Raw genomic sequence first — 57,671 nt, 5'->3', positions numbered from 1 at the left:
CAAAACGTCCTGTAACCGGTCTTGTGGAACCGCGTTCGCCATTGACGAAGACCAGCTCAGAACTGAATTACCTGCCGCATCGAACAGCTCGATCCGCTCGACGTCCAATTCGTACCGTACGCTGGAAAAAAATCCCTGCAAACGGGCAGCGGTTTGATTCTCGCGCGGCGCCGTGATGAACCGATCCAACCTACCGAGCGAAGCAAGCACCACGCCCAGGCGTTGCAAGCGGTCGGCCGAACGCTCTATAAGCTCTTTGAATTCAGTCCTAAGAGCCGCGTTGCGAACGGCTTGCTGGTTTTTGAATTGAGTCCTTAAATTCCAATGGTTCAGTGCGCCGAAAGCGACACCGAGCGTCAACAAGAGCAGACTCAACAGTACAAACCCTTTTCGGCGCAATGTCCAAAAACGGTTTGTGTCATTCCTCATTTATCCTTTCCAGCAACGGCTTCAGAAACGAAACGATACCATTACAGAAAAGAGATCCCAGTGAGGATCTCCCCCGCCTCTCAGCAAGTCGGAATTGTCGTGAGGAGAGAGCCAGGCGGTACCTTCCACGTTGTGGTATTCCGCCGCAATCAGCCAATTCCGCACAAATTCCCAGCGGACACCGACGGCAAGATCATAAGCGTAAAAGCGGTGGCGTGCTTGGCCGGTTTGCTCGGCCAAGGAACGACCGCTTCGGTCGTCACGGTCCGCATGAAAAACGTCATAGCGAAGTACGGCCGACCAGTCATCGCTCAATCGGTACTCTCCCTGTACATAAAACCCCTCCGAGGTATTCTCTATGGGAACCGGTGTAAAACCACTGCGACGGGCATCGACCCAACCGTATTCCGCAGTCAACGACCAGCGCTCTGCATTATATTGCAGAGAGAACAAAGGATATAAAGCCTGGATGTTGCCGGATGGAACTCCGCTTGCACGCGACCTGAAGTCACGGTCCAGGTCGACCACGCTGAACATGGCACGCGCCCGCCCGCCCATCCACTCATAGACGGCTCGCCCGAGAAACAAGGGACGCCCATCCATTCTACCGGGCGAGTTGAGCATGCCGGTGAGGAAATCGGTGGCATCCCCGGTATCATCCTGCGGTTCCGCGACCATGAATTCCAAATTGAAGCGATGATCGCCCCAGTTATAGCGGCTATACAGCAGTCCTCCGTCGGCCGAGATCATCGCCTGCCTGAGCCCGAGCGTGTCGAAATAAACCGACTGGGGCAGAATCACCGAAGGCCGGGTCCAGACCACATCCCGAGTGTCGTTGTATAGTCCGAACGGTATTTTGACTCGCCCCGCCCGCACCCCAAGCGTTAAAGCCGAGTCGAGAAACGTGCCGTTGTAATCCACTTGGGCAAAATCGAGCCGAAAATCCTCCCGATCGGAACCTCCGGCGTTGCGATAGAGCCCTTGAGCGGAAAACAACAGGTTTGGCAGCAATCGCACGGATCCGTTGACGCCAATTTCGGTGAAATCCAGACTGCCGCCACGGCTCGCGCCGAACACTTGATTGCTCGTGGTATAGGTAAATCCTTGACTCGCAAAACCATGCAACTGCCAGTCAATAGTGCTGAAATCCAGCGCCGCTGCCACGCCGGATACGAAAAAGCAGGCGACCGTTGCAGCCATACGCGCGATCGTTCGAGGACCGACGATCCGCATGGCCAGCGCCTTCCCTAGAAAACCCCTATTTGTCAACATATCCAATACCTCCAGGAGTCGCCCGAACCATCTCGCGCATTTCTCCGACCGTCTCGACCATATGCGGGATTAAACCTGTCCCCGAAAAAACCAGCCGGTCCCATGCCGCGCGTAGCTGGAAGGGATAGACACCCAACACTTCCTTGGAAAAACGGACATGCAGAGGATGTTTATCCGGCAGTACGAAAACACGAATTGGCGTGCCATCAGGCCAACTCGTCAATCGCATGAAGAAGATTTCGCGCAGGGTGTCAGCGGAGAGTGAATCAGCTCGCCCTTCCGCTGCATAAATTTTGGGGCTGGGCTCGCCTGCCATGACGGGCTTGCCGGCACAGCCAAGGGCAACGATTACCGCAAGTGCAAGTGATAGGAGAAAGCTAACCCACCCGCACCCGATCAGTCGGTGCAAATTTCCGGTGGATTTAGACATCATCCTCAAGCAACACCTTTTCTTGTTCTTATTCTGAAGAGAGGACCGACAATGAATTGTCGGCTTAACTTTAGCAGAGGACTGTCATCCTGGTTTTCCGACATCCTCCTGCCGAAAATGCGATAAACCGAAAAACGGCGGTTTTTCGGCTTATTTTTTCGCTATGGGAATCGAGACACGCCGATACTGCAAAAAACCAACCCTGTTAGCCGGGCTAGGCTTTCCGTTTCGCTTTAAGGAAGCTCTGAACAAGTGGATTCCGTTCATGCCCTTCGACAGGCTCAGGAGAGCGTTCGACAAGCTCACCACGAACGGAATCAATACCTTACCGTTCGTCCTGAGCCCTTCGACTCGGCTCAGGACAGGCCTGTCGAAGGACTTAATCAGAGCTTCCTTAAGGAAACTCCCGCGCATTTTTTCCGGCGGTTCCGGGCGAACTCGGTTATTCGGTCAACGAATAGTGACACCACATCCCCCCACGCCAAGCCGATACTACGACCAAAGACAGCGTTTTTACAACAAACGGACGACTTGATCCGCGACTACTACGAACTTTTCGATCTTTATCGAAGGCGCGGCGTTACGATTCGCTCTGCCGACCTTCGGATACGTGTTCCTTCCAATCCGGCCCCATAAGCTTCCCGGATCAACCTGCTCACCATTTGCAAACAAGTAACATCGCGGTCCACGCACGAACGTTCGAAAGTAGCTTTTTTATCGGGATAGATGAGCAGTGTCAAACACGCAATATGGGGTCCGATAACTTCTTATGCACATAAGATGTTAATTGTTTTAAGATTTACCACTCGGACGGGACTCGACATCGTCGCAACATGCAATGTAGAGCGCCATTTCGATGGTGCTATTGAACATGTATCACCGCTTATAGCGGGTGTTTTCAACCTAATGCGGCCGCGGGATAGGTGTAGGTGCTTGAAATGATGGATGACGTTTTGTTGGCAACGGAATTGCATGCGGCTTTTCCCATGCGGTTTACAAATCCCCGTCCCCGATGTCCCTATTTTTAGCCGGCATTTCGGTCCTGGCTGCGCTGCTGTCCGCCCTTGCAGCACTGGTCTCGGGGCCGAACGGCTTGTTATGGCACGGAATGCTGCGATGGGTCGGGCAAGCGACTTTCCGTCCGGCGCGGACTAACGAACGACTTACCCCGGGTCGCTTTTCCCGTCTGGCGCGGACAATGCCCTTCGTTCTGTTGGGAGCATCGGGCGGGTTCGCCGTAACAGCCGGCCTCATCGCGCTCCTCGGCGGCGCCACCCGCACCGTGACGCTGCCCTTCGGTCTGCCCTGGCTGAACTGGCACTTGGCGCTGGACCCGCTAGCCGGTTTCTTCTTTTGCGTGCTCGGCATTCCTCTGATCGCCGCCAGCTTGTTCGGTCCCGGTTACGTTCGGGAATTCGAGCACGGCAAACACAAGCTTTCGGTCCTCGGTCTTTTCACCGGGCTGTTCGTTGCCGGCATGGAACTGGTACTGCTCGCCAACGACGCCTTCCTATTCATGATTGCCTGGGAATTGATGTCGGTCGCCAGTTATTTTCTGGTCGCCTACCAGCACGAGCACGCGACCCATCGCCGCGCAGCCTTTCTCTACTTGCTGATGGCGGAAATCGGGGCGATCGCGATCATTCTGGCTTTCGGCGTCCTCGCGGGATTTTCCGGTGGATTGACGTTCGAGGCTTTGCGCAGTGCGGCGCTGAACCCATTGTGGGCGAGCATCGCCTTCGCACTGGCGCTCGCAGGCTTCGGCATGAAGGCGGGGCTCGTCCCCCTGCATACGTGGCTGCCGGAAGCCCACCCGGCCGCGCCGTCTCACGTTTCCGCTTTGATGAGCGGGGTGATGCTGAAAATCGCGATCTACGGCTTCATCCGCTTCACCTTCGATTTACTGCCGTCTCTTTTGTGGCAATGGGGCGTGCTGGTCCTCCTGATCGGATCGGCGTCAGCCGTGCTCGGGATTCTTTATGCGCTGCAGCAGCAAAACCTGAAGCGGCTTCTCGCCTACTCGTCGGTGGAAAACGTCGGGATCATTTTCACCGCTTTGGGTCTTGCGCTGATTTTCCAAAGCAGCGGACAATCCCTATTGGGAACGCTGGGGCTGGTGGCGGCGTTACTGCATTCGCTCAACCACGCCTTGTTCAAGAGCCTTCTGTTTCTCGGCGCAGGCGCCATCCTGCATCAAACCCATGAACAGAGCCTTGAGAACATGGGCGGTCTCATCCACCGCATGCCGAAACTGGCGGCCTTGTTTTTGATCGGCACGCTGAGCATCTCCGCCCTGCCGCCTTTCAACGGCTTCGTTTCCGAATGGCTGATATTCCAAACGGCCTTGCAGGCCGGCAGCATCCAAAGCGGCATACTCCGCAGCCTGATTCCGACTGCCAGCGCGGTGTTGGCACTGACCTCCGCATTGGCGGCCACTTGTTTCGTCAAGGTGTACGGCGTGGCTTTCCTGGGGCTTCCCCGCTCCCGCCACATCGCTCGCGCCCGTGAGATCCGCCACCCCGGCATGCTGGCGGGGCCGGCTTTACTCGCCGCCTGCTGTGTGCTGTTCGGCGTTTTGCCGATGCCCCTCATCAACGCGCTAGGCGCTTTGACGCAATCCTTGACCGGATTTGTGCTGCCGAACATCTCGGCCCTCGGCTGGCTATGGCTGACGCCAGTGTCGCCGGAGGTGGCGGCGTATTCGCCGGCGCTAGTCCTCCTGGGCACCGTGGCGGTGGGCTGGCTATGCTATTACCTCCTTTACCGCCGCACCGGTCTTGAGCCGCGCCGGGCCGAACCCTGGGACTGCGGTTTCGGTGGATTGACTCCTCGTACCCAATACACCTCAGGCTCATTCAGCATGCCGATACGCCGCATTTTCGAGCCGGTGTTCGATACCCGCGAGACGGTCGAAGAACAAACCGAAGGACCTGCGAGCACACGCGTGACGGGGCTTCGATATCAATTCCAGGTGTTGGATCGCGCCTGGGCGGTTCTGTACGAGCCGTCGGGACGGGCCGTCACCCGATTGGCCCGCTGGGTCGGGCGCGTGCAGACCGGCAATATCCGCACTTATCTCGGGTACGCTTTTTTTACCCTGATCATTCTGCTGTGGGTGGTGAGCTGATGGCCTGGTTGATGGCAATACTTCAGACTCTGCTTTTCATCGCCTTGGCGCCCTTGCTTTCCGGCTGGATCAAGCGGGTCAAGTGCCGGCTGCAAAACCGGAAGGCCCCTTCTCTGTTCCAGCCTTACCGGGATCTGCGGAAGCTCTACCGGAAGCAGCCCATCGTGCCGCATCCAGCCTCGTGGATCTTCCGTGCCGCCCCCTACATCGTCTTCGCATCCACCGTGCTGGCGGCGGCCACTGTCCCCCTGGCGGCGATTCATTTGCCCACGGCGCGCATCGCCGATGTCATCGTGTTGGTGGGGTTTTTCGCCCTCGGCCGGATGTTCCTGGTGCTGGCCGGCATGGACGTCGGCACCGCCTTCGGCGGCATGGGTTCGTCGCGCGAGATGACGATTTCCTCTCTGGCCGAGCCCGCCATGCTCATGGCGGTGTTCACCCTGGCCATGAGCGCGCATACCACCAATCTGTCCCAAGCCGTGAACTTCGTGCTCGACACCGGACTGGTGCTGCGCCCGTCCTTCGTGTTCGCCCTCGGGGGGTTGATGCTGGTGGCGATCGCCGAGACCGGACGCATTCCCGTGGACAACCCTGCCACCCACCTGGAGCTGACCATGATCCACGAGGCCATGATCCTGGAATACAGCGGTCGCTGGCTAGCTCTGATCGAGTGGGCATCCCAGATCAAACTCATGCTCTATGGCGTTCTCATCGCCAACATCTTCTTTCCGTGGGGGATCGCCCAAACCTTCACTGTGAATGCGCTGGCATTAGGTCTCGGAGTGATTACCCTAAAGCTCGCCGTACTGGCGGTCATGCTGGCCGTTTCCGAGGTGCTGTTCGCCAAGATGCGTATTTTTCGGGTGCAGGAGTATTTGAGCTTCGCCTACCTTCTCAGCGTTCTCGGCATGCTCAGCCACATCATTCTGGAGGCCGCGCGCTAATGGATTTCGCCGAACTCAGCCTGTACAGCCAAGCTGTCCTGCTGCTGGCGGGACTCATCGCGCTGACCTCGTTCCTGATGCTCGGCCAGTCCCGATTGGTCAGACTGGTCCTGGTATTCGCCATCCAGGGCATCCTGCTCGCCGCGACCACGGCCATGGTCGCCGGCGTCCTGGATTTTCCCCATCTTTACATTTCGGCGGGTTTGAGCTTTCTGCTCAAAGGCATACTCATCCCTGTCATGCTGCACCGGATGATCTATCGCTTGGGACTGCACCGTGAACTCGACACGATCGAGCATCCGGCGAGGGTAATGATGGGCGGGGCGTTCCTGGTGGTCTTCAGTTATTACGTGAGTCTTCCCGTCGTCGCCCATTCGCCCCTGGTGACGCTCAACGCCATTGCTGTGAGCCTGGCCGTCGTCCTCCTGGGCATGCTGCTGATGATCACCCGGCGGCAGGCGGTGGCTCATGTGGTCGGCTTCATGTCCATCGAGAACGGATTGTTCTTCGCGGCCGTGGTGTCCACCTACGGCATGCCGATGGTGGTGGAATTGGGGGTCGCGGCCGATGTCCTGGTCGCCGCGGTCGTTTTCGGCGTGTTCTTCTTCCAGATCCGCGAGAGTATCGACTCTCTCGACGTGGACCGGCTCAGCAAGCTAACCGAGGTAGATAAGCCATGATCGCGGCCTATCTCGTTCTGGTGATTCCTCTGGCTGGCATGGCGATTCTCGGACTTCTGGCAGACAGCCGGCGGGCGGGACGCATCAATGTGCACTGCAACGCCTGGGCCTTGGCGGCTTCGATCTGGCTCGCCATCGACGTGCTGGTTCACGGCCCCCGACTGTCTTCGGGTCAGCTTCTCTACATCGACTCCTTCAACGTCTATCTGATCGTGCTTACCGCTTTCGTGGGGCTGACCACGTCCATCTTCTCCGGCCCCTACATGGCGCACGAACTGGAAACCGGGCGCGTCAACGTCAAGCGCCTGCGGCTGTACTATGCGATGTATCAGGGCTTCATGTTGGCCATGTACCTGGTGTTGACGACCAACAACATGGGCGTCCTCTGGGTGGCGATGGAAGGCGCGACCCTGGCCACGGTGCTGCTGGTCAGCCTGTACCGCACGCCCGAGTCGGTGGAAGCGGCCTGGAAGTATTTCATCCTGTGCGGCGTGGGGATTGCCCTCGCCCTGTTCGGCACGGTGCTGCTTTATTTCGCCGCCGAACAAAAACTGGGCATAGGCGGCAACGCGCTGCTATGGACGGTACTGCACGTGAACGCCGGCGCGCTCGAACCCAATATCATGAGACTGGCCTTCGTGTTCCTGCTGGTGGGTTACGGCACCAAAATCGGCCTCGTGCCCCTGCACAACTGGCTGCCGGATGCCCATTCCGAAGGCCCGACCCCGATGTCGGCCATCCTCTCGGGGCTATTGCTCAACGACGCCTTGTACGCGGTGGTGCGTTGCAAGATGCTGGTGGACGGCTCCCTCGGCACCCAGGTCGCCGGTTATCTGATGATGGGCTTCGGCCTCCTGTCCTTTCTGGTGGCGGCCCTGTTTCTGCACCGGCAGACCGACATCAAGCGCCTGTTCAGCTATTCCTCCATCGAGCACATGGGACTCATGACCTTCGCCTTCGGCATCGGCAGCCCTTGGGCCACCTTCGCCGCCCTGTTCCACATGACCACCCATTCGCTGACCAAATCGGCGATCTTCGTCACCGTGGGACATGCCGCCCAGCTCGCCGGCACCCAGCGCATGGACCGGATTCGCGGACTGATCCTGACCCAGCCCGCCATCGGCTGGGGGCTTCTTATCGGCACCGTGGCCATCGCCGGGTTTCCGCCCTTCGGCGTGTTCGCCAGCGAATTCCTGGTGCTCATCGCCACCATGCGCGATTACCCCTGGCTGACGCCTTTGCTTCTGATCGGCATCGGCGTCGCCTTTGCCGGCCTGTTCCGGCATTTGCAACTCATGGTCTACGGGGACGTCCCGGAGGGCCAAAAGCCCATCCCGGCCAATTTGTTGCCGGTAATGATCCACCTGGCTCTGGTGCTCTGGCTCGGACTATCCATTCCGGGCTTCTTGGGCGATTGGTTCAGCCAGGCCACTCAACTCATTTCAGGAGCATCACCCCTTTGAAACGGATTCCTCAGTCAATTCGAAGCAGTGTGACCGATCTCGCCGAGAACTGGCGAACCGATGTGGTCTCCGGCTTTCTGGTCTTCCTAATCGCCCTGCCTTTGTGCTTCGGCATCGCCATGGCTTCCGGATTTCCCCCGATGGCGGGTATCCTCAGCGCCGTTATCGGAGGCTTTGTCGTCTCCCGGATCGGCGGCGCCCGCCTGACGATCACGGGCCCTGCCGCCGGGCTGATCACCGTCTTGTTCACCGCGGTTCATACCCTGGGCGAAGGCGATCTCTTCGCCGGCTACCGCTACACCTTGGCGGCGATCGTCGTGGCGGGCATTCTGCAATTCCTGCTGGGCGTTTTCAGGGCGGGACGGCTGGCGACTTTCTTTCCGGCCGCCATTGCCCACGGTACGCTGGCCGCCATCGGCATCATGATTATCGCGAGGCAAATCCATATCCTGGTCGGCGCCGGACCCGCCGTCGAAACGCCCGTGCAGAGTCTGGCGCATATTCCCCAAAGCCTTCTTCATTACAATCCGGAAATCTTCCTGATCGGCGGCATCGGCCTTCTGATCATGTTTGCCTGGCCGCTGCTGGGAAACAAAGGTTTCGGCAGGGTTCCCGCGCCCATTCTGGTCGTTCTGAGCGGGTTCATACTGGGGCGGGCGTTCGATTTGAACCAGGCTGAGCTTTATCTCCTTTCCGAGGGTCCCGAAAATGAAGCCTGGCACCGGCATGTCTTTGTGAATACTCCGCAATTTCTCGCCGATATTCCGGATAGCTTCTTGGACAGCCTAGTCTTCGCCGATTTTTCAAAAATCGGGACGCTCGCCTTTTGGAATGCCGTTTTGAGTCTCTGGCTGATCGGCAGTCTCGAAACCTTGCTGGTCGCCTCCGCGGTGGATCGTCTCGATCCGGAGCACCGCCGCTCCGATCTCGATCGGGATCTTACCGCCATCGGCGTCGGCAACACGCTATCGGGATTGATCGGCGGCATGCCCATGATTGCCGAGATCGTCCGCAGCTCCGCCAACGTCGGTTACGGCGCGCGCAGCAGTTGGTCGAATTTCTTCCACGGCCTCTTTCTGCTGTTGTTCGTGGCCTTGTTCCCGCGTCTCATCCGCGATATTCCGCTGGCATCGTTGGCGGCTTTGCTGGTCTACGCCGGGTATCGACTCGCTTCGCCCAAGGCGTTCGCCAAGACGCTCGATATCGGCTTCGAACAGCTCGCGTTGTTCATCATTACCATCGTGGGCATTTTGACCACAGACCTCCTGATCGGGGTTGCCATCGGCATTGCGGCCAAGTTGCTGATACACCGCTGGCAAGGCGTAAAACTCGGGAATCTGTTCCAGCTCTCCTATCGGATTATGCGGGACACGAACGGCTTCCGGATCAAGCTCAACGGTGCGGCCATCTTTTCCAATTTTCTGGCCCTGAAGGATGAGCTGGCCGAACTGCCGGCCGGCGAAACCATCGTTTTCGATCTGACCTACGCATCCCTGGTCGACCATACCGTCATGGAGTTCATCGAACACTTCCGTCACGACTATATTGCGGCAGGCGGCCGGTGCGAAGTTCATGGCCTGGAGCGATACGACGCCTATTCGGATCATCCGCTGGCGGCGCGCCGCCGCAAGCTATTCAACTGGAGAGCCGGCCGCGGTGAATCAGTCTAAGGAATTCGTCTCGAAGAATTCCGGCCGGCAGGAGTCGATCATTACGGAAAACCTCGACGCGCGTGCAATGCTCGATGCGGCCCTACGTTCGGAAGGCGTGAAAATCCTGCCGATCACGCCCAGTCCGTTGCTGCCGGCCGACTTGACCGAGATCGAAAGCGAAGACTGGGGCAAAACCGCGCAGCAAGCGAGCGCGCAGAACTGGCGCTGGGCCGGGGCATGGGCGGAAGACCGCGGCTCCGACCTGGCAATGAATGCCTGCCTCGAGAAGGAAGGGCGCTATCTGATCCTCCGAACCTATCTGCCGCCGGACGAGCCCAGCCTGCCTTCGCATGCGCCATATTACTGGGCGGCGGATCGGGCGGAGCGGCATATCCAGGATCTGTTCGGCATCCGTTTCATCGACCACCCGGACCCCAAGCGCTGGATTCGCCATCAGGCTTGGGACGAAAACGCCTATCCCTTGCGGAAAAACTTCCCGGCCGACGGACAACCGCCGCCTTCGACGCCACCGGACAGCAACTACCCTTTCCTCAAGGCCCATGGCGCGAGCGTCTACGAAATTCCGGTCGGCCCGGTCCATGCGGGAATCATCGAGCCCGGCCATTTCCGCTTCCAGGCGGTGGGGGAAACCATCCTGCACCTGGAGGAACGACTCGGTTATGTACACAAGGGCATCGAGAAAATCGCCGAAGGACGTGATCCGTTAGGACTCGTCAAGCTGGCCGGGCGAGTATCGGGCGATACGCCGGTCGGTCATAGCTGGACCGCCTGCATGGCGATGGAGCGCGCGGCCAAGGTCGAAATTCCCCTGCGCGCGGCTTATATCCGCGGCATCCTGGCGGAACGCGAGCGGGTGATCAATCATCTGTGGGACTTGGCTGCATTGTGCAACGACGTGGGATTCGCCGCGGGCTACTATCAGTTCGGCCGTTTGCGCGAGCTATGGCTTAGGGAAAATCGGGCGCTGTTCGGCCATCGTTTGATGATGAATACATTGGTTCCGGGCGGCGTATCCGTGGATGTCCCGCCGGATGCGGCTGGTCGCATGCAGGATTCGACTGCATCGCTGCGACGGGAACTGGACGAACTGCTGCCCATACTCGACGCCAACTCGTCGCTGGAAGACCGGTTCCTGACCACCGGCGTGCTGTCCAGCGAACTGGCTTCTGCTCTTGGCGCTTTGGGCTACGTGGGCCGGGCGAGCGGACAGCGGTTCGACGTGCGCCGCGATGTCCCCTACTCCCCTTACGAAAGTCTGAAGGTACGTGTGCCAGTGGAAGTCCAGGGTGATGTGGCCTCGAGATTCTGGGTCCGTTATAAGGAACTGCGCGCCGCACTGCGCTTGATCGAGCAAATGCTGGCCGGCCTCCCTTCCGGGGACCTTGTCTCGGAATGGCGAACACCGAAGGAAGGCGCCGAAGGCTTCGGTGCCGTGGAAGGCTGGCGAGGCGAAATTCTCTGCTACGTCCGTTTCGGCGCGGGCGGCCGCATAAGCCGCTATTACCCGCGCGATCCCAGCGTCATCAATTGGCCGGCCCTGGAAAAACTCGTGCTCGGCAACATCGTGCCGGATTTTCCGGTCTGCAATAAATCGGTCAACGGATCTTATTCCGGTCATGATCTTTGAGATAGGTATCAGCTTTGAGCCGTCAGCAGTCAGTTTTCAGCTGATGGCTGACGGCTGATGGCTGACAGCTTTCTCCTGGAGGTTTCGATGTTACGACTGTATGGCAAAATTTTTCGAACCGGAGTGCTAACGGAGGGCATTCCGCCAGCCTCAAAAGACGAGGCCGTCGAACGCGAGGGCGCCAGGCTCAAGGCAGTGATCGACAAACGTTTTCGGGGCAGCCTGTCCATCCGCCAGGTGGATGCCGGCTCCTGTAACGGCTGCGAATTGGAAATCCACGCCCTCAACAATGTTTATTACGACGTTGAGCGTTTCGGCGTGCATTTCGTCGCTTCTCCGCGCCATGCCGATATCCTGATGGTGACGGGGCCGGTCTCGCGTCATATGGAAGCCGCTTTGAAACGAACCTACGAGGCGACGGCCGATCCCAAATGGGTGATCGCCGTGGGCGACTGCGGGGTCTGCGGCGGCGAGTTCGGCGTGTCCTATGCCAGTTGCGGCGCGGTTTCCAATGTAATCCCGGTGGATCTCGCCATTGCCGGGTGTCCGCCGACCCCGATCGATTTGCTGCGCGGTTTGTTATCCTTATTATCGGATTCCGTAACGAACCAAGCGCACGGATAACGACTCGAAAAGGAAGGGTTCCGAATCATGCTGCTGTCGTCATGAGCTTACCGGGCAATATTATTTGGCTGATCTTCGGTGGTTTGATCACCGGATTGGGATATGTGATCGGGGGAATAGGCCTCTGTCTTACCCTGATCGGCATACCCTTCGGCGTTCAGTCGATCAAGCTCGGGTTTGCCGTATTCGCGCCGTTCGGCAAAGAGGTGGTGGAACTCGACGGCGCGAACAACCCTTTGCGAATCATTTTCAACCTGATCTGGCTGCTACTTTTCGGCTGGGAAATCGCGCTCGCGCACCTTGCCAGCGCAGCCGTACTCGCCGTCACCATCATCGGCATTCCTTTCGCCTTGCAGCACATCAAGCTGATTCCGTTATCGCTGTTTCCTTTTGGGCGGGACTTCCGGCCGATTCAGTCCTAGAGCATTTTCCGATTCGGTGTCAGAGAGCCCGATAGGTAGGTCGGCAATCCCTTCCCAATCGCAAACGGTCGCTTTAGTCGCGACCCTTCCAATCGCAAACGGTCGCTTTAGTCGCGACCCTTCCAATCGCAAAACGGCCGTCCTGGGAGCGCCAGGACGCCCCTTCCAACAAAATCCTTTGCCGAGCCGATACGTCGGCAAGGGATTGCCGACCTACGTTCTTCCCACCCGACACGAAGCCGTACGCCGAGATGAAAAACGCTCTAGCCTGCCGTGAATCTAGCGCCCCTCAGGCTCGAAGTCAGAGCGGGCGTTACGCGGTATTCGAACGGACTGCATCGACCTCGTCGGCATCGTCGAAAAAACGCGGCAGGTGTATCGAAAACTCCGAACCCCGGCCGGGGCCGGCACTATGGGCCTCGACTTCTCCCCCATGCATCTCCACCAATCGCTTGACCAAAGTGAGCCCAATGCCCAAGCCGCCTTGAGCGTGCGCAAGACTTTGATCGGCCTGGCTAAAAAGGTCGAAGACATGAGGCAGAAGCTCTTCCGGTATGCCGACGCCGTTATCCCTGACGCGGATGCTCACGCGGGACTCAGACGCTTCGACCGCCAGCCATATCTTTCCGCCTACATCCGTATATTTGGCGGCATTATTGAGCAGATTCGAAATGACCTGCGCCAATCGTACCCGGTCGCCTTTAACCTGGAGATGACGGTCCGGCATCGTCACCAGGAGATCATGATCGCGCGCTTCGATCAGAGGCCGGCTGGCCTCGACGGCTTGATCGATGACCGTCGCGAGATCCAGAGTCGTCGGGTGCAGGCTGATCTTTCCCTGAACGATGCGGGACACGTCGAGCAAGTCGTCGACCAGCCGAGCCAGATGATCGACTTGGCGATCGATGATGTCGCGCGCCCATCGAAGCCTCGGCTCGTCCGGCTCGAGTTTTCGCATGACCTGCACGGCATTCCGGATGGGTGCTAGCGGATTCCTGAGTTCATGGCCCAGCATCGCGAGAAATTCGTCTTTGCGGCGGTTGGCGTCACGCAACGCCTCTTCGGATCGGGCGAGTTTTTCGGTGCGCTCTCTCACCCGCTGTTCCAGTTTTTCGCAAGACTCCTGCAACTCGCGCTGCACCCTTCGTCTTTCCGCGATCTGACCGGACAATTCCTGATTGACCGCCTTTTGCCGATCCCTTGCCGAAGTGAGATCGCTCAAAAGGTCCAGATTATCGAAACGAAGCCGCAAGGATTCCGCCACGGTCGCGTACAAGCGCTCGGAAATCATCCACATCATGGCTACGAAGAGCACTAACATCGCTCCCATCGCGATATGGACATCTCCGCCGTGGCGTAGTATCTGCGCCGTATACGGAAGCAGTGCCGGCAGCAGAAAGACCAGAAAAGCGTGACGGAACGAAGATAAGGTCGACATCGCTCCCGCGACCATTCCGCCGAGCACGAAACCGAGAAATATCTGGTGCACATAACTGTGCTCGACGAAAAGGAAAAATCCTGCCAAGCCCCACAGCGCCCCGTTGGCGGCGACGCCGAGCAAGAAAAATCGGGCCCAGCGAGGTGCATCGGTGCTCGTCGGATTAGCTTGCGCATAGGCGCGGAGCAGGCCGTAACGAACCAACACGAGAGCACCGACGGCCAATAGCCAAGCGATTGCCAACGGTCGGGAAACCTCTCGCCAGAGAATGAGGACCAGGATCGCGGCGTTGGCCGCCGTGGCGATCAAAGCCGACGGAAGCTGTTGATACAGAAGCTTGATCTGCGACGCTCGCATTTCATCCGCATGGATGGAATTTCTCTCCTTCCCAGCGAGACGGGAGCGACGGAAGCGATCAGGAATTCTCATACCCGATATCCGAATTGGACTTTAAGCACGCCTGCACCGGTCACCGCAAAATCTCGAGCGAACAGAAGGCTGGTCCACCATTCTCGAAGCCGCCCTCGCCAGAGGGGTACACGTGTTACCGCTCGCCGACGATTTCCGCATGGCGACTCCCTCGCAGCACTGTGTCAATGCAATCCGGTCTGAAAGAGCGAGGGCAGAGCGAACATCGATCGGTGGCAACTCCGGACGGTGGAAATTCTCGAACGGATTCCAATAAGACACCTTGGGGTCTCGAAAAATCCAGCAAAGAGTGCACCACAACGGCGTATCCCGAGAGGATACTCTACCTTCGCGACGTTCGCGCGATCAATCCAGCCGCTTCTTGAATCGCAGCATGGCGACGCCCAGGGTGATGAGCATGAACGCCATCAAAGCCCACATTTCGGACAGCAGTTCCGACAATTCCGCGCCGCGCAGCATGATACCCCGGATCAGCCGGACGAAATGGGTCAGCGGAAGCAATTCGGCAATATATTGTGCCGCCCTGGGCATGCCGTCGAAGGGAAACATGAAGCCCGAAATAAGTATCGAGGGCAAGAAAAAGAAAAAAGTGGTCTGCATCGCCTGAAACTGCGTCCGGGCCAGTGTCGAAATCACCAATCCCATCGTTAAGTTGGCCGCGATAAACACCAATGCGGCCAGATAAATATCGATCATCCGGCCTTGAATCGGCACGTGGAACAGCAGAACTCCGAGCAAAAGTATCAGGCTCACTTGGATCAATCCGATGATGACGTAGGGAATGATCTTCCCCACCATGAGCTCAAGATTTCTTACCGGCGTATTGATGAGCAGTTCGAGATTGCCGCGCTCACGCTCCCGCACGATGGCCACCGCGGTGAACAGCACCATGGTCATCGTCAGAATGACTCCCATCAAGCCGGGCACGATATTGACGGCCGAGCGCCGTTCCGGGTTGTAATAATTGCGGATCTCGAACAAAGGCACATCGGTGGTCTGCCTGGGCGCCGTATCGTAGCGCAAGCTCATTCCGGTAAGCTGACGCGCGGCAGCCAGGATCAGAGGGTCGGACCCGTCTATCATGAGCTGGGCGGCCGGTCTGTCACGCCTTGCCAGACGCTGCCCGAAATCCGAAGGAATGAAAATCCCGACCGAGATTTCACCTCGCCGAAGCAGGGTTTCCAATTGTTCCGGCGTTTCTACCCGCCGGGTAATGTCGACGACTTGAGATGCTTGCGCGTCGGCGGCCAGAATGCGGGAAAACTGCGTGTTGGCGTGATCGGCCACGCCGGCGCTCAAATGGCGCACATCGGTATTGATGGCGAAACCGAACAGCGTGATCTGCAACAGCGGAATGCCGACGATCATGCCGAACGTCAGCCGGTCGCGCCTGAGCTGGCGGACCTCCTTCCGCAGGATGGCAAAAAGTCGCAGCAGACCTTTCACGCTTGCGCTTTGAGATAGCGGCCCTGGGTGGCGGCGACGAAGACGTCTTCGAGGTTCGGGTGGGTCAACCGGGCATCGAATTGAAGCCGCTGCCCGATGAGACCCGTACGGATTAGCGCCAGCGGATCGGCAACGGATCGGTCTAGCAGCACCCGCAGGCGCATGCCGAGCTGGGTCACGCTGAGCACGCCGGGCAAATCCGTCAGCAGCCGCCGCACGGTCCTCGAATCGCCGGTTTCCATTTCCACGACGCTGGCGTCGATGCGCCTTTCCAACTCCTGCGGCGCGCCATCCGCGACTACCCGACCGCGGTCCAGGATTGCGAGGCCATGGCAGCGCTCCGCTTCGTCCATGTAGTGGGTGGACACCAAAATCGTCGTCCCCTTGTCGCAAAGCTCGAACAGGCTTTCCCAGAAATCGCGCCGGCTCTGCGGATCGACCGCGCTGGTCGGTTCGTCCAAAAACAGCAGTTCCGGCTCGTGCACCGTCACCGCCGCTAGCGCGAGGCGTTGCTTTTGGCCTCCGCTGAGTGTCCCGGCCCGCTGCCGCTCACGGTCCGCGAGATTGTATTTATCGAGCAATTGGCCGATGCGCTGCCGGGCGGACCTACGCGGCAGACTGTAGACATCGGCCATGAACTCCAGGTTTTCCCGGACCGTGAGATCTTCGTAAAGCGAGAAACGCTGGGTCATGTAGCCGATTTTTCGCTTGATGGCTTCGGCTTCGCCGGGAATACGATGCCCCAAGACTTCGGCCTCACCCTCCGACGGCGTCAGCAGACCGCACAGCATGCGGATCGTGGTCGATTTGCCGGAGCCGTTCGGTCCGAGAAATCCGTAGATCGTGGCGCGGGAAATGGCGAGATCGACGTGATCGACGGCGATGACGGTACCGAAACGGCGCGTCAGCCCGCGCGCCGTGATCGCATAGTCGCCGCTCATGGCCGCTCGGACCGCCCAACGGCCGAGAGTTCAGCCTCGACCGGAAGCCCGGCCGGCACGTTTCGGACCGTTTCGCTCAGATAGATTTTCGCGACATAGCTTAGACGCCGCCGGTCGCGCTCGGTCAGGGCGAAGAAGGGCGTAAAGACGGGATCCGAACTCACCATGCGAACGGTGCCTTGAAACGGCTCGGCGACACCGTCCAGCCAAACCCGGGCGGCGTCTCCGGGCATGACGGATACACGGATCGGTTCCGGAATGTAGACCCGTGCATAGGGCGCAGCACCGGAGAGCAGCACGGCCAGCACCGCGCCGACTTGCGGCTGATTTCCGAGCTTGAGCGGCAGGCTGTCAAGACGCCCCGCCACAGGCGCCCGCACGGTCAGGCGTTCCAGATTGGTTTCGGCGACTTGCACGGCCGCCTCGGCGGAGGCCAGCGCCTGGCGCGCCTGCTCCACTTCTTCCACACGGGTGCCGGCCTTGAGCTCCTCGAGTACGGCCGAAGCCGAGTCGCGCTCGGCAAGAGCGGCTTTAAACTCCCGTCTTGCCCGGTCCACCTCGTCCGGACTGACGAGCTTACGGGGCAGCAACTCGTTCACCCGCTCGAATTCGCGACGGCGTACTTCGTACACCTGATGGGCGCCTTCGAACCGGGCCTTTGCCTCCCGGATGCGCTCGATCCGGGGTCCCCTTTCCAGTTCCTGTAACCGGGCGGCAGCCCGATCCCGCGCCGCCGCCGCCTCGTTCAGCCGAGCCTGTTGCCGTGCCGGATCGAGGCGCACCAGAACTTGCCCCGATTCGACCCAGTCGCCTTCTTCGGCCGGAATTTCGACGATAGGCTCCGATACTTCGGCAATCAACTCCACTCGATCCCATTCCAGAATGCCGACCACGCGGCGGCTCGATTGGTCCTGTCCACAACCGAGAAGCAGCAGCGCCGCCGCAAGGACTGAAGCATTGTAAATTGGGCGTATCATTCGCTCATGGTAACCGCTTTCGGCCATGTTCAGCCATCGAGCAAGATCGAAAGCGAATCGGAAGCCGACAGCTCTCCCGTTTCCCCGGTCTAAGCCGTATCATTCCACCATCATCGACATAAGGCTCGACCACGATGCGCGAACACACACCAAACACCGTCTACCTCAAAGACTACACGCCGCCGGACTATCTCATCGAAACCGTCGATCTTTTTTTCGAATTGGACGAGGAAAATACTCGCGTCACCGCCAAGCTTCGGGTGCGGCGGAATCCGGAATCGCCGCGCGAGCACCGGGAACTCGAACTGAACGGCGAACAGCTCTTGCTCGAATCGATCCGGCTGAACGGCCGCAATTTAAGCGCCCCCGAGTATCGTCTGACCGAAGAAACCCTGGTGCTTCCGAGCGTTCCCGACCGTCCGTTCGATCTCGAGATCGTCACCCGCATCAACCCCAAAGCGAACACCGCCTTGGAAGGGCTTTATCTCTCCAAGGACATGCTCTGCACTCAGTGCGAAGCCCAAGGGTTCAGGAAGATCACGTATTTCCCCGACCGCCCGGACGTGATGGCCAAATACACGACGACCCTGGTCGCGGACAAATCGCGTTATCCGGTGCTGCTGTCCAACGGCAACCGCATCGCGACCGGCGAGCTGAAGAACGGCCGCCATTGGGTGAAATGGGAGGACCCCTTCAAGAAACCATCCTATCTGTTCGCGCTGGTCGCGGGACGGCTGGAATGCCTCGAAGACTGTTACGTGACGGGCTCCGGCAAGGAAGTCACCTTGCAGATCTTCGTCGAAAAGCACGACCTCGACAAATGCGATCACGCCATGCAATCCCTCAAGAACGCCATGCGCTGGGACGAGGAGAACTACGGGCGGGAATACGACCTGGACCTGTACATGATCGTGGCGGTAGGTCATTTCAACATGGGCGCCATGGAAAACAAGGGGCTCAACATCTTCAACACCAAGTACGTTCTGGCCCGGCCGGACACCGCTACGGACGCCGACTACGAGCATATCGAGGGCGTCATCGGCCATGAGTACTTCCATAACTGGACCGGCAACCGAATCACCTGCCGGGATTGGTTCCAGCTCAGCCTCAAGGAAGGCTTGACCGTGTTCCGCGACCAGGAGTTCAGCGCCGACCGGACTTCCCGAGCCGTCAAACGCATCGACGAGGTCAACATGCTGCGCACCCGGCAATTCGCGGAGGACGCGGGCCCCCTCGCCCATCCCGTGCGACCCGAGTCGTATATCGAAATCAATAATTTCTATACCTTGACCGTCTACGAAAAAGGCGCCGAAGTGGTCCGCATGATCCAAACGCTGCTCGGCAAGGACGGCTTCCGCAACGGCACGGATCTCTATTTCCAGCGCCATGACGGACAAGCGGTGACCTGCGACGACTTCGTCAGGTGCATGGAGGACGGCAACGGCGTCGATCTCACGCAGTTCCGCCGCTGGTACAGCCAGGCCGGAACGCCCGAAGTGCGTATCGCCGCCGATTACGATGCGGAAACCCAAGCTCTCAATCTTACCGTGAGGCAAAGCTGCCCGCCCACGCCGGGCCAACCGGTAAAGACCCCGTTCCACATTCCTTTGGCAATAGGCCTGCTGGCGCCGGACGGCACGGAGCTGCCCTTGCAGCTCGAGGGCGAATCCGAGCCGCATCGGCAGAAAACCCGGGTGCTGGACGTAAAGGAATCCGAACAGCGCTTCCGCTTCGTCGGTCTGCCGGAAAAACCCGTGGTCTCCGCCCTGCGAGGATTTTCCGCACCGGTCCGGCTGCATCTGAAACGCGGCTACCAGGAACTCGCTTTCCTTTTCTCCCGCGATCCCGATCCTTTCAACCGCTGGGACGCCGGACAACAGTTGGCCACCCAGGTGATCCTCGATCTCGTCGGCCAATTCTCCAAGGGAGAGACGCCGGAAACCGTCGATAGCCATCTCACCGAGGCCTATCGGCAGGTGATTTCCGATCACTGGCCCGATTTGTCCTATCTGGCGTTGCTATTGACCCTGCCGTCCGAGGAATACATCAGCGCATCGATGAAGGTGATCGATCCCGATGCCGTTCACCAAGCCCGGCAAACCGTAAAACGGGCGCTGGCTCGCACCTTGGAACAGGAATTCCGCCGCCTGTATCAGACACATCATCTCGACGAGGCCGGCCGCTTCGACGCCGAGGCCGTCGGCCGGCGCCGGCTGAAGAACGTCTGTCTCGCTTACCTAGGCGAGCTGGAGACCGAAGAAGCTTATCGCCTCAGCGTCCGGCAGTTCCGCGATGCGCGCACGATGACCGATCAAATCTCGGCGTTATCGACGATCGTGAACAGCCGCAATCCGGAAAAAACCGATTGTCTGGCCGAGTTCTACGAGCATTGGCGGGAAGAAGACCTGGTGATCGACAAGTGGTTTACCCTGCAGGCCACCTGCCGTCTACCCGGAACATTGGATCGGGTCAAAGAATTGCTTTCGCATCCCGCTTTCGACTTGAAAACCCCAAACCGGGTTCGTTCGCTGATTGGCGCGTTTTCCCAGGCCAACCCGGTCAATTTCCACGTCCGCGACGGCGCGGGCTACGCGTTTCTCGCCGACCATGTCATCGCCTTGAATGCCTTGAATCCGCAAGTGGCCGCCCGAATGCTGACGGCCTTGACGCCATGGCGGCGCTACGACACGGAGCGGCAGCAATCGATGCGCCAGCAACTTCAGCGGATCGCCGGAATCGAGAATGTTTCGAAGGATGTCTACGAGGTAGCGATGAAGAGTCTGTCCTGAGCAGTCCGACGGATAATCCGGAGGAAAAAGCACTAAAAAAGCGTTGCGCTTGAAATGAGCATCGAGGTCTCGTATACCGGTCGCGGTTGCAAGGCCCCTTGCAGCTCGTTTTTCGACTGCTCAAAAACTAGCAACGTAGAATGGGCACGGTTAACCGCTCATCCTACGTTGCATTTGGCTGCCTAATACGCTTGGTGATAGGGTCGGGACCGGTAAAGCAGCTCGTGCCGGCCTTTATCGGTAAGAGGAGTTGGTGGAATCCTCGGCTATGGCCTTGGCGGCCGTGGCGTATTTGTCGTGCTCGCTTCCTTTGACCATCATCAAAGTGATCGCGACTGCGATGATGACACCGCCAATGTAGAACCAGAAGTAGTCTTTCTCTTTTTCCATTACGGCTTCCTCAGAATAGTTTTTTGCGAATGATTGTTTTTATTACTGCGCCGGAATTGGCGCGCGGGTATACAGTAACCAATGGAAATTCTGCGTTTCTTGATTTAAATCAAAAAAGGCCGAGATTGGCGGAGGCCCGTCACAGTACACGTCCGCACGGCGTCGCTTTTTCCGGTACGCCGGCATTCCTAGGCGATCTGCAAACCGTGATGCAACCATGACGCCGTACCGCACCAAGCCTCTTCCGATCGAAGGACTACCGCCCGGCATCCCTTACATCATCGGCAACGAGGCGGCGGAGCGATTCAGTTATTACGGCATGCGTGCGGTGCTGGTGGTGTTCATGAGCCAATACCTGATGAGCCCTGCGGGTTATCCAGATCCTATGAGCGAAGAGGAAGCCAAGGGCTATTTTCACTTATTCGTCTCGGCCACTTATTTCACCCCGATCCTGGGGGCGCTGCTCGCCGACGGGTGGCTCGGAAAATACCGCACGATCATCGTGCTGTCGCTGGTTTATTGCTTGGGGCACTTGGCCCTCGCACTGGACGACACCCGCACCGGGCTCCTGATCGGACAAAGCTTGATCGCATTGGGCGCGGGCGGCATCAAGCCTTGCGTTTCCGCCCACGTCGGCGATCAATTCGCGAAAACCAACCGGCATTTGCTCAGCCGGGTTTATAGCTGGTTTTATTTCGCCCTCAATTTCGGCGCATTCACATCGATGCTGGTGACACCTTGGTTGCTGGAGCACTACGGTGCCTCGACAGCGTTCGCGCTGCCGGGAGTCCTGATGCTCATTGCTACGGTCATTTTTTGGTCGGGCCGTTACCGCTTCGCCCACATTCCTGCCGGCGGGGTCGCTTTCTTGCAGGGAATATTGAGTCATGAGAGTTGGCGGATCCTTGCCCGGCTCGGCGTCATCTATGCGTTCGTAGCGATGTTTTGGGCACTGTTCGATCAGACCGGTTCGTCTTGGGTGCTACAGGCCCAGAAGATGGATCAGACATTTCTGGGCTACCGGATTCTGCCCTCGCAGATCCAGGCAGCCAATCCGTTGCTCATCATGATTCTGACGCCGCTTTTCTACTACGGCATTTATCCGAGCCTGGAACGTCGCATGCCTGTCACGGCGCTGAGGAAAATCGGCGCGGGCATGTTGCTGGCGGCTTTTTCATTCGCATTCGCGGCTTGGATTCAGCGTGCGTTGGATGCCGGCGTTTCCCTGTCCATCGGTTGGCAGCTGCTCAATTATGTCGTTCTGACCGCATCGGAAGTCATGGTGTCGATCACCTGTCTGGAGTTCTCCTACACTCAGGCTCCGCCAACCATGAAATCCTTCGTGATGTCCTTTTTCATGGTCTCCGTCGCCGCCGGAAATCTTTTCACCAGCGCGGTCAACTTTTTCATTCAGAACCCCGATGGTACTTCGAAACTGGCCGGAGCCGATTATTTCTGGTTTTTTTCGCTGCTGATGCTCGCCACTGCGATCATGTTCGCCGCCGCGAGCCGCCACTATCCCGAAGCAGCTAGAATGGCGGATGTTTGACGTTCCGAATTTTCGGCCGGAGGCCAGAAGCTTTGCGCTAGGTTCATGTCGCTCAAAACTTACTTAACCAAGCTATTTAGTCTATTTTTCGCTATAAACCCACGCCCATACGGATGAAGTGCCCAAAATGACAGCCGAGACCATCTCTCCTCAACCCGTTGCGGTAGCGCGACAAGCATTACGACGCCTGACGGAATCGGGTTTGCCGCCTACCCCGGATCATTATGCGGAGCATTATTATCTGATCGCCGGGGAATTGAGCGGACAAAAGCCGGAGCCATCGCCGGGTGAATCAACACCCGAGGCCGAAGTAACCGCCGCCGTCGACACGATCTTGCAGATTCTTACCGACACGACATTCGGTCTCGCCGCTGAGTTGGGGACGTTCGATGGCCACTTTCAGAAGCTTTTCAACGAGAAGAGCGCCGATACGCAAGACTTTTCGGTGGAGCAGGCGCTTAGCCAAATCATGAAGACGCTCTCCCAGCTCAGGCAAAGAGTCGCCGACTCCCAGGCCGAGTTACGGGAAACCCAGCAATTGCTCCAACGTGTCCAGGATGAAATAAAGGAAAGCCGAAGCTTGAACCGAATCGATCCGCTGACGGGCATTTTGAACCGGCGCGGTCTCGACATCGTCCTGACTCGCGAATTCACGCGAAGCCGGCGTCAGAAAGATCAGATATCGATCGGCCTGATCGATATCGACTGGCTCAGCCAGATCAATGACGCCCATGGTCGTGACGCCGGCGATCAGGCGCTGACCCATTTGGTCACGGCAGCCCGCGGGCTGTTGCGAACGCAGGATATTTTCGCTCGCTTCGGCGATGAGGAATTCGTCGCCGTTTTCCCGGGCGGCAACGCCTCGGGAGCCACATTCGCTCTTGACCGTCTCCGTACCTTGCTGGACCGGATTCCATTGCGATACAACGGCAAAGCCATCCCGGTGAAAATCAGCGCAGGCGTTGCAGAAATGCATCCCAGCGACACCCTATCCGATCTGATGCAACGAGCCGAACGCTGCCTCCTCAAAGCGAAAGACAGCGGACGCAATTTGGTCATCAACGAGACCGACTTAGGCTGAGACTTGAACCCGGAAACGGCGCCGCGAGCCCCCGGTCGGAACACCGGCTCAACCGGTACAGTCGAGCACGATAACGCGTTCTGGAACTTCGAGGCTATTTCGCCGGACTGCAAGACTCAATGGCATCTCCTCGTCTTTCTCATGCGATCGGGTTCGATGATGCGCCTTTCGACCGACATCATCGGGGCGATGTCATGATCGTAGGCGCCTTCTACGCGGGCGCTCGTCTTGACGGCGTCCTCTCGGGAAAAGTGCGCCGGGACGGTGCGAACGCGACTCGGATATTGGCTCAACTGATTACGGGTTCTCGCTTTTATCCCCATCTTCAGGCCGTTTTGCTTCAGGGAATCGCTTTCGCCGGATTCAATGTCGTCGACATACACCGGCTGCAGAATACACTGGAACGGCCGGTGCTCGTCGTAGCCCGCCATCTCCCGAATCTCGTTAAAATCCGCGATGCCTTGCTCGATCATGTTCCTGGCGGACAACGAAAATGGCGGCTTATCGAACGGGCCGGACCGATGGAGCCCATCGCCGGAGTTTACGTTCAGCGTGCCGGCTTGTCGGTAAGGGAAACCGAAGCTCTAATCCGGCTGCATGCGGTTCATGGCCGGCTGCCGGAGCCTTTGCGCACCGCTCACATCATCGCCGGCGGCATCTCCCGGGGCGAGAGTACCCATCGCGCCTGAACATCCGAGGCCCCCTGCCCTCGTGACTATTTCTTGATCTGCCCGGAGAATTTATCCGAATGCCGAATCTCAACAGGGGACCGGAGGCCAAATGAATACCTTTTTTGTTCGGGCGCTGCTAGTTTCGATGGCAATGACGGCCTTAACCGGTTGTACTTCGCTGAGCCTGGGCGGAACCGACCGGCCCATGGCGTTTCACGATACCCGCCTGCAATATGCCCTTCTGACGGACGATCGGGAAAAGCTCAGAAGGGATTTCGACATGTTTACCGAACCGACCTTCACCGAGCGCGCGGTGGCGGGCTTGGTGCTGCCTTTCGGCGCCGCCATAGAGACCCTGTTCTGGCCGGTTTCCTACGGCATTACAACCTATCTCAACGAGTACGATCCACGCCGATGACACCGGCAGGACTTTCCCACAGGAGCGATGTCATGAAAGCGATGGTCCTCGAACGAATTTCCAAGCTGGCCGAGAATCCGGCGCCGCTGGCCCTGGCGGATTGGCCAAAACCGGTTCCGCATTCCGACGAGTTGCTGATCAAAGTCTCCGTCTGCGGCGTCTGCCATACCGAATTGGACGAGATCGAAGGCCGCACGCCCCCGCCCCGGCTTCCGGTGATCCTAGGGCATCAGGTCGTAGGCCGAGTGGACGAACTCGGGTCTTCGGCCACCGGTTTTTCCGTCGGCGATCGCGTAGGCGTCGCCTGGATTCACTCGGCCTGCGGAATCTGCGCCTATTGCCGGGCAGGAAACGAAAATCTTTGCGAGCAATTCGAAGCCGCCGGGCGTGACGCCCATGGCGGCTACGCGGAATACATGACGGCACAGGCAGAGTTCGTGTTCGCCATTCCCGACGCGTTCTCCGACGTCGAGGCCGCGCCCTTGCTGTGTGCCGGCGCGATCGGCTATCGCTCGCTCAAACTGACGGAACTCAAGGATGGCGAGATCCTGGGGCTTACCGGGTTCGGCGCGTCGGCCCATCTGGTCCTGATGATGGTCCGCCACCGTTATCCGGGAACGCAGGTATTCGTGTTCGCCAGAAATCCGGAGGAACGCACCTTTGCCCTGGAGTTGGGCGCGGCATGGGCCGGCGACACCGACGACGAGCCTCCGGCAAAACTGGACGCCATCATCGATACCACGCCGGTTTGGAAGCCCGTGGTCGAATCCCTGAGGCATCTCGCCCCCGGCGGAAGGCTGGTCATCAATGCGATCCGCAAGGAGGATGCCGATAAGGATTCTCTGCTACGGCTGGAGTATCCGAGCCATCTGTGGATGGAAAAGGAAATCAAGAGCGTGGCGAACGTCGCCCGAAGCGACGTCGGCGATTTTCTGGCCTTGGCCGCCGAGATTCCCATTCGCCCCGAAGTCGAAGAATACGCGCTGGAAGATGCCAATCGCGCGCTGCTCGACCTCAAAATGCGCCGGATTCGTGGAGCGAAAGTGCTGCGGGTGGCGTGAAAAGCGCTATGGACAGTCCGCACGCTAGTCCGCGGCGATCACATCCCGACAGCCTGCCTGTAGCAATAATCGAACAGCAATTGCCATTCCCGCAGTTGAATCTTTCGGCACAGGTTTTCGCCTCGGCTTTTTCCCGTTCGGCTGGCCTCGCAAAGATCGACGAACCGATGCGGGTCCCAGCGCTTCTGCTCGAGCAAGAATCGCGTCTCGGGAAGGGGCGAATCTCGCTCCGCGAGATTTTTTGCAGCCTCGCATAAATCCGGAAAAACCGGATGTTGTCCTACCCGATCGAACCAATACTTGCTGTTCCAGCTATCCGGCTCTCGGCGGTGCATGATGCCGTGCCAATAGCTGCCGGTGGAGGTAGAGACGGATTGACTGATGCGATGGCTCTCTTCGAGATAGTCGTGATAAAGCCACAAGCCGGCGAGACAGCATTTGGCCATGCCGACATCTTTTACCGGGCGAGGAAGAAATGCCTGCTCGACCGACAATGCCTGAAGCAAGGGAAAAGCCTTATCGTTAGGCGTACCCGGACCGAGCGAATTCAATCGCTCTTGGTCTAACAAGGGCTGAAAAACCGGGCCGTATTGCGCTGGATCGAACATAGACGGACTCCTTGGCAGTTCATTGCAGAATAAATGATCCGTTAGAAGCACCGCAACGTTTCGTCAGCTTGCCGGTTAAGACGAACGGAATGGAGAAGCGCCGGGTGGGAAACACGGCCCAAGACCGTGCTTCCTCGGCTTTGGATAAGTTATTCGATGACGGGAACCTTATAGGCCAGTGCGCCTATGGGACCGGTCTTACCCTTGAAATTGGCGTGGCACATTACACACTTTTCCATCACGACCGGGACTCCTGTGGCCATATAAAGATAGCGCTTGTCGCCTTCCTTGATCACCCGCGTATAGTATTCGTCACCGGACAATAGCTTTTCCTTCGCCGTCTCTTCGAAATTTCCCGTCGGACGGTTTTCTTCGGGATTGGTCAGTTGATCCGTCAATCCGATCAGGCGGGCCTCATGAAACCCGTTCTTCTTCATTTCCGCGAACAACAGCTTCGACGCCGTTGCTGCCGAAATGGAGGACGGATTTTCCACATAATGCTCGGTAATCAGCACGACCGCGGTCTTGTACAACGCATCGAGCATTTTGACCTGGTCGATTGTGCGTGCGACAGCCGGATCTTCGTTGGCACCCGCGGTACCCGCCACAGCGGCCAATAGCAAAGCAGAGAGCGAACACTTGAGTCTCATTTGGTTTTTCCTCTTTTTCTTTCTATGGGATGTGTGGAATTTAAGTCGCCGGACATGCGTGCTACACGCATCATCCGTCGGACAGCTTCCCGGCCATGACGGGAAAGCATCCGCCTTTCATTTTGGTTTTCGGTCGATACAGTGTCAAATCGTTTTGACAGATCATGTCTGATTAGAGACGCACGTCAGGGTTTTCAGGCCGATAGTTTGTGTTTCGCAAATCGGCCGGGTTATAGTCTCGCGGCTCTGAAACTATCTTTTTTTCGCTTTAATCTCACGTAGTTACGACTTTTTCAATGAAGCCGACCTTATGTCCGCCCGTCATGGCGGTTCTGCTTTCAGCTGCTCTTGTCTTTCCGGCGTTCTCCGATGATGACGACCCCGACGCGAAAGCGCGTTCCGACCGGCCGGCGTCGATTCAAAAAAGCGAACCCGAGTCCCGCAGAGCCGCGGCGGTCCGAATGACAGCGGAGCAACAAAAGGCTAGCGGCTTGACCGTCGAGGTTTTGAACGCATTGACGTTTCACCCGGAGATAATGGCCTACGGCAAAGTAGTCGACATTCAGCCTTTATTGGCTTTGCACGTTCGTTATCAAACGGCGGGCACCGAGGCCGAAATCGCAAACGCCGCCGTCGAGTTGGCTCAAAAAAACCGCAACCGGCTGACGACCCTGCACCGCGAGGACATCGTGGCCAGCCGCGATTTGGCGCAAGCCGAGGCGCAATATCAGGCCGATCGAGCCAAGCTCGAGGCCGCCCGCCGACTGATGAGGGAGATTCGGCACGAAGCCCGGCAGGCCTGGGGCGACGAACTAACCCGCATCGCCTTCGACGGCGAATCGCGTCTGTTTCAGGATTTCTTGAGCCGGAGCCGGGTATTGCTTCTGATCGCCTTGCCGAGCGGCCAATCCTTGCCGCCCGACAAGCGATCTCTGTTCGTCGCCCGTGAAAACCACCGGAGCGCGGCACACCGGGCAGAACTCATTTCTCCCGCCCCGAAAACCGACGATCTCGTGCAGGGCGAAACTTTTTTCTTTCATGCGCCAAGCGACCGACTGCGCGCCGGAATGAGAGTCAATGCCTGGCTGCCGACCTCCGGTGAGCCCTTGATCGGCATCGCCATGCCACTGTCGGCCATCGTTTGGCATGCCGGAAAACCCTGGGCCTACCGCCAGTCCGACGACCGCACATTCATCCGCACCGAAATCACCGCCTACCGCGAGCACGCCGATTTCTGGTTCGTCGACCACGGCTTTGCCGCCGGCGACAAGATCGTCGTAACCGGCGGACAGTTATTGCTCTCGGAGGAGTTCCGCGGAAATATTCCGGACGAGGACGACGACTGATGCTGTCTGCCATCATTCGCTTCGCCGTGCACCGGCGCGGAGTGGTCGTTGCACTCTCTCTCCTGCTGCTGATTTACGGCGCGCTCCGTCTCGGTCAGGCGAACCTCGACATCTTTCCCGAATTTTCCGCCCCCCGCGTGGTTATTCAGACCGAAGCACCGGGTCTTACGGCCGAACAGACGGAAACTCTCGTCACCTCGCGCATCGAAAGGCATCTTGCGGGGTTGGTCGGTCTGGACAGCATCCGGTCCGAATCCATCCAGGGCCTCTCGGTGGTGACGGCCGTCTTCGAGGAAGGCACGGACATTTACCGTAACCGGCAGCTGGTCGGCGAGCGCCTGAACATGCTCGCCGGCAAACTGCCCGTAGGCGCCGGTCCACCGGTGATGGTACCGCTTTCATCGGCCTCCGCGACGGTTCTCACTATCGGACTTAGCTCGCCTTCCCACAGCCTCATGGAGCTTCGCGATCTGGTGGACTGGACCATCGTGCCGCGTTTGCTGGCCGTACCGGGCGTTGCGGATGTGAACGTATTCGGCGGCGAAATCCGCCAATTGCAGATTCAAATCGATCCGGCCAGGCTGCGCCGCTACGGCCTGGCTGCCGGGGATGTCGTGCTCGCAGCCCGCCAGGCGAGCGGCATGCCGGGGGCCGGGTTCGTGGAAAACGACAACCAGCGGATCAGTTTGAACATCGTCGGCCTTCCGGCGGCCGAGGAGACCTTGAGGCAAGTCGTACTGTTGCGCCAGAACGGCGCGAATATCACGCTGGCGGATGTCGCGACCGTAACCACGGCGCCTAGACCGCCCATCGGCGCAGCAGCCGTCGGCGGAAAGCCCGGCATCGTCATGATGGTGATCGGTCAGTACGGCGCCAATACGCTGAGCGTCTCGCGAAACGTCGAAAGCGTGCTCGAGGAGTTCGAGCAGCTCTTCGCCAAACGGGCTATCGATTTCCACCCCCGGCTATTCCGGCCGGCGGATTACATCGAGCGATCCTTGCAAAATCTCGCCGGGCATTTGCTGGTGGGCGGCTTTCTGGTGGTCTCGGTGCTTTACGCGTTTTTGTTCGATTTCCGCACCGCATTCATCTCCGCTGTCGCCATTCCGCTTTCATTAGCCGCCGCCGTGGTGACCTTGCTGAACCTGGGTGTCAATCTCAACATCATGATCTTGGGCGGACTCGCGATCGCCTTGGGCGAGGTGGTTGACGACGCCATAATCGACACTGAAAACATTTTCCGCCGCCTCCGGGAAAACCGGCTAAGGCCGAATCCGCGTCCGACTTTCCGCGTGGTCTACGATGCCTCCATGGAGGTACGCAGCTCCGTGGTGTACGCCAGTTTCATCGTCGCATTGGTATTTGTGCCGCTCCTGACGCTCGGCGGAATTGCAGGACGCTTGTTCGCTCCGATCGGTCATGCCTATATCCTGGCGATTCTCATGTCCCTGCTCGTAGCGCTGACGGTAACGCCCGCGCTTTGCTACATGCTCTTGAAGAGCGGCAAGACCGACAAGATCCCGCCGCTGATTCGGCTGCTTCAGCCTAAATACGCCTCCCTGCTGAGATCCGTTGCAAAACGGCCGAGAGCAACGCTGTCGATCAGCGCGGTTATTTGCGGATTAGGGATTCTGGCGTTGACCGATCTCGGCGGAGAATTCCTGCCCCGACTTCGAGAGGGCCATTACATCGTACACACGAGCAGCCTTCCTGGCACATCATTGAAGGAATCGCTCAGAATCGGCGGGCTGCTGACCCGGCAATTTCTCGAGATCCCGGAAGTCGAATCGGTCTCGCAATGGGCCGGCCGAGCCGAGCGCGGTGCCGACACTTACGGCAGCCACTACAGCGAGTACGAAGTTCGGCTGAAGCCGCTTTCAGGCGAAGCTCAACAATCTGTGCTGAACCGGCTCAGACAGATCTTGGACGATTTTCCGGGAATCCTGTTCGAAGCGAACACCTTTCTGACCGAGCGGGTCGACGAAACCATTTCCGGTTACACGGCACCGATCGTGATCAATCTCTACGGAAGCGACCTCGACCAACTCAATCAGAAAGCGCGCCAGATCGCCGATCTTGTCCGAACCATTCCCGGCGCCATCGACGTACAACTGCGATCGCCTCCGAGCACGCCTCAGCTTCAAATCCGGCTGAAACTCGACGATTTGGCCGCTTATGGCTTGCGTCCGATGGAAGTGGCCGATGTCCTGCAAACGGCTTTGCAGGGACGGATCGCGGGCGCCTATTACTTGGACAATCGCGCTTACGAGGTAGCGGTGATTCTGCCGCCGGAATTGCGGCACCGGCCGGAAACGGTAGCGCACGTACCGCTGCGCACCGCGGATGGTCTTATCGTGGAATTGAGCCAAATCGCGGAGATCCAGCAGGTCGGCGGACGGTATAACATACTTCATCGGGGCGGCCAGCGTGTGCAGACCGTCACGGCAAACGTGGCCGGTCGGGACACGGCGTCGTTTATGGAAGAACTTCGCCGGCGAACGCTCACCGCCATCGATTTTCCGCCGGACGTCTATCCCGAGTTCAGCGGCGCCGCCGTGGAGCAAGGTAAAGCACGCCGGGAACTGACGGTCCATGCGCTGCTGTCGGGTGTTGGCGTTATGTTGCTGATTTTTTTGGCCATCAACAGTGTGCGCCATACCCTCCTCACCTTGGTGAATCTGCCTTTTTCGCTGGCCGGAGGCGTTGCTGCCGCATTCCTGACGGGCAGTACGCTTTCGGTCGGGTCGATGGTAGGGTTCGTCACCTTGTTCGGAATCACGGTACGCAATGCGATTATGCTGATTTCCCATTACCGGCATTTGGTAGAACGGGAAAACAAGTCGTGGAATCTGGAAACCGCGATTCAGGGTGCACAGGAACGCCTCCCTTCGATCTTGATGACGGCGCTAGTCACCGCGCTTGCGATGCTGCCCATCGCCGTCGACAGCGACAATCCGGGTCGCGAGATCATGGGTCCCATGGCCGCGATCATTATCGGAGGTTTGGTATCGTCCACCCTTTTCAATCTGCTGCTTATGCCGACGATATTGCTCAAATTCGGCCGGTTCGAAACCCTCGATGAGCCGCCACGTTTTTCTGAGCCGTCGTAGACGCTAGAGCGATTTTTACTGCGGATTAATGTTGAGGATTGTGAAATCGTAGGTCGGCAATCCGTTGCCGACACGCTGGATCGGCGAGGAACTTGTCGGCAATGGATTGCCGACCTACGAGATGCCTTTCGATCCGGCGATTACAGCATGCGAGCCATGACCAGGGCATCTTCCCGGCCGTTTCGGGCCGGATAATAGCCTTTGCGGGTACCGATCTCGTTGAACCCCAGTTGGTGATAAAGTTTGATGGCGGGCTTGTTGGAAGGACGCACTTCGAGAAAAATCGTTTCGGCCTTGTGCTCCTTGGCGACCGCCATGAGTTTCTCGAGCATCAAGCGCCCGTAGCCCTGTCCCTGATTTTGCGGCGACACACAGAGATTGAGTACGTGCGACTCCCCCGCCCCCACCGACGCGATCCCGTAACTTACAACCTGGCCTGCCCTTTCGCCTACCCAGCAACAATATCCTACGGTGTAGCAGTCCCGGAAAGTGGTCGGCTCCCAAGGGAATTCGTATGCACTTTGCTCAATGGCGGCCACCACTTTAAGGTCTGACCGCCGCATCGGACGAATGATCAACTCGGCACTCTTCACGAGGCTGGGAAAGTGTCGGTAATAAAACTCGGTTTCGGCATCATAACTGATGAATTTCCTGATGCGCTCGAACAAGCCGAACAAATCGAACATGGCGGACATAATTATGCTTGTTGTCGAAAAGCCCGCATGGCTAGTTTGAGATCCTCCCATGCCCTACGTTTTTCCGTTTGCGAGCGCAGCAGGTAAGCGGGATGGTAAGTCACCACCAGCGGAATCTGGTCGTAATAATGCACCTGGCCGCGTAGTTTACCGATGGGCGTCGCGGTTTTTAATAAGTTTTGCGCGGCAATACGGCCTACGGCCAGAATAATCTTAGGTTTGATCAAGGCGACCTGCCCTTTCAAATATCCCTCGCAGGCCGCCGCTTCCTCCGGGGCCGGATCGCGATTCCTGGGCGGACGGCATTTGATCACGTTAGCGATGTAAACGGCTTCCCTTTTGAGACCGACGGCCCGAATCATTTCGTTGAGCAATTGCCCGGCCCGCCCCACGAATGGTTCGCCTTGCAGATCTTCCTGTTCTCCAGGCGCTTCGCCAATCACCATCCATTCGGCTTCGCGATTGCCGACGCCGAAAACAGTCTGAGTACGGCCTTGGTGTAGCGGACAGGCGGTACATCCCGCTACGCGGGCCTCCAAATCCGCCCAATCCGGCAGACAACCCGAAGACACAGCATCGATCGGAGGCGAATTCACCGCGCTTATTAGGCTCTCACTCAAGCCATCCGGCGTAGCCTGGGGTAGGTCCGGATTTTCGGCAGCCTCGAACGCGGCACGCCGCCGGGGTACCCAAACTTGGATACCCATCGAATGGAGATAATCCAGGCGTCGTTCATCGCGAGGCATAGGCCGGAACCGTTCTTAGACCGCCTCTTCGCAAAACTCGGGCATTATCAAACGTCTCCCGCCACTTGAGGATGCATGCGTTGCCGCGGCGCCAGGAGTTTGTTGACCGCATTGATGTAGGCCTTGGCCGAAGCGATCACGATATCGGTATCTGCGCCCTGGCCGTTGACGATCCGCCCGCCCTTTTCCAGGCGAACCGTCACTTCGCCCTGAGCGTCGGTGCCGGTGGTGATGTTATTGACCGAATACAGCAACAAGGTGGAGTCGGTATGAACTACGGATTCGATGGCCTTGAAGCTCGCGTCGACAGCGCCGCTGCCCTGGGCGGTGCCGCTCACTTCTTCGTTTTCGACCTTGAGCGACACTCGCGCGCAAGGAACCTCGCCCGTTTCCGAGCATACCTTGAGCGCGACAAGCTTAACCCGCTCGTCCTCCGCCTCGACGCCCGCTTCCGTGATCAAAGCCTGCAGGTCTTCATCGAAGATTTCGTGCTTTTTGTCAGCCAAGTCCTTGAAACGCTGGAATGCGTCGTTCAATTCCGCCTCGGATCCGAACTCTATCCCCAGTTCCTGCATGCGCGTGCGAAACGCGTTGCGCCCGGAATGCTTGCCCAGCACCATCCGGTTTGCAGTCCAGCCGACTTCCTCCGCGCTCATGATTTCATAGGTCTCGCGGCTCTTCAAAACGCCGTCCTGATGAATGCCGGACTCGTGCGCAAAAGCATTGGCTCCGACGATCGCCTTGTTGGGCTGCACCGGAAAACCGGTGATATTCGAGACAAGTTTGGAACACGCAACGATTTCTCGGGTGTCGATCTCGACTCGGCAGGGAAACACGTCTTTACGGGTCTTGACCGCCATGACGATCTCCTCCAGCGCGGCATTGCCGGCCCGTTCGCCCAAGCCGTTGATCGTGCATTCGACCTGCCGCGCCCCGTTCATGACGGCGGACAGCGAATTTGCCACCGCCAGACCCAGATCGTTGTGGCAATGCACCGAAAAAATAGCTTTATCGGAGTTGGGAATACGTTCTCTCAAACGCCGGATGGTGGCGCCGAATTGCTCCGGCACGCTGTAACCGACGGTATCGGGAATATTCAAGGTTTTCGCGCCCGCATCGATAACCGCCTCGAGTATTCGACACAGAAAATCTTCTTCCGAACGTCCGGCGTCTTCCGGCGAAAACTCGACATCATCCGTATACTGCCTCGCCCTTTTTACAGCCTTTACGGCATACTCGATCACCTGATCGGGCTCCATGCGCAGCTTTCTCTGCATATGAATCGGCGAAGTCGCGATAAACGTGTGAATACGCGCCCGATTGGCCTCCTTGAGCGCCTCGCCCGCACGGTCGATGTCCCTATCCAAAGCCCGCGCCAAACCGCATACCGTGCTTTCCTTGACCGCCCGAGCCACAGCTTGCACCGATTCGAAATCGCCGGGACTCGCCGCCGGAAAACCGGCCTCGATCACATCCACCCGCAGACGCTCGAGCGCCTTGGCGATGCGCACCTTTTCGTCCCGCGTCATGGAAGCGCCGGGACTTTGCTCGCCGTCTCGCAGCGTCGTGTCGAAAATGATGAGTTTGTCGCTCATGATAAAACCTCGTCTATCTCTCGTGGCCTCTCTTCAAGAGGACCCTGCATTTATGTTCGCGCTTAGGATTTTGGAATGCGTCAAGTCTACTGCCCCTCAGGGCAGGAGACGAAGACGCAGAAGGTCGAGGAATTCAGAGCGACAGACAGCGCCGACCCGGCCGATGAGTCGGTCGGATTTCCGGCGTTGTAGGTTGGCGATTGAATGCATGGATTTGTGACTGCCTTTCGAGCAACTATATTACTCATCCGAATACCGTACAAGCGCCATAGTGGGGAATAGTTTCGCCTTATCCGGCGAAGGACTTTAATGTCAGCAGATTCCCCGTCCCTTCTCAGGTTCGGCGCTCGCTCCGCATTTTACGTCGCCCGAGCAAAGTCAGTACCGGCCCCGAAACAGCGTAAGCCGTAAACATGACAAACAGCATCAGGGGCGGATTGGTAAAAATGAAGGCGAATACCAGCATCACGAGGATAGCCCACATGAACGGCACCCGTCCGCGGAGATCCACATCCTTGAAGCTGTAGTAACGGAAGTTGCTGACCATCAGGAGCCCGGTCATCAAGGCTAGTCCGAGCGAGACATAGCGCATGGACTCGCCGGTCAGACCGTAGGTTTCGCTAAACCAGATAAACCCGGCCAAAATCGCGGCGGCGGAAGGACTCGGCAAACCTTGAAAATACCGTTTGTCCGCGGTTGCGATCTGGGTATTGAAGCGGGCCAAGCGAAGCGCTGCACCGGCGGCGTGCACGAAAGCGGCAACCCATCCGATCTTGCCCAGCGTCGTCAGCGACCAGATGTAGGCAACCAAGGCGGGAGCGGCACCGAAGGAAATCATGTCGGCCATGCTGTCGTATTCGGCCCCGAAGGCGCTCTGCGTATTGGTGAGACGCGCCACCCGTCCGTCGAGACCGTCCAGAACCATGGCAATGAAGATGGCGACGGCAGCCACTTCGAAGCGCCCGTTAAAGGCGGCGGTGATGGCGTAGAAACCGGCGAAAAGCGCTGCTGTCGTGAACAAGTTCGGCAAGAGATAGATGCCGCGCCGACGCCTCGCAGGGGGAATTTGTTCTTCCATAGTCCCGCTTTAAGTTGAATCAACCGATAATGCGGGCTAGCTTAACATAGCCCGCCGCCAGTTCGGCGGGTCGAGCACGAACCGATTGGCTCGTGCCCGGCCGAAAGCAAGAATCAGTTCTTGCTTTTATCGACGATTTTGTTGGCTTTGATCCAAGGCATCATGTCGCGCAACTTCGCACCGACCTGTTCGATTTCGTGCTCGCGACCCAGACGCCGCTTGGCCTTCAGCGTGGCGCAACCGGCCTGATTCTCCAGAATGAATTCGCGGGCAAACTCGCCGCGCTGAATTTCGCCGAGAATCTTCTTCATCTCCTTTTTCGTCTCCTCCGTGACGACACGTGGCCCGCGGGTCAGGTCGCCGTATTCGGCGGTATTGGAGATTGAATAGCGCATGTTGGCGATGCCGCCTTCATACATCAAATCGACGATCAGCTTCAGCTCGTGCAAGCACTCGAAGTATGCCATTTCGGGAGCGTAGCCGGCTTCCACCAAGGTCTCGAACCCGGCCTGCACGAGTGCCGTCGCGCCGCCGCACAATACGGCCTGTTCACCGAACAGGTCGGTTTCGGTCTCTTCGCGGAAGGTCGTTTCGATGATGCCGGCGCGTCCGCCGCCGTTTGCAGAGGCATAGGACAAGGCGATTTCCTTGGCCTGTCCCGAAGCGTTCTGATAAACCGCGATCAGGGAGGGTACGCCGCCGCCCTGGGTGTATGTCGAACGCACCAGGTGGCCGGGGCCTTTCGGCGCGATCATGATCACGTCTAGATCGGCGCGCGGCTGGATCTGTTCGAAATGGATATTGAACCCGTGGGCGAACGCCAACGCCGCACCTTGCTTGATGTTCGGTTCGATCTGCTCGGAATAGAGTTTCGCCTGGTGTTCGTCCGGAGCCAGTACCATGATGACGTCGGCTTGTTTCACGGCCTCTTCCACCGACATGACGGTCAGCCCCGCGTTCTCGGCCTTCACTGCGGAGGCCGAACTCGGACGCAATGCGACGATGACCGAAACGCCTGAATCTTTCAGGTTGTTGGCGTGAGCGTGGCCTTGCGAGCCGTAGCCGATAATGGCGACCTTCTTGTTCCGAATAATCGAAAGATCGGCATCTTTGTCGTAATAAACCTGCATGAATGGTCCTCGTGATTTATCGTTTTGGTTGATTACTATTCGTAACGAAATTAAAAACCACATCGTCACCCCGGCAGGGAAGGGGCCGATTAAAGGCCCGTTTGCGATTGGGACTGCCGGGGTCCAGTTTACAGGGACGTAGACGCTAAAACCTTCCGTGGCTTCTGGATTCCGGCACGCCCTGCCGGAATGACGGGTAATACTGGCATTTGTTATACGCTGCAGTCGTCATCGGCATTAGTTAGGCGTGAAGCCCGCGGTCGCCGCGCAGAATGCCCGTTGTGCCGGAGCGCACGACCTCGATGATGGCCTCCTGATCGAGCGTCTGGAGAAACGCGTCCAGCTTGGACTTTTCGCCGGTAACCTCGATGACGTAGCTCACCGGCGTAACATCGATGATTTTTCCGCGAAAGATATCGGTCAGGCGAATGATTTCCTCCCGCGCCCTGTCGACGGCACGCACTTTCACCATCATCAATTCACGTTCGATGTGGGAAGATTCCGAAATATCGATGAGTTTGACCACATCGATCAGCTTGTTGAGCTGCTTGGTAATCTGCTCGATGATCTCGTCGCTGCCGGTGGTAACCAGCGTCATTCGCGACAAGGACGCATCCTCCGTGGGCGCCACGGTCAACGACTCGATGTTGTATCCGCGTGCGGAAAAAAGTCCCGCCACCCGCGACAACGCCCCCGATTCGTTCTCCATCAAAATGGAAATGATGTGGCGCATCAGGCAAGCTCCCTCTCGATGGTGACGCCGGGAGCGAGGCGCATCTCATGGTGAGCCTTGCCGGCCTCGATCATCGGATATACGTTCTCGGTCGGATCGGTCAGGAAATTCATGAATACAGTACGATCCTTCAGCTTGAACGCCTCCTCCAGTGCCGGGCGCACGTCGGCGGGCTTTTCGATGTGCATGCCGATATGGCCGTAAGCTTCGGCCAGCTTGACGAAATCGGGAATGGTCTCCAAGTAGGAGTGGGAGTAGCGGCTTTCGTAGGTGAATTCCTGCCACTGGCGGACCATGCCCATGTAACCGTTATTGAGATTCACGATTTTGATAGGCGTGCGGTATTGCAGGGCCGTAGCCAACTCCTGGATGCACATCTGAATGCTCGCCTCCCCGGTTACGCAGGCCACGTCCGCATCGGGGTGAGCCAGCTTGGCGCCAATGGCCGCCGGCAAACCGAACCCCATGGTGCCGAGTCCGCCCGAGTTGATCCAGCGGCGCGGCTTGTCGAATTTGTAGAACTGAGCCGTCCACATTTGATGCTGCCCGACATCGGACGTTACGAATGCATCGCCATTGGTGACTTCGTACAACTGCTCGATGACGTATTGCGGCTTGATCAACGGACTATTCCGATCGTAACGCAAGCAGTCCAAGGATTGCCAGCGCGCGATTTGATCCCACCATGCGGTAAGAGCATCTTCATCGGCCCGCTTCTCACTGCTCCCCAGTATCTCGATCATGTCCTCCAGGACCGGGCCGACTTCACCGACGATGGGAACGTCGACGCGCACCGTCTTGGAGATAGAAGCAGGATCGATATCGATGTGAATGATCTTCGCATGCGGGCAAAACTGGCTGAGCTTGCCGGTAACCCGATCGTCGAACCGCGCACCGACGGCGAACAGCACATCGCATTCGTGCATGGCCATATTCGCCTCGTAGGTTCCGTGCATGCCCAGCATGCCCAGAAACTGCCGATCGGTGGCCGGATAGGCCCCCAATCCCATCAAGGTACTGGTGATCGGAAATCCGAGTATCCGGGTAATTTCCTTCAACTGTTCGGACGCATTGCCCAATATGACGCCGCCTCCCGAATAGATCATCGGCCTCTTGGCGGAGAGCAACAACTCTACCGCTTTCTTGATCTGCCACCGATGCCCCTTGACCTGCGGGTTATAGGAGCGGATTGAAACCGAGCGCGGGTACTCGTAAGGAATCTTGAGATTGGGATCGGTGACGTCCTTCGGAACGTCGACCACCACGGGACCGGGTCGGCCGGTGGTGGCGATGTAGAACGCCTTCTTGATGGTCTCCGCCAGCTTGTGCACGTCCTTTACCAGGAAATTGTGCTTTACACAGGGCCGGGTGATGCCGATAGTGTCGCACTCCTGGAAGGCATCGCTGCCGATGACCGGCAAGGGCACTTGGCCGGTGATGATTACCATCGGAATCGAATCCATGTAGGCCGTCGCGATGCCGGTGACTGCATTGGTGGCTCCGGGGCCGGAAGTCACCAGCACCACGCCGGGCTTGCCGGTCGAGCGCGCGTATCCGTCCGCGGCATGGGTCGCACCCTGTTCGTGGCGCACCAGGATGTGCTTCACGTCGTCCTGTCTGAACAGAGCATCGTAGATATGCAATACGGCCCCGCCGGGGTAACCGAAAATGTATTCAACCCCTTCGTCCTTAAGACTTTGGACCAGGATTTCCGCGCCGCTGAGCTCCACGGTTTCAACACCCCTAAAAAAGAATCAGGCGTTTCGAAAACGCCCGTTTCGGCCGAGACAACAAAATAAAAATAGCCGATAACGGTACTCGGATTCACATTCTCCGTCAAGCCGCGGCCACGCGGATGGCGTTCGTTCGATCCTCGCATGACGTTTCCCGGAATTGTACCGTACTTGGACAGCGGAAACGCCTCGATAGTGACTTCGGCCTCTTACGCAGCGTTGACGAACCGGTACTTTTGCTCTGGATACATTTCCACTTCGAATGGATTGGCTCCGAGCATGATGACCCGCGCCGGCGTAACAACTCCCTCGATATGCACCGCTAGTTGCCGTATGCCGCGCCATCCTCGGGTCTTGCGGAACATGATTGTTCAGGAGTGGCGCCCCGGCGGTCTTCATCAAAGCTGCCCAAGGCCTTATTCGACCAAGCGGGGTGCGCGTCAGCCCTCTATGCCGCCCGCGTATCTGTACCAGTCTCTGGATTTGTCGCCGAATACCAGAAAATAAGGATTGAGCAGCGACGGCTTGGTGTTGTAAAGCAGTGGCTGACCGCGCAAGTCGGTCACCTCGCCACCGGCTTCCTTCACTATGCAATGCGCCGCCGCGGTATCCCATTCGGAGGTCAGACCGATGCGGGGATAGAGATCCGCCGCGCCTTCCGCCACCCAGCAGAGTTTCAGAGAACTGCCGATCGACATCAGTTCATGCTCGCCCAGTCGGGTCAGGTAGATTGCCAATTCCTCTGTCTGGTGCGAGCGACTACCGACCACTCTCAGCGGATAGTGAGCACTCGTCGTCACTTCGATGTTTTGCGGGGGCGAATCGTCGATCTGCCTGTAGGCGCCGCATCCCTCGGATGCAAAGTAGCAAAGGTCTTTCGCCGGTGCGTACACTACGCCGAGCACTGGTTGATGACGATGAATCAAGGCCACGTTGACGGTGAACTCGCCGTTTCGTTTGATAAACTCCTTGGTACCGTCCAGAGGATCGATCAGCCAAAAGGTCTCCCAGTCGCATCGTTCCTCGAACGGCAAACTTTTGGATTCTTCCGAAATGATCGGATAGGCCGGACGCAAAGCCGCGAGCCCTTCGACCAGACAGTGATGGGAAGCGAGATCGGCCGCGGTGAGCGGCGAACTATCTTCTTTTACGCCGACGCGGAAATCCGATCCGTAGATCTCGAGGATACGACGCCCGGACTCCTTGGCGAGAGCGACTACGGTCTCGAGAAAGCGGGAGGGTTCTTTTCTGAGGGGCATGGCTTGAAATCCGCAGCTACTCACTGGATACGCTGAATGGAGGGAATCGAAGATAATGACTGAAAGCAACCGAGTAAAATATTAAACCATGATCGATTGGCGAAACATTAGCAGCGTGTTTCTCGATATGGACGGCACGCTGTTGGACCTGAATTTCGATAACCACTTTTGGCTCGAATTCGTTCCGCTGCGTTACGCCGAACGGCACGGACTTTCGGTCGCGGAAGCCAAAGCCGAATTGACACCCCGGTTCAAGGAAACCGAGGGACGACTCGAATGGTACTGCCTGGATTACTGGACTGATCGTTTGTGCCTGGACATCGTAGGCTTAAAAGCCGAAATCGCGGGACTGATAGCGATACTACCTCATGTCACCGACTTCCTCGATGCCGTACGCAAAGCCGAAAAGCGTTTGGTGCTGGTAACCAACGCACACCCGAAAAGCTTGGGTTTGAAGTTGGAGCGAACCTGCCTCCATGGTTTTTTTGACGAAATCTTCTCTTCGCATGCATTCGGATTTCCGAAGGAGCATCCCGGCTTTTGGAAAGCCCTTAGCGCCATAGAACCCTTTTCGGCGGATAAGACGCTACTGGTCGACGACAGCGTGACCGTATTACACGCCGCCCGCCAATTTGGCATCCGGCACGTAGTTGCCGTGAAGAAACCCGATAGCCGGCAACCTCCAAGAAACATCGTCGAATTCGACGCCATTGAGGACTTTCGCGAGCTAATGCCTCCAAGCTGAAATCGACCGCGGCGCCAATCCCCGAAACAAGTCCGTCGCCCCCATTTGCCCGTCCGTCCGCGAGCCGATTCCGGTGTTTACCGAAGGCAATTTACGTACGGAACCATGGGGCTTGAAATTGTCATTCGTTTAAGCTGAAATGCACGTACGCAAGGGAAAGCTGCACCATTCCCATTCGTACTGGCCGTTGGCGCCCCAGTCCCTTCCAATTTCCCCGTTGAGACCGTGAGGAGTTCATTGTGAGCGAACGCATACTTCAAGTTACCGATGCCGAATTCGAGGATAAGGTCCTCAAAGCGAGCGGCCCTGTACTAGTCGATTTCTGGGCCGAATGGTGCGGTCCCTGCAAGATGATTGCACCTATTCTGGAGGAGGTCGCTGGGGATTATGAAGGTAAGCTGACGATCGCCAAGCTCAATATCGACGACAATCCTGGAACGCCCCAGCGCTACGGCGTACGCGGAATTCCAACGCTGATTTTGTTTAAGAACGGCGAAGTGGAAGCCACTAAGGTAGGAGCCTTGGCCAAATCGCAACTGGCTGCATTCCTTGACGCCAATATTTGAGCATCCGGCATGTGCGGGCCGGTTCTGACTAGACGGCCTCGCACGCCTGTGCTAACTTTGGTGTAACTCTTAACGTCGTCCTCTTAACCGGGCCACTTCCGGCCGTTCTCTCCAAGCTCGTCTCTCATACGAGCGCAATTCCTTAGATCATTTACATCTGCTCTTCACTAACGTCTATGAATCTGACCGATCTTAAACGCAAACCCGTTTCCGAACTCATCGAAATCGCTGAATCACTCGACATCGAAGGCGTTGCTCGAACGCGCAAACAGGATTTGATCTTTTCGATCCTGAAAAAACAGGCCAAAAGCGGGGAAGATATCTACGGCGACGGGGTATTGGAAATCCTGAGCGACGGATTCGGCTTTCTGAGGTCCGCCGACAGCTCCTTTTTGGCCGGACCCGATGATATTTACGTCTCGCCCAGTCAGATTCGTAGATTTAGCTTACGAACCGGAGACACGATTTCCGGAAAGATTCGTCCGCCCAAGGACAACGAGCGCTACTTCGCAATGCTCAAGGTCGAGCAAATCAACTATGAGCCGCCGGAAAACGCCAAGCACAAGATCTTATTCTCTAACCTAACTCCCTTATTTCCTGTCGAACGCCTGCAACTGGAGATCGGCAACGGAACCACCGAGGATTTGACCGCTCGGGTGATCGACCTGGTCGCACCGATCGGCAAAGGGCAGCGCGGCTTGATCGTGTCGCCGCCGAAAGCCGGCAAGACCATGATCCTCCAGAACATCGCCCATTCGGTCGCCGAAAAGAACCCTGAATGTTACCTGATCGTCCTACTGATCGACGAACGGCCGGAAGAAGTCACCGAGATGCAGCGCAGCGTCAAGGGCGAAGTCGTATCCAGCACCTTCGACGAACCGCCGGCGCGTCACGTGCAAGTGGCGGAGATGGTCCTGGAAAAAGCTAAGCGCCTAGTCGAGCACAAGCGCGATGTCGTCATCCTTCTCGACTCTATCACCCGCCTCGCCCGAGCTTACAACACAGTGATCCCGTCCTCGGGCAAAGTGTTGACCGGCGGCGTGGACGCCAACGCCCTGGAACGTCCCAAGCGCTTTTTCGGTGCCGCTCGTAACATCGAGGAAGGCGGCAGCCTCACGATCATCGCTACCGCACTGATCGATACCGGGTCGCGCATGGACGAAGTGATCTACGAAGAATTCAAGGGCACCGGCAATATGGAATTGCATCTCGAGCGGAAAATCGCCGAGAAGCGCGTTTATCCGGCCATCAATATCAACCGATCCGGAACCCGCCGCGAGGAATACATCGTTCCGGCGGACGAACTGCAAAAATGCTGGATTTTACGCAAAATCCTGCAACCGATGGACGAAATGGCAGCCAGCGAATTCCTGCTGGGCAAACTGAAGGACACCAAGACTAACGCCGAGTTCTTCGACATGATGAAGCGCTGAAGGAGCAAGAAAAGCCCCTCCTTCAAGCCGATCCAAGCCGTTCAGCTCAAAACAAGCCGTATAATCATCCTTCGGACGATTCGCTCGTCTCCCCGATTGCCGGAAGTTCCAGCTTTAGCGCGGCGTACATGTCGTCTTCGACGTCCAGATCGACTTTCTCCAAAATACTTTTTGGGAGCCGTTTGTTCACTTTTGCGCCCAGTTCCACAAAACTTTCCGCCTGCCGGATTAAATTGCCGCGCCCGCGGGTAAGTTTATTCATCGCGTCGTCATAAGTCTTGTGGACGCTGCTGAGCTGGGTGCCCAATTTTTCCAAGTCTTCCACGAATCCGCGCAATTTGTCGTAAATCGAGCCCGCCTTGTCCGCGATCAACTTCGCATTTTCATTCCGCCGCTCGTAGCGCCAGATGTTTTCTATGGTACGTAAAGTAGCCAGCAAGGTGGTCGGGGTCACCACTACGATATTGCTGGAGAACGCATCCGAGAACAGCTTGTCGTCGTGCTGGAAGGCCAGCATGAAAGCCGACTCGATCGGCATGAACAGCAGAATAAAATCCAGAGAGCGCAGCCCATTCAAGCCGGAATAATCTTTCTGCGCCAAGGTTTTGATATGGTTACGCACGGCCAGAACATGCTCGCGCACCGCCGACTCCCGCTCCGGTCCGTCGTCCAGAGAACAGCAGCGGTCGTAAGCCACCAGCGAGACCTTGGAATCGATGATGATGTCCTTGCCTTCCGGCAGGTGCACGATGACATCGGGTCGAAATAAGCGATTTTCGCCGTCGCGATAACCGCCTTGAGTTTCGTATTCGATGCCCTTGCGCAAGCCGGACTGCTCCAACACCCGCTCCAGAATCAGTTCCCCCCAGGCGCCTTGCAATTTTTTGTCGCCTTTCAACGCGCGAGTCAGATTGACCGCTTCCTGGTTGATACGCTGGGTCTGCAAGCGAAGGTTCTCGATCTCCTGGCGCAGAGATGCCCTGTCCTTCGCGTCGTGGAGATGCATTTCGTCCACCTTCTTTCGGAAATCGCCGAGCTGTTCGCGAAACGGCGTCAAAACGCCGTCGAGTTGGCTCTTGTTCTGTTCGGTGAATTTCTGCGTCTTTTCCTCGAGTATTTTCTGCGCCAGATTTTCGAACTGGGTGAACAGTTGAACTTCCGCGTTACGAAGCAGCGCCAGCTTTCCTTCGGTGTTTTTCTCTTCGTTCTCGAGGCGCGTCCTGAGTTCGGCGCATTCCGTCCGCGCGGCCGTAAGCTGCTGGCTTGTTTCGGCCAGTCTGCTTTCCAGTAGCGGGATGCGTCCCGCTTTTTCTTCAGCGACGGCCAGCCCCGTGCTCAACGAATAGACTCGATCTTGGCGATCAGCCAGCTCTTCCGACAATTCAGCAATTTTCTGCGCCTGCTCCTCAGTCAATCGCCGGCACAATTCCGGATGATGTCCTCTGTGGCGCAAAGACGCTATCAGCCATCCGACGGACAGTCCCAAAAGCATGCCGACAGCCAGAATCAGAGAAGGCGGCAGCTTATCGATATTCGCCACCCAATGTGTATTATCCATCGGCCCACGCTGCCCGGAAAAAAGACCTGATCATCGAGATTTACTGGGGGGAAGCAACACGACGACCTGATCGTTCTCGCTCGTTCTCAGGACGAACGGACGAAGCGACAGGAGATCATCGGTCAAGATGTTGAGTGCGTCCGTACCGTCGACTGCCTCTTCGGACAACTTCAGGATACCGAAGACATTACGCTCCTCCAAAAAGGCGACACTTCCCAGCCAGATTGGGATGGCTCCCGGCTGCAACTGTTGTCCGCTCGGCCAGAAACGAACGATCAACCACCGCCCGTCGGAAGTCGCCTTGATCATACGAAGAGTATCCACATCGATCTGGTTGAAGTGAGGTAAAACCGGCAAGTCCGCCATTCCGGTCTGAGGATTCAGAAAGTGCAGCGCCTGGGTCGGTGTCAAAGGCTTCGGCTCTTGCCAGCCAAGTTTAACCAGATCCGAATGGATAGTATCGATCGACGATGCCCATTGAACACTGAGCGCCTGCTCGGATCGGCCGATCGTCTTCACCCGGTAGGCCGGCAAAAACCGCCAGCCCTGTTCGAGCCAGTGCTCCTCGCTTACGCTTAGAAGCGGTCGCCGATAGTAAAACTCTTCCAGCGAGTGGCTATACCAAACAACCGCCCCGATGCCCACTAGGGAAACCATCACGATCCCGATCAAGCCTCTGATCGGTACATCGCCGTGCCGATGGCGCCGATAGGCCACCCCCAGCAGGACCAGCCAGATCAGAACCATCGACAGAGTAAAGCAAGCCGCGAGAAACTCGCCCGTATCGGCATAGACGCGAGCGAACGCGATAACGGTGACCAGCAGGGTCGCCCCGGAGTAAATCAACCAGCGCCAACGCGGCGTCGCGCTGTCCGCGGTCAACACTGCCGCAAAACCGTACACCGCGCCGCCGTTCAGGACATGACTATCGATCAGCGGATTATCGTCAACGAAACGGCAGACCGTTCCGAGCGCCAACGCGAAAATCAGCGCTCCCAGGAAATGCGCCGCGGCGACAGCTTGCTTCCGGATCAATAACCAGCCGAGCACGACCGCCGAGAAAACCGACACGGACAAGGTCTCGCCCAATTCCTCGAACACGATCAAGGCATAATCGGACCAAGGAGTTCGCCAGGCTTCCAAGGACACGGGCACCGAATCGGCTGGTACCAAGAAGCAGGCCAGCAAACCAGACAGGCCCAAAATCGCCGCCCACACCGATAGGCCGGCGTAATCGCGTTGCTCAGGATCGATGAGGGGAGCGGTGAGACGTCCCAGCAGGGGGTGCTCTCGGCTAAGGTCGAACGTCGCCAGAATGAGCTGGTGCGCCCGGGGCTGGAAGTAAAGATAAAGATGCTTGCTCAACCAGGCCCCGAACCATAGGACCACTAGCAACGCAATCAATAGGGCGGCCAAGCGTCCGGTCACCTTTGACGCCAGATCGAGGGATGCGCCGAAGGCCATGCCCGGCAGCAAATATGCGGGACCCCAGAGAACGGCGGACAACACATTGATATAAACGAACCGCCGCGCCGGCATCGTCAGCATGCCCGCCACCAAGGGGATCACTGCGCGGACCGGACCGACGAAACGCCCGAACAGCACGCTGCGTCCCCCGTAGCGGTGGAAATAATCGATGCCGCGGTTGATCATTCCCGGATAGCGCGTAAACGGCCACAGAGACGATAAGCGATCGCGATAACGCCATCCCAGCCAAAAGCTGATCCCGTCGCCGACTACCGCTCCGGCTATCGCGTAAGCGCAGGTCGGAGCAAAGGAAAGAGCTCCAGCGCCTACGAGCGCCCCGGCGGCGAACATCATGGCGACGCCGGGAACCACTAGCCCCACCACTGCCAAGGATTCGGCCATGGCAATCAAAAAGACCGCTAGGCCGGCGTGGTGGGGATGCAGTGCGATCCATGCGTAAATCGTTTCAAAGCTCAAAGTCGATTAAAGACGCGCTCCGCCGCCTGTAGGGTTTGATCCAGAACGTCAAAATCATGGGCCGCCGAGACGAAGCCGGCCTCGAACGCGGACGGAGCGAGATAAACGCCTTCGTCCAGCATGGCGTGGAAAAAGCGCTTGAAGCGCTCCTGATCGCAGCCCATGACTTTTTCGAAACTGTCGATGGCCTTCTCCTCGGTGAAAAAGAGACCGAACATGCCGCCGACCCAATTGGCCGCAAATGGAATTCCGGCCTTTAACGCCCGCTCCTGCAAGCCCTCGATCAGATAGCGGGTTCTTTCGCTCAAGCGATCGAAAAAGCCCGGCGCGGAAATCAGTTCCAAGGTCTTCAATCCCGCCGCCATGGCCACGGGATTGCCGGATAAGGTACCCGCCTGATAAACGGGACCTAGCGGAGCCAGCTTTTCCATGATGTCGCGCCGCCCGCCGAAGGCGCCGACCGGCATGCCGCCGCCGATGACTTTGCCGAGCGTGGTCAAATCGGGCGAGATGCCGTAATGCGCCTGCGCTCCGCCCAGCGCCACGCGGAATCCGGTCATGACTTCGTCGAAGATCAGTACCGATCCGTGGGCATCGCAGACCTCCCGCAGGGTTTCCAGGAAGCCCGATTTCGGCGGCACGCAGTTCATGTTGCCGGCGACCGGTTCCACGATGATGCAGGCGATCTCTCCGCCGAAACGCGAAAACACCTCGCGCACCGCGTCGCCGTCGTTGAACGGGAGGGTCAGCGTGTGTTCGGCCAAACCGGCCGGAACGCCGGGCGAACTCGGCACGCCCAGAGTCAGCGCCCCGGAACCCGCCTTGACCAGAAGGGAATCCGAATGCCCGTGATAGCAACCTTCAAACTTGACGATCTTGTCACGACCCGTGTAGCCGCGCGCCAGGCGGATGGCGCTCATGGTCGCTTCGGTGCCGGAATTGACCATCCGCACCATGTCCAACGAAGGCACCAGCTCGCACAGTTTTTTCGCCATCGCGGTCTCGATAGCCGTAGGAGCGCCATAGCTCAGCCCGCGATCCACGGCATCGTGCACGGCTTTCAAGACTTCAGGATGAGCGTGCCCGACAACCATGGGCCCCCAGGAGCCGACATAGTCGATATAGCGGCGTCCATCCGCACCGAACAGGTAAGGCCCTTCGGCGCGCTCCACGAAGATAGGGGTTCCGCCGACCCCTTTAAACGCACGAACCGGCGAATTCACACCGCCCGGAATGTAGGTTTGAGCTTCCGCGAACAATGCGGACACGTCGGCCATAGTCTTCTCTCAATAAATTCTGGAAATCTCTGTCTCGAAAACAGCTACCGATACCTGCTCGAATTATTATGTCTTGGGCAAGGTCACGCCGGTCTGTCCCTGATACTTCCCGCCACGATCCTTGTAAGAAACTTCGCAAATCTCGTCCGCACCGATGAACAGCACCTGGGCCACCCCTTCATTGGCGTAGATTTTGGCGGGCAGCGGCGTGGTATTGGAAAACTCCAGGGTCACATGCCCTTCCCACTCCGGCTCCAACGGCGTCACGTTGACGATGATTCCGCAGCGGGCATAGGTGGACTTGCCGAGACATATGGTCAGCACGTCGCGCGGAATGCGGAAATATTCGACGGTCCTCGCCAAGGCGAAGGAATTGGGCGGGATGATGCACACGTCCGAGCTCACGTCGACGAAGCTGTTTTCGTCGAAATTTTTCGGGTCTACTATCGCGGAGTTGATGTTGGTGAAGATCTTGAATTCGCTCGAACAGCGAATGTCGTAGCCGTAACTCGATGTTCCGTAGGAAATGACGCGGGAATTCTGCACCTCCCTTACTTGCTGCGGCTCGTAGGGCTCGATCATCCCATATTCTTCCGCCATGCGACGGATCCAGCGGTCTGATTTGATGCCCATGCTAGTCGTTGACGATGGTGATAGTGGGGAAACGCGCACTGTAATCCTTCGCCTTCAAAGCCAATCGGGCCGCCATTTTACGGGCCACGTCCTTGTAGATTTGCGCCGGCTTGCTGTCCGGCTCGGCGACGACCGTGGGATGGCCGCCGTCCGCGTTCTTCCGGATGCTGATGTCGAGCGGCAGAGAACCGAGTAGCTCGACGCCGTATTTTTGGGCCATCTTGTCACCGCCGCCTTCGCCGAAGATCGGCTCGGCATGGCCGCAATTCGAACAAATATGAATGCTCATGTTTTCTACGATCCCCAAGACCGGCACCCCCACCTTTTCGAACATCTTTAGGCCTCTCTGGGCATCCAATAACGCAATGTCCTGAGGCGTGGTTACTATGATCGCGCCTGACACGGGAATCTGCTGCGCCAGCGTCAATTGAATATCGCCGGTACCGGGCGGCAAGTCGATGATCAGATAATCCAGGTTGTCCCACTTGGTGTCCTTGAGCAATTGTTGCAAGGCACCGGTCACCATGGGGCCGCGCCAGATCATCGGTGCGTCCTCCTCGATCAGATAACCGATGGACATGGATTGAACGCCGTAGGCGACCATCGGGATCAACCGGTTTCCGCCTTCGGTATCCGGGCGCCCGGAAATCCCCAGCATGAGCGGTTGGCTTGGTCCGTAAATGTCGGCATCCAGAATACCGACTCGCGCACCTTCCGCCGCTAATGCCAGCGCCAGATTCGCGGCGGTCGTCGATTTCCCGACACCGCCTTTGCCGGAAGCGACCGCGATGATGTTCTTGACGCCGGGCATCGGCTTTAGATTCTTCTGGACCGAGTGGGAAACGATCTCCGTAACGATTTCCACCGTCACCTCGGTCGCGCCGGTTTCCGCACGGAGCTTTTGTTCGATCAGATTCTTGAGTTCGGCGTGGAAACTGGCCGCCGGGTAACCCAGAGCCACTTTCACCCGAATCCGGGAGTCGTCTATTTCGATTTTCTTGATCGACTTGGTCGATACCAAATCCCGCTCCAGATCGGGATCCACCAAGGTCTTAAGGGCATTCTCAACATCGGATTGAGTCAGCGGCATTCGAATCTCCGGCATCTCGGGCCAAATAAGGCGTTATTCTACACAATTGGCCGCGAAGCTTAACGGATCAAAGGCTTCTTCGACTGGCGACGCACCAGGTTCGGAGCCCCACTCTACGGCGTCCGCCGTGGCTATGCGCCTCTGAACGCTCGGCCGAAATGTGGGATAATTTTGCGACCCAAGAAAACATTGAATTTCGCCACATGACCACCCATCGAACGATCCTCGTCACCAGCGCCCTACCCTATGCCAACGGCCCCATTCACTTGGGCCATCTGGTCGAGTACATACAAACCGACATCTGGGTGCGATTTCAGAAGATGCGCGGCAACACCTGCCATTATGTCTGCGCCGACGACACCCACGGCACGCCCATCATGCTCAGGGCCGAAAAGGAAGGCATCGCCCCGGAGGAACTGATTCGACGGGTCCATGGCGAGCATCTTAGGGACTTTACCGGTTTTCACATCGAGTTCGACAACTATTACTCGACCCATTCGGAGGAAACCCGGCAGTTAGCCGAAACCATTTACGGTCGGCTGAAAGAACGAAAGCTGATCGAGGACCGCTCGATCGAGCAGTACTATGATCCGGTCAAGGAAATGTTTCTCCCGGACCGCTTTATCAAGGGCGAGTGCCCAAAGTGCCATGCCAAGGACCAGTACGGCGATTCCTGCGAAGCCTGCGGTGCAACCTATTCGCCGACCGACCTAATCAACCCCTATTCCGCCGTTTCCGGCGCAGCTCCGGTGCGGAAGGAGTCGGTGCATTACTTTTTTAAACTTTCGGATTCGCGTTGCCATGATTTCCTAAGCAAATGGACAACCGGGCAACTCACTCCCGAACCCCCACTTCAAACCGAAGCCGCCAACAAAATGGCGGAATGGTTCGAGGCGGGGCTCTCCGACTGGGACATTTCCCGCGACGCGCCCTATTTCGGATTCGAAATCCCCGACGCGCCGGGCAAATTCTTCTATGTCTGGCTGGACGCTCCCATCGGCTACATGGGCAGCTTCAAGAACCTGTGCGAGCGGCTGAATCTCGATTTCGACCAATATTGGAACAAGGATTCGAGTACCGAGCTCTACCACTTCATCGGCAAGGACATTCTCTATTTCCACGCGCTGTTCTGGCCGGCGATGCTGGAACACTCGGATTTCCGCACTCCCACCAAGATCTTCGCCCACGGCTTCTTGACCGTGAACGGCGAGAAAATGTCCAAATCCCGCGGCACTTTCATCACGGCGGAAAGTTATCTCCAGCAGGGCTTGAACCCCGAATGGCTGCGCTATTACTACGCCTGCAAGCTGAATGGGACGATGGAGGACATCGATCTCAACTTGGAAGATTTCGTGGCGAGGGTGAATAGTGATTTGGTTGGGAAGTACGTCAATATTGCCAGCCGGACAGCTGCATTTATCACTAATTCGTTTAATGGTCGCTTAGCAAATATCCCTGAACCAACCCATCAAAAACTTGAGCAATCTTTCGCCGCTATTACAAATCGTGAGTTCGAGCGGGACGATTTTTCGGAGAGTTATATTCGAAAGGTTTTCGAAGAGGAAGCAGAATGGCTCACTAGGCTCGGCAGTCCTGAGATTTTGCTTCGGGATTTTCAAGCCGCATCAAAGGAGTTGATCCGACTATATGATGCGCGGCTATTTAATCAAGCCTTGCGCCTAATTATGTTACTGGCAGACATTGCCAACAAATACGTTAGCGTTAAAGAACCTTGGAAACTCTCCAAGGCCGGCCCCAGCCAGGAATTACATCAAGTAAGCTCCGTCTGCATCAACATCTTTAGATTACTCTCCCTGTACCTAAAACCAGTGCTGCCTGGTTTGGTCTCAAACGTAGAGGCGTTTCTTAACATTCCACCACTTACATGGGAGGACGCGTTCACTCTCTTGCCGGAAGGGCACGTTATCAAGCCTTATCAACACCTAATGTCTCGCATCGACCCTAAACAAATCGAGTCACTCGTGGAAGCCAACAAACAGAACCTGCAAGCCGCCGTCCAGCCGGAACCTCATTCCCAGCAGCGTCACGCCGAGCATCAGCAACACGCGATTCAACCGATCGCCGACACCATATCGATCGACGACTTCGCCAAGATCGATCTGCGCATCGCCCGCATCGCCAAAGCGGAGCACGTGGAAGGCGCCGACAAGCTGTTGAAGCTGACTCTGGATATCGGCAGCGAAACCCGGACGGTGTTTGCGGGCATCAAATCGGCCTACGATCCGGCGAAACTGGAAGGAAAACTGACCGTGATGGTCGCGAATCTCGCGCCGCGCAAGATGAAGTTCGGTCTGTCGGAAGGCATGGTGCTGGCCGCGAGCGACGAACGCGGAGGACCGTTCGTTTTAATCCCGGACGAAGGCGCGCAGCCGGGAATGCGGGTCAAGTAGTCGAAGCAGGCGTGGGAACGGTCGGAGCCGTTCCCACGCCCCTCATCACTCGCCGGTCGTCGGATCGATTACCGTCTTGATTTCCGAAATCCGATTGGCCGGGAAGCCGCCCTCTTGGGCATGCTGCCGGATCATTTCCTCGTTGGGCGCGATATAGACGCAATAGACCTTGTCATCGGTGACATAGCTCTGCAGCCATTGGATTTGCGGCCCCAAGCGGTTCAACACGCTGCACGATTTCTGCGAAATGGCATGCAAATCCTGATCGGACAGTTTTCCCGCTCCAGGAATATCGCGTTCGATTAGATACTTGGGCATGTCAGCCTCCTCTCATTGAGAAAGTAAGCAAAAGTCGTCAAAAAACCGTCGGCACTTCGGAGCCGCGTGATGGCCGCTACGAAGTACATCACATCAGCGACGCTGAAATTCCGCGAAAATCTCCGCCGGCTTTGCTTCGGCCACGCTCTTATACAGCGAGTAAGCGCCAAAACGCATCTGGTGCGGGCGTCCGAGCTTTTCCTTGTAGAAGTCGATAGCGAACTGCTCTTTCAACTCCTTGCCGTCCCAGTGATAGAGCTTCAGGTACTGCTCATTGTCCTTGCCCTTCTTGTCCCAGTTGGCAAGCAGCGACGAAGTGTAGTAAAGCCGTTTCCCGTCCCAGCTCGACGACACCATATTGACTTGCGCGCCGATGTGCTTCTCGTAGATTTGCACCGGTTTGTGCGGATTCGAGATATCGAATGCCCGGGTGTTGCCGTCCATGAAGGTATTCACCCAAAGCCGCTTGTCGTCGTTGGAGATCGAAATATCGACGGGCAACGGCACCTTCGAGGGATCGCCGATATCCGCGACTTCCTTGGCTTGCCACTCGCCCTTGTCATCTTCGTAGATCAGCCAGATCTTGGAGGTGAGTGCCGTCGTGGTGAAGCAGTAGTTGTGGTTTTCTTCCCAGGCGCAACGCACTTCCAGGGGCGAACCCGGTACGTCGAACACCTTCTTAGGCTTGCGGCTGTGAAGATCCCAGACGACCACCGTATTGCCGAAATGCTTCATCGCCTCCTTGTCGGACAGCATCTTGCCGAAGTCCATCATGTAGTTGTTCCATCCGGTGAAGGACGAGGAAACCAGCACGTTGCGCCTCGGCAGCGCACGCACGTCGTAGTTGTAGCCGTCGGCATACTTGCCCGTCTTCACGGCACCACGCAGATCGCTGTCGGTGGGCACCCAGTGAGTCGCCACGTAATCGCCCTGGTTGGTGTATTCCACCATCGCCGTCCGTCCGCCGTGATCCTTGTTGTTCGAGAGCCCCGTGATCAGCATCCGTCCCGGCAAAGCGTAAAACGAGTGAGGCCCGACCACGCCGCCGCTTTTCGCGACGAAATCGGTAATCGTTTTATGCAGCTTGGGCTTGGCTGGATCGCTATGGACGTCGAAGATGAAAATCTTGCTGGTGTCCAACCCGCCAGCCCAGAGATAATTCCGGTCGTCGGTAAAATCGGAATGGTGCGCTTCGTTACGTCCGCCAACAGAGCGACTGTCCACTACCTTCCCGTATTTGGGCGACTTCGGATTGATGTCCACGGTCACCAGCTTGTCCTGCTCGTCGCCGACACCCGTCGCACCCAGGGTCCAAACGTATACGTAATCTTCCTGCCCCGTGATTTTCGCCATATAAGGCGACAGACAGGTCTCATCCGCCTGGACGGGGGACATGCCGATTCCAGCCAAAACCAGTCCGGATGCCAATCCCAGCGTCATGCCCCGAACCGCCCGAACCAGATTCTTTTCTCTTATCCGTTGCTTTTTCATCGCATAACCTCTTGGTTTTTAGTCACTCTTGGGTTTGAAATAGTCGTCGAGCAAATGGCTCAAACAGACCTCCAACGGACGTACGGATTGCTCGACTTTCATTCGCAGCAAAGCGCCTTGCAGGCCATCAGCAAGCAAGTCCGCCATCAATTCGGCCGACAGATCGGCGCGTATCGTTCCTTCCGCCTGGGCGCGAGCTAAACCTTCCGTGTACTTATCCCTGTAACGATGAAAGGCATCCCGGAGAGCGGCCATACAGGTCTCGTTGGTATCTCCGATCTCGCCGATCAGGTTGCCCAGTAAACATCCTCCTTTGAACTGTCTCCGCTCCAATTCTGCGATCAAATCGCAGAAATAACGTTTCATCGCGGACAGCGCATCCAACTCCGGCCGACTCAGGTAATCGCCCAATTGTCGAATGAATGGCTCTATGTAGTGCTGGACCACTTCCGCCCCGAACTCCTCCTTGCTAGAGAAGTAGTTGTAAAACGATCCCTTCGGAACCTGAACGCTGGACAGCAAGTCCTGTAGACCGGTGCCGTGATAGCCATGCTCCATGAGCATGGCAACACCCTGGTCCAAAAGCTTTTCGCGAGTAATCTGTTTGTTGCCGATTCGAGCCATGTGGCGACTATACGACCGGTCGTCTACTTATGCAATAAAAATTATTACAAGGAAGAAATCCGGGAGGCGCCCGGTGCCTCGATCGGAGGCAGCAGAGGCACATGGCAATTTGTCCGAAATTGAAGGATTCGAGCCGGATAGTGATGCTGCGGCCGGTTAGCGCCCTGTTCACTGGCACCTGCGACGGAAACCGCCTGGCACGGCGGTCAGGCCGAGAATGACTGGCGTGAAGTTTCTCCGCGGCGCGTCGACCCATCCGGCCCGTAGGTCGCATCCGCCGACGAAGCGCCGTAGAGAAAATTCAAACTGGAATCGATATGACGCTGCAAGAGCGCGATATAAGCGCCGTTAAGCTCATTCTGCTTTCTGCAAGCCGAACCGAGGCGCACGATTTCCCGCCATTCGGCAAGGAGGGCTCTGGTCTGCGGCGACTCGGGATCGAGCCGATCAAGGAAGGCCGCAACGCCGCCTTCGTTGCCCTGAAAACCGCAAGCGCGGACGAGATGGTTCTGCCGAGCGGCCAAATCGTTGAGCAGGAATGCGAGTTTCTGTTTCTTCGAGGCGGTCAGTTCCAACGCCTCCGTGTCGCGCGCCGCTAGACTTCGCGCCTCCTCCTCAAGCAGCCTGGACATTTCGCCGAGTCCGTCCAGCGTTTGGCTGAAAAGGTCGTGAAGATCCTGGCCGTGCGCGATCATGAAAATTCAGGAAGCTTTTGTTCCATGGCGATCAGCTTTTCGGCCGCTCGCTGCGGGTTGATCTCGTAGTTTCCCGACTGAACCGCGCTGGCAATCCGGGCCACTCGCGCGTCGTCGACCGAGGGTTCGCTCAACAGACGTTGTTTGATCTCGGAGAGCCGAAGCGACATTTCGGGCGACACCCTAGCACTGGAGGTCGATGAGGCATTGCCTCCGCCTGTACCTGCCGCGGTACTCGATTTCTTTTGTAGTCCGCCGACGGAAAGACCACTAACGCTGTTTTGAAGTTTGATTTCCATGACCGTATCCTCTCGGAAGTTTCAATTCTTATCGGCCTCCCGACGGCGAACTTTAGCGCAAAACTACGTTTTTCTGTCCGGCGTTCAAAGCCGTATCAATACGAGGCCAGGACCTGCAACCGTACCTTCCACGATTCTCGCGGATTGGTCGTTGCGAACGCGAATACGCTGCCCCGCCTCCCCATCATTCAGAGCTTGTCCCGACATCTTGACGGCAAAATGACTGCTCTCCGCCTGAATAATGACCTTCTGTCCACGCCGAATCATTTTCGGCACAGATAACCATTCGGGGCTCAGTACCGCGCCGGCCGCCAAGGTGCGTTTGACGGGCCGATTGACGACCGGATCGAAAGAAGTGAAATAACTGCCGCGCAAGTTCGCGAGGTCTCGTTTTTCGAAGCCGAGATCCGCCTCGGTGAGAACTGAGCCTTGCCGGACGGCGTTTTTCAGAACGACGACTTCCCGATACGCTTTCACGTGAACCTTGTTGTACACGGTCCAAGAATGCGTTCCTTCGCAACGCACGCCGACGGAAAGAAAACCGCTTTCGCGCCGCCCTGGAAGAAAGAAGGCCTCCAGCGGCCGATCGCAAAGCGGCAATTGCAGACGACCGTCCAGCCTGACCGGGTCTGCCTGGAATTCCTGATTCCGCTGACGGAAATCCGACTCGATCAGGGCCATTATCGCAGCTGCTATCGATTCGTTGGTTTGCAGGCGGTCTGCCGCGAAAGCCGCGGGAATCGCCAGCGCGAGCAGAAGCAGGAATTTGAGTTTGGCACGCATAGATAACCTCCGATGATGGACCAAGACATGCATCTAATATGCCGCGCCGGACTCAAGCGGATCGCACGCCTGCCGCTACACTTTAGTCACCGTCAATCTTCCCAGGAAATTCACAATGGCAAGCATACTCGAAGGCGTAGATCAAAGAACTAAGCTCGCGGGACATAACCGCCTCGAGCTGCTGCTCTTCAAACTCGGCGGCAACCAGCGCTTCGGTATTAACGTGTTCAAGGTGCAGGAGGTCATACAGTGCCCGCCCTTGACTCAGCTGCCGAAATCGAACCCGGTGATTTGTGGCGTCGCTCACTTGCGCGGCAAGACCATACCCATGATGGATCTCTCCATGGCAATTGGCGCGCGCCCGCAACCGCGCGACGGGAGTGGCTATGTCATCATTACCGAGTACAATCGATCCACCCAAGGATTCCTCGTCAGCACTGTCGATCGCATCATCAATATGGGATGGGAGCAGATTCAGCCGCCGCCGAAAGGCGCAGGCAAGGAAAGCTATTTAACCGCTGTAACGCAATACGAGAAAGAACTCATCGAAGTTATCGACGTTGAAAAAGTGATGAAGGAAGTCATGGGCGAGTGCGACCAGGTTTCGGACGGTGTGATCGAGGAGGACGCCAAGAACCTTGAGCAGCATGTACTCGTCGTGGATGATTCATTTGTGGCCCGCAATCAAATTCTGCGTGTTTTGAACCAACTCGAAGTGGAGAGCACAATTGCCAAAGATGGTCAGGAGGCGTTGGAAATCCTCGAACATTGGATATCGGAAGGAAAAAATTTGAACGAGTACTTGGCGATGATCATTTCCGACGTGGAGATGCCTCGAATGGACGGCTATACGCTCACGACCAAGGTACGCAAAGACCCTGCTATGAAGGAAGTATACGTATTGCTCCATACCTCCCTGAGCGGAGTTTTCAATCAGGCGATGGTTGAAAAAGTCGGCGCCAACAAATTCCTCGCCAAATACGATCCGGACGATCTTGCTCGGGTCGTACAGCAACGCCTCAAAGACCATATCGCCGCGCAAGCGACAACAGGGCGCAGGGACTTCTGAACTGGCTATATCGGGCAAAACGCAAGCGCCGTCCATCGGCGTGTCGATTGGAGTATTCATGAATTCGGACTTGAATCCCGAAGCGTTCGCGGTGTTCCAGAAATTTCTCGTGGACGCCTGCGGGATATTGCTCAGCGACAACAAGCAATACCTGGTGAAGAATCGTTTGAC

General features: G+C 57.5%; 52 protein-coding genes (2 of these 52 cut by a window edge). 22 read left to right on the top strand and 30 right to left on the bottom strand.

Going from position 1 to position 57,671, the window contains the following annotated elements:
- The 3 genes in view from B2A78_RS13450 to B2A78_RS26625 are tightly spaced (at most 21 nt apart) and all read right to left on the bottom strand, a layout consistent with a single transcriptional unit that may run on beyond the window.
- Positions 1 to 429 carry the 5' portion of an EAL domain-containing protein gene (locus B2A78_RS13450; protein WP_086134525.1) on the bottom strand. The gene continues 2,400 nt to the left of window position 1, outside the view, so 429 of the gene's 2,829 nt are visible here — the first part of the coding sequence; the start codon lies at positions 427 to 429; its stop codon lies off the left edge, out of view.
- Between the two features lie 21 nt (positions 430 to 450).
- Positions 451 to 1,701, bottom strand: coding sequence for a porin (locus B2A78_RS13445; protein ID WP_133716447.1), 1,251 nt, complete (start codon positions 1,699 to 1,701; stop codon positions 451 to 453).
- Positions 1,688 to 2,134: a substrate-binding domain-containing protein gene (locus B2A78_RS26625; protein ID WP_240502527.1), complete on the bottom strand. Its 447-nt coding sequence runs from the start codon at positions 2,132 to 2,134 to the stop codon at positions 1,688 to 1,690. The genes B2A78_RS13445 and B2A78_RS26625 overlap by 14 nt, the downstream gene beginning before the upstream one ends.
- A 1,009-nt stretch (positions 2,135 to 3,143) precedes the next feature.
- Between B2A78_RS26625 and hyfB the strand changes: the two genes are divergently transcribed.
- From hyfB to B2A78_RS13395, 8 genes are all read left to right on the top strand, one after another.
- On the top strand, positions 3,144 to 5,258 hold the full coding sequence (hyfB, locus tag B2A78_RS13430; protein ID WP_143735167.1) for a hydrogenase 4 subunit B: 2,115 nt from the start codon (positions 3,144 to 3,146) through the stop codon (positions 5,256 to 5,258).
- Positions 5,258 to 6,202, top strand: coding sequence for an NADH-quinone oxidoreductase subunit H (locus B2A78_RS13425; RefSeq protein WP_077730505.1), 945 nt, complete (start codon positions 5,258 to 5,260; stop codon positions 6,200 to 6,202). Before hyfB ends, B2A78_RS13425 begins: the two co-directional genes overlap by 1 nt.
- Positions 6,202 to 6,882, top strand: a complete 681-nt coding sequence (locus B2A78_RS13420) for a formate hydrogenlyase (protein ID WP_077730504.1) — start codon at positions 6,202 to 6,204, stop codon at positions 6,880 to 6,882. The genes B2A78_RS13425 and B2A78_RS13420 overlap by 1 nt, the downstream gene beginning before the upstream one ends.
- Positions 6,879 to 8,345, top strand: a complete 1,467-nt coding sequence (locus B2A78_RS13415; protein ID WP_077730503.1) for a hydrogenase 4 subunit F — start codon at positions 6,879 to 6,881, stop codon at positions 8,343 to 8,345. Before B2A78_RS13420 ends, B2A78_RS13415 begins: the two co-directional genes overlap by 4 nt.
- Before the next feature lie 29 nt (positions 8,346 to 8,374).
- A complete protein-coding gene (locus B2A78_RS13410) occupies positions 8,375 to 10,015 on the top strand; it encodes a SulP family inorganic anion transporter (protein ID WP_240502526.1) in 1,641 nt (546 codons plus the stop codon).
- Positions 10,002 to 11,645: an NADH-quinone oxidoreductase subunit C gene (locus tag B2A78_RS13405; RefSeq protein WP_346425847.1), complete on the top strand. Its 1,644-nt coding sequence runs from the start codon at positions 10,002 to 10,004 to the stop codon at positions 11,643 to 11,645. The genes B2A78_RS13410 and B2A78_RS13405 overlap by 14 nt, the downstream gene beginning before the upstream one ends.
- Before the next feature lie 87 nt (positions 11,646 to 11,732).
- Positions 11,733 to 12,269: an NADH-quinone oxidoreductase subunit NuoB gene (gene nuoB, locus B2A78_RS13400; RefSeq protein WP_077730527.1), complete on the top strand. Its 537-nt coding sequence runs from the start codon at positions 11,733 to 11,735 to the stop codon at positions 12,267 to 12,269.
- A 41-nt stretch (positions 12,270 to 12,310) separates the two neighbouring features.
- Positions 12,311 to 12,691, top strand: a complete 381-nt coding sequence (locus B2A78_RS13395; protein WP_077730502.1) for a YccF domain-containing protein — start codon at positions 12,311 to 12,313, stop codon at positions 12,689 to 12,691.
- 313 nt (positions 12,692 to 13,004) lie between these two features.
- On the opposite strand, the gene B2A78_RS13390 is transcribed toward B2A78_RS13395, so the two are convergent.
- From B2A78_RS13390 to B2A78_RS13375, 4 genes are all read right to left on the bottom strand, one after another.
- On the bottom strand, positions 13,005 to 14,558 hold the full coding sequence (locus B2A78_RS13390) for a HAMP domain-containing sensor histidine kinase (RefSeq protein ID WP_077730501.1): 1,554 nt from the start codon (positions 14,556 to 14,558) through the stop codon (positions 13,005 to 13,007).
- A gap of 345 nt (positions 14,559 to 14,903) precedes the next feature.
- Entirely contained in the window at positions 14,904 to 16,004 is a 1,101-nt protein-coding gene (locus B2A78_RS13385) for an ABC transporter permease (protein ID WP_077730500.1), read from the bottom strand.
- Positions 16,001 to 16,945 carry an ABC transporter ATP-binding protein gene (locus B2A78_RS13380; RefSeq protein ID WP_156880023.1) on the bottom strand — a complete coding sequence of 315 codons (945 nt, stop codon included), beginning with the start codon at positions 16,943 to 16,945 and terminating at the stop codon, positions 16,001 to 16,003. Before B2A78_RS13380 ends, B2A78_RS13385 begins: the two co-directional genes overlap by 4 nt.
- The gene (locus B2A78_RS13375; RefSeq protein ID WP_168175416.1) at positions 16,942 to 17,922 is read right to left on the bottom strand and encodes an HlyD family efflux transporter periplasmic adaptor subunit; all 981 of its coding nucleotides are present in this window, start codon (positions 17,920 to 17,922) and stop codon (positions 16,942 to 16,944) included. The genes B2A78_RS13380 and B2A78_RS13375 overlap by 4 nt, the downstream gene beginning before the upstream one ends.
- Before the next feature lie 134 nt (positions 17,923 to 18,056).
- On the opposite strand from B2A78_RS13375, the gene pepN reads away from it, so the two are divergent.
- Positions 18,057 to 20,711, top strand: coding sequence for an aminopeptidase N (pepN, locus tag B2A78_RS13370; RefSeq protein ID WP_077730498.1), 2,655 nt, complete (start codon positions 18,057 to 18,059; stop codon positions 20,709 to 20,711).
- 234 nt (positions 20,712 to 20,945) lie between these two features.
- Here the strand turns inward: pepN and B2A78_RS26075 are convergent, their stop codons facing one another.
- Entirely contained in the window at positions 20,946 to 21,101 is a 156-nt protein-coding gene (locus tag B2A78_RS26075) for a hypothetical protein (protein ID WP_166642472.1), read from the bottom strand.
- Between the two features lie 217 nt (positions 21,102 to 21,318).
- Here B2A78_RS26075 and B2A78_RS13365 point away from each other — a divergent pair, with 217 nt between their 5' ends.
- From B2A78_RS13365 to B2A78_RS13345, 5 genes are all read left to right on the top strand, one after another.
- Positions 21,319 to 22,650 carry a POT family MFS transporter gene (locus tag B2A78_RS13365; protein WP_077730497.1) on the top strand — a complete coding sequence of 444 codons (1,332 nt, stop codon included), beginning with the start codon at positions 21,319 to 21,321 and terminating at the stop codon, positions 22,648 to 22,650.
- Positions 22,651 to 22,777: 127 nt separating this feature from the next.
- Complete coding sequence (locus B2A78_RS13360) at positions 22,778 to 23,731, top strand: diguanylate cyclase (RefSeq protein ID WP_077730496.1); 954 nt, start codon at positions 22,778 to 22,780, stop codon at positions 23,729 to 23,731.
- A 119-nt stretch (positions 23,732 to 23,850) separates the two neighbouring features.
- Positions 23,851 to 24,420: a DUF99 family protein gene (locus B2A78_RS13355; protein ID WP_077730495.1), complete on the top strand. Its 570-nt coding sequence runs from the start codon at positions 23,851 to 23,853 to the stop codon at positions 24,418 to 24,420.
- Positions 24,421 to 24,511: 91 nt separating this feature from the next.
- Positions 24,512 to 24,820 (top strand): hypothetical protein, encoded by a 309-nt coding sequence (locus B2A78_RS13350; protein WP_077730494.1) that lies wholly within the window; start codon positions 24,512 to 24,514, stop codon positions 24,818 to 24,820.
- A gap of 32 nt (positions 24,821 to 24,852) precedes the next feature.
- A complete protein-coding gene (locus B2A78_RS13345; protein WP_077730493.1) occupies positions 24,853 to 25,881 on the top strand; it encodes a zinc-dependent alcohol dehydrogenase family protein in 1,029 nt (342 codons plus the stop codon).
- A 38-nt stretch (positions 25,882 to 25,919) separates the two neighbouring features.
- On the opposite strand, the gene B2A78_RS13340 is transcribed toward B2A78_RS13345, so the two are convergent.
- Together B2A78_RS13340 and B2A78_RS13335 are read right to left on the bottom strand one after the other, a co-directional pair.
- Positions 25,920 to 26,489, bottom strand: coding sequence for a hypothetical protein (locus tag B2A78_RS13340; protein WP_077730492.1), 570 nt, complete (start codon positions 26,487 to 26,489; stop codon positions 25,920 to 25,922).
- A gap of 149 nt (positions 26,490 to 26,638) precedes the next feature.
- Positions 26,639 to 27,139 carry a DUF3365 domain-containing protein gene (locus tag B2A78_RS13335; RefSeq protein WP_077730491.1) on the bottom strand — a complete coding sequence of 167 codons (501 nt, stop codon included), beginning with the start codon at positions 27,137 to 27,139 and terminating at the stop codon, positions 26,639 to 26,641.
- A gap of 296 nt (positions 27,140 to 27,435) precedes the next feature.
- Here B2A78_RS13335 and B2A78_RS13330 point away from each other — a divergent pair, with 296 nt between their 5' ends.
- Together B2A78_RS13330 and B2A78_RS13325 are read left to right on the top strand one after the other, a co-directional pair.
- A complete protein-coding gene (locus B2A78_RS13330; protein WP_240502525.1) occupies positions 27,436 to 28,485 on the top strand; it encodes a hypothetical protein in 1,050 nt (349 codons plus the stop codon).
- Positions 28,485 to 31,595: an efflux RND transporter permease subunit gene (locus tag B2A78_RS13325; protein ID WP_077730490.1), complete on the top strand. Its 3,111-nt coding sequence runs from the start codon at positions 28,485 to 28,487 to the stop codon at positions 31,593 to 31,595. The genes B2A78_RS13330 and B2A78_RS13325 overlap by 1 nt, the downstream gene beginning before the upstream one ends.
- A 140-nt stretch (positions 31,596 to 31,735) precedes the next feature.
- On the opposite strand, the gene rimI is transcribed toward B2A78_RS13325, so the two are convergent.
- The 9 genes from rimI to cysQ form a co-directional block, all read right to left on the bottom strand.
- Positions 31,736 to 32,290 (bottom strand): ribosomal protein S18-alanine N-acetyltransferase, encoded by a 555-nt coding sequence (rimI, locus tag B2A78_RS13320; RefSeq protein ID WP_240502524.1) that lies wholly within the window; start codon positions 32,288 to 32,290, stop codon positions 31,736 to 31,738.
- A gap of 2 nt (positions 32,291 to 32,292) precedes the next feature.
- Positions 32,293 to 33,036, bottom strand: a complete 744-nt coding sequence (locus tag B2A78_RS13315; RefSeq protein ID WP_077730489.1) for a uracil-DNA glycosylase — start codon at positions 33,034 to 33,036, stop codon at positions 32,293 to 32,295.
- A 47-nt stretch (positions 33,037 to 33,083) separates the two neighbouring features.
- On the bottom strand, positions 33,084 to 34,631 hold the full coding sequence (locus tag B2A78_RS13310) for a 2-isopropylmalate synthase (RefSeq protein ID WP_077730488.1): 1,548 nt from the start codon (positions 34,629 to 34,631) through the stop codon (positions 33,084 to 33,086).
- Positions 34,632 to 34,965: 334 nt separating this feature from the next.
- Positions 34,966 to 35,709 (bottom strand): CDP-diacylglycerol--serine O-phosphatidyltransferase, encoded by a 744-nt coding sequence (pssA, locus tag B2A78_RS13305; protein ID WP_077730487.1) that lies wholly within the window; start codon positions 35,707 to 35,709, stop codon positions 34,966 to 34,968.
- Positions 35,710 to 35,822: 113 nt separating this feature from the next.
- Entirely contained in the window at positions 35,823 to 36,839 is a 1,017-nt protein-coding gene (gene ilvC, locus B2A78_RS13300; protein ID WP_077730486.1) for a ketol-acid reductoisomerase, read from the bottom strand.
- A gap of 241 nt (positions 36,840 to 37,080) precedes the next feature.
- Positions 37,081 to 37,572 (bottom strand): acetolactate synthase small subunit, encoded by a 492-nt coding sequence (gene ilvN, locus B2A78_RS13295; RefSeq protein WP_077730485.1) that lies wholly within the window; start codon positions 37,570 to 37,572, stop codon positions 37,081 to 37,083.
- Positions 37,572 to 39,302, bottom strand: a complete 1,731-nt coding sequence (locus B2A78_RS13290) for an acetolactate synthase 3 large subunit (RefSeq protein ID WP_077730484.1) — start codon at positions 39,300 to 39,302, stop codon at positions 37,572 to 37,574. The genes ilvN and B2A78_RS13290 overlap by 1 nt, the downstream gene beginning before the upstream one ends.
- Before the next feature lie 212 nt (positions 39,303 to 39,514).
- Positions 39,515 to 39,670, bottom strand: coding sequence for a hypothetical protein (locus B2A78_RS26070; protein WP_168175415.1), 156 nt, complete (start codon positions 39,668 to 39,670; stop codon positions 39,515 to 39,517).
- A gap of 75 nt (positions 39,671 to 39,745) precedes the next feature.
- Positions 39,746 to 40,564, bottom strand: a complete 819-nt coding sequence (cysQ, locus tag B2A78_RS13285) for a 3'(2'),5'-bisphosphate nucleotidase CysQ (RefSeq protein WP_077730483.1) — start codon at positions 40,562 to 40,564, stop codon at positions 39,746 to 39,748.
- 88 nt (positions 40,565 to 40,652) lie between these two features.
- On the opposite strand from cysQ, the gene yrfG reads away from it, so the two are divergent.
- The 3 genes from yrfG (at position 40,653) to rho (ending at position 43,308) form a co-directional block, all read left to right on the top strand.
- Positions 40,653 to 41,309, top strand: a complete 657-nt coding sequence (gene yrfG / locus B2A78_RS13280) for a GMP/IMP nucleotidase (protein ID WP_077730482.1) — start codon at positions 40,653 to 40,655, stop codon at positions 41,307 to 41,309.
- Positions 41,310 to 41,545: 236 nt separating this feature from the next.
- Positions 41,546 to 41,875, top strand: a complete 330-nt coding sequence (gene trxA / locus B2A78_RS13275; RefSeq protein ID WP_077730481.1) for a thioredoxin TrxA — start codon at positions 41,546 to 41,548, stop codon at positions 41,873 to 41,875.
- 176 nt (positions 41,876 to 42,051) lie between these two features.
- Complete coding sequence (gene rho / locus B2A78_RS13270; protein ID WP_077730480.1) at positions 42,052 to 43,308, top strand: transcription termination factor Rho; 1,257 nt, start codon at positions 42,052 to 42,054, stop codon at positions 43,306 to 43,308.
- A 64-nt stretch (positions 43,309 to 43,372) separates the two neighbouring features.
- Here rho and rmuC read toward each other — a convergent pair whose 3' ends face one another.
- The 5 genes from rmuC to apbC all read right to left on the bottom strand — a co-directional run bounded on the left by rmuC (position 43,373) and on the right by apbC (position 49,810).
- Positions 43,373 to 44,866, bottom strand: a complete 1,494-nt coding sequence (gene rmuC, locus B2A78_RS13265) for a DNA recombination protein RmuC (RefSeq protein ID WP_240502523.1) — start codon at positions 44,864 to 44,866, stop codon at positions 43,373 to 43,375.
- 30 nt (positions 44,867 to 44,896) lie between these two features.
- Positions 44,897 to 46,810, bottom strand: coding sequence for a VTT domain-containing protein (locus B2A78_RS13260; protein WP_077730479.1), 1,914 nt, complete (start codon positions 46,808 to 46,810; stop codon positions 44,897 to 44,899).
- A complete protein-coding gene (gene hemL, locus B2A78_RS13255) occupies positions 46,807 to 48,087 on the bottom strand; it encodes a glutamate-1-semialdehyde 2,1-aminomutase (protein ID WP_077730478.1) in 1,281 nt (426 codons plus the stop codon). The genes B2A78_RS13260 and hemL overlap by 4 nt, the downstream gene beginning before the upstream one ends.
- Positions 48,088 to 48,153: 66 nt before the next feature.
- Positions 48,154 to 48,720: a dCTP deaminase gene (gene dcd, locus B2A78_RS13250; protein WP_077730477.1), complete on the bottom strand. Its 567-nt coding sequence runs from the start codon at positions 48,718 to 48,720 to the stop codon at positions 48,154 to 48,156.
- Between the two features lies 1 nt (position 48,721).
- Entirely contained in the window at positions 48,722 to 49,810 is a 1,089-nt protein-coding gene (gene apbC / locus B2A78_RS13245) for an iron-sulfur cluster carrier protein ApbC (protein WP_077730476.1), read from the bottom strand.
- 158 nt (positions 49,811 to 49,968) lie between these two features.
- Here apbC and metG point away from each other — a divergent pair, with 158 nt between their 5' ends.
- Complete coding sequence (gene metG / locus B2A78_RS26620; RefSeq protein ID WP_276205395.1) at positions 49,969 to 52,221, top strand: methionine--tRNA ligase; 2,253 nt, start codon at positions 49,969 to 49,971, stop codon at positions 52,219 to 52,221.
- 45 nt (positions 52,222 to 52,266) lie between these two features.
- On the opposite strand, the gene B2A78_RS13235 is transcribed toward metG, so the two are convergent.
- The 6 genes from B2A78_RS13235 to flgA all read right to left on the bottom strand — a co-directional run bounded on the left by B2A78_RS13235 (position 52,267) and on the right by flgA (position 56,431).
- Positions 52,267 to 52,539 (bottom strand): DUF4242 domain-containing protein, encoded by a 273-nt coding sequence (locus tag B2A78_RS13235; protein ID WP_077730474.1) that lies wholly within the window; start codon positions 52,537 to 52,539, stop codon positions 52,267 to 52,269.
- A gap of 93 nt (positions 52,540 to 52,632) precedes the next feature.
- Positions 52,633 to 53,979, bottom strand: coding sequence for a selenium-binding protein SBP56-related protein (locus B2A78_RS13230; RefSeq protein ID WP_168175420.1), 1,347 nt, complete (start codon positions 53,977 to 53,979; stop codon positions 52,633 to 52,635).
- A 69-nt stretch (positions 53,980 to 54,048) separates the two neighbouring features.
- On the bottom strand, positions 54,049 to 54,654 hold the full coding sequence (locus B2A78_RS13225; RefSeq protein ID WP_077730472.1) for a TetR/AcrR family transcriptional regulator: 606 nt from the start codon (positions 54,652 to 54,654) through the stop codon (positions 54,049 to 54,051).
- A gap of 206 nt (positions 54,655 to 54,860) precedes the next feature.
- Positions 54,861 to 55,349: a flagellar protein FlgN gene (locus B2A78_RS13220; RefSeq protein ID WP_077730471.1), complete on the bottom strand. Its 489-nt coding sequence runs from the start codon at positions 55,347 to 55,349 to the stop codon at positions 54,861 to 54,863.
- Positions 55,346 to 55,648 carry a flagellar biosynthesis anti-sigma factor FlgM gene (gene flgM / locus B2A78_RS13215; RefSeq protein WP_077730470.1) on the bottom strand — a complete coding sequence of 101 codons (303 nt, stop codon included), beginning with the start codon at positions 55,646 to 55,648 and terminating at the stop codon, positions 55,346 to 55,348. Before flgM ends, B2A78_RS13220 begins: the two co-directional genes overlap by 4 nt.
- Positions 55,649 to 55,732: 84 nt before the next feature.
- The gene (flgA, locus tag B2A78_RS13210) at positions 55,733 to 56,431 is read right to left on the bottom strand and encodes a flagellar basal body P-ring formation chaperone FlgA (protein WP_168175414.1); all 699 of its coding nucleotides are present in this window, start codon (positions 56,429 to 56,431) and stop codon (positions 55,733 to 55,735) included.
- Positions 56,432 to 56,546: 115 nt separating this feature from the next.
- Between flgA and B2A78_RS13205 the strand changes: the two genes are divergently transcribed.
- Together B2A78_RS13205 and B2A78_RS13200 are read left to right on the top strand one after the other, a co-directional pair.
- Positions 56,547 to 57,500: a chemotaxis protein CheV gene (locus B2A78_RS13205; protein ID WP_077730468.1), complete on the top strand. Its 954-nt coding sequence runs from the start codon at positions 56,547 to 56,549 to the stop codon at positions 57,498 to 57,500.
- Between the two features lie 58 nt (positions 57,501 to 57,558).
- Positions 57,559 to 57,671, top strand: the 5' end (the start) of a protein-coding gene (locus B2A78_RS13200) for a protein-glutamate O-methyltransferase CheR (protein ID WP_077730467.1). It continues 730 nt past the right edge of the window; the window shows 113 of its 843 coding nt (coding positions 1–113); its start codon is at positions 57,559 to 57,561; its stop codon lies off the right edge, out of view.

This window comes from Methylocaldum sp. 14B, assembly GCF_002005105.1.
GTDB lineage: Bacteria > Pseudomonadota > Gammaproteobacteria > Methylococcales > Methylococcaceae > Methylocaldum.
The sequence above is the reverse complement of the archived record's forward strand: the minus strand, read 5'-3'. Positions and strand labels throughout refer to the sequence as shown.

Excerpts from the sequence above, each read along its gene's own strand:
- dcd (WP_077730477.1), bottom strand. The coding sequence starts at position 48,720 with ATGGGCATCAAATCAGACCGCTGGATCCGTCGCATGGCGGAAGAATAT.
- rimI (WP_240502524.1), bottom strand. The coding sequence starts at position 32,290 with ATGTCCGCCATGTTCGATTTGTTCGGCTTGTTCGAGCGCATCAGGAAA.
- B2A78_RS13330 (WP_240502525.1), top strand. The coding sequence starts at position 27,436 with ATGAAGCCGACCTTATGTCCGCCCGTCATGGCGGTTCTGCTTTCAGCT.
- metG (WP_276205395.1), top strand. The coding sequence starts at position 49,969 with ATGTGGGATAATTTTGCGACCCAAGAAAACATTGAATTTCGCCACATG.
- ilvC (WP_077730486.1), bottom strand. The coding sequence starts at position 36,839 with ATGCAGGTTTATTACGACAAAGATGCCGATCTTTCGATTATTCGGAAC.
- flgA (WP_168175414.1), bottom strand. The coding sequence starts at position 56,431 with ATGCGTGCCAAACTCAAATTCCTGCTTCTGCTCGCGCTGGCGATTCCC.
- ilvN (WP_077730485.1), bottom strand. The coding sequence starts at position 37,572 with ATGCGCCACATCATTTCCATTTTGATGGAGAACGAATCGGGGGCGTTG.
- B2A78_RS13235 (WP_077730474.1), bottom strand. The coding sequence starts at position 52,539 with ATGCCCAAGTATCTAATCGAACGCGATATTCCTGGAGCGGGAAAACTG.
- cysQ (WP_077730483.1), bottom strand. The coding sequence starts at position 40,564 with ATGCCCCTCAGAAAAGAACCCTCCCGCTTTCTCGAGACCGTAGTCGCT.
- B2A78_RS13230 (WP_168175420.1), bottom strand. The coding sequence starts at position 53,979 with ATGACGCTGGGATTGGCATCCGGACTGGTTTTGGCTGGAATCGGCATG.
- B2A78_RS13355 (WP_077730495.1), top strand. The coding sequence starts at position 23,851 with ATGGCATCTCCTCGTCTTTCTCATGCGATCGGGTTCGATGATGCGCCT.
- B2A78_RS13380 (WP_156880023.1), bottom strand. The coding sequence starts at position 16,945 with ATGAGCGGCGACTATGCGATCACGGCGCGCGGGCTGACGCGCCGTTTC.
- B2A78_RS13445 (WP_133716447.1), bottom strand. The coding sequence starts at position 1,701 with ATGTTGACAAATAGGGGTTTTCTAGGGAAGGCGCTGGCCATGCGGATC.
- B2A78_RS13390 (WP_077730501.1), bottom strand. The coding sequence starts at position 14,558 with ATGAGAATTCCTGATCGCTTCCGTCGCTCCCGTCTCGCTGGGAAGGAG.
- B2A78_RS13365 (WP_077730497.1), top strand. The coding sequence starts at position 21,319 with ATGACGCCGTACCGCACCAAGCCTCTTCCGATCGAAGGACTACCGCCC.
- B2A78_RS13325 (WP_077730490.1), top strand. The coding sequence starts at position 28,485 with ATGCTGTCTGCCATCATTCGCTTCGCCGTGCACCGGCGCGGAGTGGTC.
- B2A78_RS13395 (WP_077730502.1), top strand. The coding sequence starts at position 12,311 with ATGAGCTTACCGGGCAATATTATTTGGCTGATCTTCGGTGGTTTGATC.
- B2A78_RS13220 (WP_077730471.1), bottom strand. The coding sequence starts at position 55,349 with ATGATCGCGCACGGCCAGGATCTTCACGACCTTTTCAGCCAAACGCTG.
- B2A78_RS26075 (WP_166642472.1), bottom strand. The coding sequence starts at position 21,101 with ATGGAAAAAGAGAAAGACTACTTCTGGTTCTACATTGGCGGTGTCATC.
- B2A78_RS13345 (WP_077730493.1), top strand. The coding sequence starts at position 24,853 with ATGAAAGCGATGGTCCTCGAACGAATTTCCAAGCTGGCCGAGAATCCG.
- B2A78_RS13315 (WP_077730489.1), bottom strand. The coding sequence starts at position 33,036 with ATGCCTCGCGATGAACGACGCCTGGATTATCTCCATTCGATGGGTATC.
- B2A78_RS13310 (WP_077730488.1), bottom strand. The coding sequence starts at position 34,631 with ATGAGCGACAAACTCATCATTTTCGACACGACGCTGCGAGACGGCGAG.
- apbC (WP_077730476.1), bottom strand. The coding sequence starts at position 49,810 with ATGCCGCTGACTCAATCCGATGTTGAGAATGCCCTTAAGACCTTGGTG.
- nuoB (WP_077730527.1), top strand. The coding sequence starts at position 11,733 with ATGTTACGACTGTATGGCAAAATTTTTCGAACCGGAGTGCTAACGGAG.
- hemL (WP_077730478.1), bottom strand. The coding sequence starts at position 48,087 with ATGGCCGACGTGTCCGCATTGTTCGCGGAAGCTCAAACCTACATTCCG.
- B2A78_RS13360 (WP_077730496.1), top strand. The coding sequence starts at position 22,778 with ATGACAGCCGAGACCATCTCTCCTCAACCCGTTGCGGTAGCGCGACAA.
- B2A78_RS26625 (WP_240502527.1), bottom strand. The coding sequence starts at position 2,134 with ATGATGTCTAAATCCACCGGAAATTTGCACCGACTGATCGGGTGCGGG.
- pssA (WP_077730487.1), bottom strand. The coding sequence starts at position 35,709 with ATGGAAGAACAAATTCCCCCTGCGAGGCGTCGGCGCGGCATCTATCTC.
- flgM (WP_077730470.1), bottom strand. The coding sequence starts at position 55,648 with ATGGAAATCAAACTTCAAAACAGCGTTAGTGGTCTTTCCGTCGGCGGA.
- B2A78_RS13375 (WP_168175416.1), bottom strand. The coding sequence starts at position 17,922 with ATGATACGCCCAATTTACAATGCTTCAGTCCTTGCGGCGGCGCTGCTG.
- B2A78_RS26070 (WP_168175415.1), bottom strand. The coding sequence starts at position 39,670 with ATGTTCCGCAAGACCCGAGGATGGCGCGGCATACGGCAACTAGCGGTG.
- rmuC (WP_240502523.1), bottom strand. The coding sequence starts at position 44,866 with ATGGATAATACACATTGGGTGGCGAATATCGATAAGCTGCCGCCTTCT.
- B2A78_RS13350 (WP_077730494.1), top strand. The coding sequence starts at position 24,512 with ATGAATACCTTTTTTGTTCGGGCGCTGCTAGTTTCGATGGCAATGACG.
- B2A78_RS13340 (WP_077730492.1), bottom strand. The coding sequence starts at position 26,489 with ATGTTCGATCCAGCGCAATACGGCCCGGTTTTTCAGCCCTTGTTAGAC.
- yrfG (WP_077730482.1), top strand. The coding sequence starts at position 40,653 with ATGATCGATTGGCGAAACATTAGCAGCGTGTTTCTCGATATGGACGGC.
- B2A78_RS13420 (WP_077730504.1), top strand. The coding sequence starts at position 6,202 with ATGGATTTCGCCGAACTCAGCCTGTACAGCCAAGCTGTCCTGCTGCTG.
- B2A78_RS13335 (WP_077730491.1), bottom strand. The coding sequence starts at position 27,139 with ATGAGACTCAAGTGTTCGCTCTCTGCTTTGCTATTGGCCGCTGTGGCG.
- hyfB (WP_143735167.1), top strand. The coding sequence starts at position 3,144 with ATGTCCCTATTTTTAGCCGGCATTTCGGTCCTGGCTGCGCTGCTGTCC.
- B2A78_RS13415 (WP_077730503.1), top strand. The coding sequence starts at position 6,879 with ATGATCGCGGCCTATCTCGTTCTGGTGATTCCTCTGGCTGGCATGGCG.
- B2A78_RS13425 (WP_077730505.1), top strand. The coding sequence starts at position 5,258 with ATGGCCTGGTTGATGGCAATACTTCAGACTCTGCTTTTCATCGCCTTG.
- rho (WP_077730480.1), top strand. The coding sequence starts at position 42,052 with ATGAATCTGACCGATCTTAAACGCAAACCCGTTTCCGAACTCATCGAA.
- B2A78_RS13205 (WP_077730468.1), top strand. The coding sequence starts at position 56,547 with ATGGCAAGCATACTCGAAGGCGTAGATCAAAGAACTAAGCTCGCGGGA.
- B2A78_RS13225 (WP_077730472.1), bottom strand. The coding sequence starts at position 54,654 with ATGGCTCGAATCGGCAACAAACAGATTACTCGCGAAAAGCTTTTGGAC.
- pepN (WP_077730498.1), top strand. The coding sequence starts at position 18,057 with ATGCGCGAACACACACCAAACACCGTCTACCTCAAAGACTACACGCCG.